This window comes from Brevundimonas sp. (assembly GCF_036963785.1).
Lineage (GTDB): Bacteria > Pseudomonadota > Alphaproteobacteria > Caulobacterales > Caulobacteraceae > Brevundimonas.
Window position 1 is genome coordinate 1 of the sequence record NZ_JBALUS010000006.1, and the last position, 57,349, is coordinate 57,349.

General features: G+C 67.1%; 50 protein-coding genes (1 of these 50 cut by a window edge). 18 read left to right on the top strand and 32 right to left on the bottom strand.

Annotation, left to right across the window (positions count from 1 at the left end; genetic code table 11):
* The 4 genes from V7672_RS12705 to rpsL all read right to left on the bottom strand — a co-directional run.
* Nucleotides 1–77, bottom strand: a 77-nt coding sequence (locus V7672_RS12705) for a hypothetical protein (protein ID WP_007443273.1), incomplete at its 3' end; no start/stop codon positions are given.
* Between the two features lie 90 nt (nt 78–167).
* A complete protein-coding gene (gene fusA / locus V7672_RS12710; protein WP_335624968.1) occupies nt 168–2,246 on the bottom strand; it encodes an elongation factor G in 2,079 nt (692 codons plus the stop codon).
* 148 nt (nt 2,247–2,394) lie between these two features.
* Nucleotides 2,395–2,868 carry a 30S ribosomal protein S7 gene (gene rpsG / locus V7672_RS12715; RefSeq protein ID WP_123286926.1) on the bottom strand — a complete coding sequence of 158 codons (474 nt, stop codon included), beginning with the start codon at nt 2,866–2,868 and terminating at the stop codon, nt 2,395–2,397.
* Nucleotides 2,869–2,933: 65 nt separating this feature from the next.
* On the bottom strand, nt 2,934–3,305 hold the full coding sequence (gene rpsL / locus V7672_RS12720) for a 30S ribosomal protein S12 (protein WP_209120136.1): 372 nt from the start codon (nt 3,303–3,305) through the stop codon (nt 2,934–2,936).
* A 424-nt stretch (nt 3,306–3,729) separates the two neighbouring features.
* Here rpsL and V7672_RS12725 point away from each other — a divergent pair, with 424 nt between their 5' ends.
* The 4 genes from V7672_RS12725 (at nt 3,730) to V7672_RS12740 (ending at nt 8,111) form a co-directional block, all read left to right on the top strand.
* Nucleotides 3,730–5,292 (top strand): efflux RND transporter periplasmic adaptor subunit, encoded by a 1,563-nt coding sequence (locus V7672_RS12725; protein WP_335624969.1) that lies wholly within the window; start codon nt 3,730–3,732, stop codon nt 5,290–5,292.
* A gap of 4 nt (nt 5,293–5,296) precedes the next feature.
* Complete coding sequence (locus tag V7672_RS12730; RefSeq protein WP_335624970.1) at nt 5,297–5,977, top strand: ABC transporter ATP-binding protein; 681 nt, start codon at nt 5,297–5,299, stop codon at nt 5,975–5,977.
* Between the two features lie 25 nt (nt 5,978–6,002).
* Complete coding sequence (locus tag V7672_RS12735; protein ID WP_335624971.1) at nt 6,003–7,244, top strand: ABC transporter permease; 1,242 nt, start codon at nt 6,003–6,005, stop codon at nt 7,242–7,244.
* A 69-nt stretch (nt 7,245–7,313) separates the two neighbouring features.
* A complete protein-coding gene (locus tag V7672_RS12740; protein WP_335624972.1) occupies nt 7,314–8,111 on the top strand; it encodes a hypothetical protein in 798 nt (265 codons plus the stop codon).
* 57 nt (nt 8,112–8,168) lie between these two features.
* On the opposite strand, the gene rpoC is transcribed toward V7672_RS12740, so the two are convergent.
* The 6 genes from rpoC to V7672_RS12770 form a co-directional block, all read right to left on the bottom strand.
* Nucleotides 8,169–12,365 (bottom strand): DNA-directed RNA polymerase subunit beta', encoded by a 4,197-nt coding sequence (gene rpoC, locus V7672_RS12745; protein ID WP_335624973.1) that lies wholly within the window; start codon nt 12,363–12,365, stop codon nt 8,169–8,171.
* Between the two features lie 134 nt (nt 12,366–12,499).
* On the bottom strand, nt 12,500–16,615 hold the full coding sequence (gene rpoB, locus V7672_RS12750) for a DNA-directed RNA polymerase subunit beta (RefSeq protein WP_335624974.1): 4,116 nt from the start codon (nt 16,613–16,615) through the stop codon (nt 12,500–12,502).
* A 300-nt stretch (nt 16,616–16,915) separates the two neighbouring features.
* Nucleotides 16,916–17,197, bottom strand: coding sequence for an I78 family peptidase inhibitor (locus V7672_RS12755; RefSeq protein ID WP_335624975.1), 282 nt, complete (start codon nt 17,195–17,197; stop codon nt 16,916–16,918).
* 52 nt (nt 17,198–17,249) lie between these two features.
* A complete protein-coding gene (locus tag V7672_RS12760; RefSeq protein WP_335624976.1) occupies nt 17,250–17,543 on the bottom strand; it encodes a hypothetical protein in 294 nt (97 codons plus the stop codon).
* 50 nt (nt 17,544–17,593) lie between these two features.
* The gene (locus V7672_RS12765; protein WP_335624977.1) at nt 17,594–18,055 is read right to left on the bottom strand and encodes a DNA polymerase III subunit chi; all 462 of its coding nucleotides are present in this window, start codon (nt 18,053–18,055) and stop codon (nt 17,594–17,596) included.
* A gap of 32 nt (nt 18,056–18,087) precedes the next feature.
* A complete protein-coding gene (locus V7672_RS12770; protein ID WP_335624978.1) occupies nt 18,088–19,563 on the bottom strand; it encodes a leucyl aminopeptidase in 1,476 nt (491 codons plus the stop codon).
* A 140-nt stretch (nt 19,564–19,703) separates the two neighbouring features.
* Here V7672_RS12770 and V7672_RS12775 point away from each other — a divergent pair, with 140 nt between their 5' ends.
* The 6 genes from V7672_RS12775 (at nt 19,704) to rsmA (ending at nt 27,703) form a co-directional block, all read left to right on the top strand.
* The gene (locus V7672_RS12775; protein WP_335624979.1) at nt 19,704–20,843 is read left to right on the top strand and encodes an LptF/LptG family permease; all 1,140 of its coding nucleotides are present in this window, start codon (nt 19,704–19,706) and stop codon (nt 20,841–20,843) included.
* Nucleotides 20,840–21,961, top strand: a complete 1,122-nt coding sequence (gene lptG, locus V7672_RS12780; protein WP_335624980.1) for an LPS export ABC transporter permease LptG — start codon at nt 20,840–20,842, stop codon at nt 21,959–21,961. The genes V7672_RS12775 and lptG overlap by 4 nt, the downstream gene beginning before the upstream one ends.
* Nucleotides 21,962–22,035: 74 nt before the next feature.
* Nucleotides 22,036–24,456: an LPS-assembly protein LptD gene (locus V7672_RS12785; RefSeq protein ID WP_335624981.1), complete on the top strand. Its 2,421-nt coding sequence runs from the start codon at nt 22,036–22,038 to the stop codon at nt 24,454–24,456.
* Nucleotides 24,457–24,579: 123 nt separating this feature from the next.
* On the top strand, nt 24,580–25,899 hold the full coding sequence (locus V7672_RS12790; protein WP_335624982.1) for a peptidylprolyl isomerase: 1,320 nt from the start codon (nt 24,580–24,582) through the stop codon (nt 25,897–25,899).
* Nucleotides 25,899–26,894: a 4-hydroxythreonine-4-phosphate dehydrogenase PdxA gene (gene pdxA, locus V7672_RS12795; protein ID WP_335624983.1), complete on the top strand. Its 996-nt coding sequence runs from the start codon at nt 25,899–25,901 to the stop codon at nt 26,892–26,894. The genes V7672_RS12790 and pdxA overlap by 1 nt, the downstream gene beginning before the upstream one ends.
* A complete protein-coding gene (gene rsmA, locus V7672_RS12800) occupies nt 26,891–27,703 on the top strand; it encodes a 16S rRNA (adenine(1518)-N(6)/adenine(1519)-N(6))-dimethyltransferase RsmA (RefSeq protein WP_335624984.1) in 813 nt (270 codons plus the stop codon). Before pdxA ends, rsmA begins: the two co-directional genes overlap by 4 nt.
* Here the strand turns inward: rsmA and V7672_RS12805 are convergent, their stop codons facing one another.
* The 12 genes from V7672_RS12805 to folK form a co-directional block, all read right to left on the bottom strand.
* Nucleotides 27,704–28,921, bottom strand: a complete 1,218-nt coding sequence (locus tag V7672_RS12805; protein WP_335624985.1) for a serine hydrolase domain-containing protein — start codon at nt 28,919–28,921, stop codon at nt 27,704–27,706. It abuts the gene before it with no gap.
* Between the two features lie 6 nt (nt 28,922–28,927).
* Nucleotides 28,928–29,899, bottom strand: a complete 972-nt coding sequence (era, locus tag V7672_RS12810) for a GTPase Era (protein WP_335624986.1) — start codon at nt 29,897–29,899, stop codon at nt 28,928–28,930.
* Complete coding sequence (gene rnc / locus V7672_RS12815) at nt 29,896–30,612, bottom strand: ribonuclease III (RefSeq protein ID WP_335624987.1); 717 nt, start codon at nt 30,610–30,612, stop codon at nt 29,896–29,898. Before rnc ends, era begins: the two co-directional genes overlap by 4 nt.
* Nucleotides 30,613–30,615: 3 nt before the next feature.
* The gene (lepB, locus tag V7672_RS12820) at nt 30,616–31,395 is read right to left on the bottom strand and encodes a signal peptidase I (protein ID WP_335625080.1); all 780 of its coding nucleotides are present in this window, start codon (nt 31,393–31,395) and stop codon (nt 30,616–30,618) included.
* Between the two features lie 510 nt (nt 31,396–31,905).
* Complete coding sequence (acpS, locus tag V7672_RS12825; RefSeq protein ID WP_226634433.1) at nt 31,906–32,307, bottom strand: holo-ACP synthase; 402 nt, start codon at nt 32,305–32,307, stop codon at nt 31,906–31,908.
* Entirely contained in the window at nt 32,304–33,044 is a 741-nt protein-coding gene (locus V7672_RS12830; protein WP_335624988.1) for a pyridoxine 5'-phosphate synthase, read from the bottom strand. The genes acpS and V7672_RS12830 overlap by 4 nt, the downstream gene beginning before the upstream one ends.
* A gap of 3 nt (nt 33,045–33,047) precedes the next feature.
* Complete coding sequence (gene pyrE / locus V7672_RS12835; protein WP_335624989.1) at nt 33,048–33,635, bottom strand: orotate phosphoribosyltransferase; 588 nt, start codon at nt 33,633–33,635, stop codon at nt 33,048–33,050.
* 51 nt (nt 33,636–33,686) lie between these two features.
* Nucleotides 33,687–34,445 carry a TIGR00730 family Rossman fold protein gene (locus V7672_RS12840; protein WP_335624990.1) on the bottom strand — a complete coding sequence of 253 codons (759 nt, stop codon included), beginning with the start codon at nt 34,443–34,445 and terminating at the stop codon, nt 33,687–33,689.
* Complete coding sequence (locus tag V7672_RS12845; protein WP_335625081.1) at nt 34,445–36,574, bottom strand: RelA/SpoT family protein; 2,130 nt, start codon at nt 36,572–36,574, stop codon at nt 34,445–34,447. The genes V7672_RS12840 and V7672_RS12845 overlap by 1 nt, the downstream gene beginning before the upstream one ends.
* 155 nt (nt 36,575–36,729) lie before the next feature.
* Nucleotides 36,730–37,089 (bottom strand): DNA-directed RNA polymerase subunit omega, encoded by a 360-nt coding sequence (gene rpoZ / locus V7672_RS12850; RefSeq protein WP_123286978.1) that lies wholly within the window; start codon nt 37,087–37,089, stop codon nt 36,730–36,732.
* A gap of 114 nt (nt 37,090–37,203) precedes the next feature.
* Nucleotides 37,204–37,602 (bottom strand): hypothetical protein, encoded by a 399-nt coding sequence (locus V7672_RS12855; protein ID WP_335624991.1) that lies wholly within the window; start codon nt 37,600–37,602, stop codon nt 37,204–37,206.
* 98 nt (nt 37,603–37,700) lie between these two features.
* Nucleotides 37,701–38,207 (bottom strand): 2-amino-4-hydroxy-6-hydroxymethyldihydropteridine diphosphokinase, encoded by a 507-nt coding sequence (gene folK, locus V7672_RS12860; RefSeq protein ID WP_335624992.1) that lies wholly within the window; start codon nt 38,205–38,207, stop codon nt 37,701–37,703.
* Between the two features lie 51 nt (nt 38,208–38,258).
* On the opposite strand from folK, the gene V7672_RS12865 reads away from it, so the two are divergent.
* From V7672_RS12865 to V7672_RS12875, 3 genes are all read left to right on the top strand, one after another.
* A complete protein-coding gene (locus V7672_RS12865; protein WP_335624993.1) occupies nt 38,259–38,807 on the top strand; it encodes a LabA-like NYN domain-containing protein in 549 nt (182 codons plus the stop codon).
* Nucleotides 38,804–39,451, top strand: a complete 648-nt coding sequence (locus V7672_RS12870) for a uracil-DNA glycosylase (RefSeq protein ID WP_335624994.1) — start codon at nt 38,804–38,806, stop codon at nt 39,449–39,451. The genes V7672_RS12865 and V7672_RS12870 overlap by 4 nt, the downstream gene beginning before the upstream one ends.
* Before the next feature lie 127 nt (nt 39,452–39,578).
* Nucleotides 39,579–39,767: a hypothetical protein gene (locus tag V7672_RS12875; RefSeq protein WP_335624995.1), complete on the top strand. Its 189-nt coding sequence runs from the start codon at nt 39,579–39,581 to the stop codon at nt 39,765–39,767.
* Between the two features lie 19 nt (nt 39,768–39,786).
* Here V7672_RS12875 and smpB read toward each other — a convergent pair whose 3' ends face one another.
* Complete coding sequence (smpB, locus tag V7672_RS12880; protein ID WP_322260354.1) at nt 39,787–40,290, bottom strand: SsrA-binding protein SmpB; 504 nt, start codon at nt 40,288–40,290, stop codon at nt 39,787–39,789.
* The gene (gene dapA, locus V7672_RS12885; RefSeq protein WP_335624996.1) at nt 40,290–41,174 is read right to left on the bottom strand and encodes a 4-hydroxy-tetrahydrodipicolinate synthase; all 885 of its coding nucleotides are present in this window, start codon (nt 41,172–41,174) and stop codon (nt 40,290–40,292) included. The genes smpB and dapA overlap by 1 nt, the downstream gene beginning before the upstream one ends.
* 105 nt (nt 41,175–41,279) lie before the next feature.
* Between dapA and V7672_RS12890 the strand changes: the two genes are divergently transcribed.
* A complete protein-coding gene (locus V7672_RS12890) occupies nt 41,280–43,355 on the top strand; it encodes a lytic transglycosylase domain-containing protein (protein ID WP_335624997.1) in 2,076 nt (691 codons plus the stop codon).
* Here the strand turns inward: V7672_RS12890 and V7672_RS12895 are convergent.
* The 4 genes from V7672_RS12895 to V7672_RS12910 are packed head-to-tail and all read right to left on the bottom strand — an operon-like array spanning nt 43,352 to nt 46,546.
* Entirely contained in the window at nt 43,352–44,113 is a 762-nt protein-coding gene (locus V7672_RS12895; protein ID WP_335624998.1) for an ABC transporter ATP-binding protein, read from the bottom strand. The two genes, V7672_RS12890 and V7672_RS12895, sit on opposite strands and share 4 nt — an antisense overlap.
* A 2-nt stretch (nt 44,114–44,115) precedes the next feature.
* Nucleotides 44,116–45,102 carry a FecCD family ABC transporter permease gene (locus V7672_RS12900; protein WP_335624999.1) on the bottom strand — a complete coding sequence of 329 codons (987 nt, stop codon included), beginning with the start codon at nt 45,100–45,102 and terminating at the stop codon, nt 44,116–44,118.
* Entirely contained in the window at nt 45,099–45,923 is an 825-nt protein-coding gene (locus V7672_RS12905) for an ABC transporter substrate-binding protein (RefSeq protein ID WP_335625000.1), read from the bottom strand. The genes V7672_RS12900 and V7672_RS12905 overlap by 4 nt, the downstream gene beginning before the upstream one ends.
* On the bottom strand, nt 45,920–46,546 hold the full coding sequence (locus V7672_RS12910; RefSeq protein ID WP_335625001.1) for a TetR/AcrR family transcriptional regulator: 627 nt from the start codon (nt 46,544–46,546) through the stop codon (nt 45,920–45,922). The genes V7672_RS12905 and V7672_RS12910 overlap by 4 nt, the downstream gene beginning before the upstream one ends.
* 127 nt (nt 46,547–46,673) lie before the next feature.
* Here V7672_RS12910 and V7672_RS12915 point away from each other — a divergent pair, with 127 nt between their 5' ends.
* The 3 genes from V7672_RS12915 to V7672_RS12925 are packed head-to-tail and all read left to right on the top strand — an operon-like array spanning nt 46,674 to nt 49,829.
* On the top strand, nt 46,674–48,161 hold the full coding sequence (locus tag V7672_RS12915; protein WP_335625002.1) for a glycosyltransferase family 2 protein: 1,488 nt from the start codon (nt 46,674–46,676) through the stop codon (nt 48,159–48,161).
* Nucleotides 48,133–49,029, top strand: coding sequence for a class I SAM-dependent methyltransferase (locus V7672_RS12920; protein WP_335625003.1), 897 nt, complete (start codon nt 48,133–48,135; stop codon nt 49,027–49,029). The genes V7672_RS12915 and V7672_RS12920 overlap by 29 nt, the downstream gene beginning before the upstream one ends.
* A complete protein-coding gene (locus tag V7672_RS12925) occupies nt 49,026–49,829 on the top strand; it encodes a TrmH family RNA methyltransferase (RefSeq protein ID WP_335625004.1) in 804 nt (267 codons plus the stop codon). The genes V7672_RS12920 and V7672_RS12925 overlap by 4 nt, the downstream gene beginning before the upstream one ends.
* A 113-nt stretch (nt 49,830–49,942) precedes the next feature.
* Here the strand turns inward: V7672_RS12925 and V7672_RS12930 are convergent, their stop codons facing one another.
* From V7672_RS12930 to V7672_RS12940, 3 genes are read right to left on the bottom strand one after another with little or no spacing between them, the layout of a single operon-like run.
* Complete coding sequence (locus V7672_RS12930) at nt 49,943–50,551, bottom strand: sterol desaturase family protein (protein WP_335625005.1); 609 nt, start codon at nt 50,549–50,551, stop codon at nt 49,943–49,945.
* Between the two features lie 53 nt (nt 50,552–50,604).
* Complete coding sequence (hrpB, locus tag V7672_RS12935; RefSeq protein ID WP_335625006.1) at nt 50,605–53,061, bottom strand: ATP-dependent helicase HrpB; 2,457 nt, start codon at nt 53,059–53,061, stop codon at nt 50,605–50,607.
* A 19-nt stretch (nt 53,062–53,080) separates the two neighbouring features.
* Entirely contained in the window at nt 53,081–54,511 is a 1,431-nt protein-coding gene (locus tag V7672_RS12940; protein ID WP_335625007.1) for a sodium-dependent transporter, read from the bottom strand.
* A 234-nt stretch (nt 54,512–54,745) separates the two neighbouring features.
* Between V7672_RS12940 and V7672_RS12945 the strand changes: the two genes are divergently transcribed.
* Nucleotides 54,746–56,407 carry an amino acid permease gene (locus tag V7672_RS12945; protein WP_335625008.1) on the top strand — a complete coding sequence of 554 codons (1,662 nt, stop codon included), beginning with the start codon at nt 54,746–54,748 and terminating at the stop codon, nt 56,405–56,407.
* 75 nt (nt 56,408–56,482) lie between these two features.
* Here the strand turns inward: V7672_RS12945 and V7672_RS12950 are convergent, their stop codons facing one another.
* On the bottom strand, nt 56,483–57,349 hold the 3' portion of the coding sequence (locus tag V7672_RS12950; RefSeq protein WP_335625009.1) for an alpha-D-glucose phosphate-specific phosphoglucomutase. 768 nt of this gene lie beyond the right edge of the window; the window shows 867 of its 1,635 coding nt (coding positions 769–1,635); its start codon lies beyond the right edge, outside the window — the gene reads right to left on this strand; the stop codon is at nt 56,483–56,485.

The window sequence follows — 57,349 nt, forward strand, 5'->3', positions numbered from 1 at the left end:
GTCTTGCCATGGTCAACGTGACCAATCGTGCCGATGTTGCAGTGCGGCTTGGTGCGTTCAAACTTTTCCTTGGCCATTCTCTTCTCTCCGTCCCCTGGTAAGGGGGCTCGTCCTTGGGGTTTCAGGCCCCCGGCGGACCGGGGTCCGCCGAAAGCAGGGGTTGTGGTTTAGGCGTATTTCTTGATCACTTCGTCGGCGACGTGTTGCGGCACCGGTTCATAGTGGTCGTACTGCATGGTGAACTGGGCGCGGCCCTGTGACATGCCCCGCAGAGTGTTCACATAGCCGAACATGTTGGCCAGCGGCACGAAGGCGTTCACGACGGTGGCGTTGCCGCGCATGTCCTGGCCCTGGATCATGCCGCGACGACCGTTCAGGTCACCGATGACCGAGCCCAGGTATTCCTCGGGCGTCACCACCTCGACGGCCATGATCGGCTCGAGCAGCTTGGGGCCGCCCTTTTCGCGCAGTTCCTTGAAGGCGGCGCGGGCCGCGATTTCAAAGGCCAGCACCGAGGAGTCGACGTCGTGGTAGGCGCCGTCGACCAGGGTGGCCTTGACGTCGATCACCGGGAAGCCGGCCAGCAGGCCGTTGTCCTTGGCGGACTTGAGGCCCTTTTCGACGCCCGGGATGTATTCCTTGGGCACCGCACCGCCGACGATGGTCGACTCGAAGACGAAGTCCGAGCCGGGCTCACCGGGTTCAAACACCAGCTTGATGCGGGCGAACTGGCCCGTACCGCCGGTCTGCTTCTTGTGGGTGTAGTCGATCTCGGCCCGGCGGCTGATGGATTCGCGATAGGCCACCTGCGGCGCGCCGATGTTGGCCTCGACCTTGTAGGTGCGCTTCAGGATGTCGATCTTGATGTCCAGGTGCAGCTCGCCCATGCCCTTCAGGATGGTCTGGCCCGACTCGTGGTCGGTCGAGACGGTGAAGGACGGATCTTCCGAAGCCAGCTTGGCCAGGGCGACGCCCAGCTTCTCCTGGTCGGCCTTGGACTTGGGCTCGACGGCGATCTCGATCACCGGCGCCGGGAATTCCATCTTCTCGAGGATCACCGGGGACTTCATCGGGTCGCACAGGGTGTCACCCGTGCGGGTGTCCTTCAGGCCGGCCAGGGCGACGATATCGCCGGCGTAGGCTTCCTTGATGTCCTCGCGGTTGTTCGAGTGCATCAGCAGCATGCGGCCGACGCGCTCCTTCTTGTCGCGGGTCGAGTTCAGCAGGCCCATGCCCGTTTCCATCTTGCCGGAATAGATGCGGCAGAAGGTCAGCGAGCCGACGAAGGGGTCGTCCATAATCTTGAACGCCAGGACCGACAGGGGCTCTTCGTCCGAAGCGCGGCGCACGACGGGCTCTTCGGTCTTGAAGTCGATGCCCGGGGTCGGCGGAATGTCGACCGGCGACGGCAGATAGTCGACGACGGCGTCCAGCAGCGTCTGCACGCCCTTGTTCTTGAAGGCCGAGCCACAAAGGATCGGATAGAAGGCGCCGGTCAGAACGGCCTTGCGGACGCACTTCTTGATGGTCTCTTCCGACGGCTCATTGCCCTCGAGGTAGGCTTCCATCGCCTCGTCATCCAGCTCGACGGCGTTGTCGATCAGGTACTGGCGAGCCTCGTTGGCCTTGTCGACCAGATCGGCGGGGATTTCCTCGTCGCGGAAGCTGGCGCCCAGGTTATCGTTGTCCCAGACCACGGCCTTCATGCGGACCAGGTCGACCAGGCCGGTCAGGTTCGATTCCGAACCGATCGGGAACTGGATCGGCACGGCCTTGGCGCCCAGGCGGTCACGGATCGACTCGACCGACTTGTCGAAGTCGGCGCCGATCTTGTCCATCTTGTTGACGAACACGATGCGCGGCACGCGGTATTTGTCGGCCTGGCGCCAGACGGTTTCGGTCTGGGGCTCAACGCCGGCGTTGCCGTCCAGCACGGTCACGGCGCCATCGAGCACGCGCAGCGAACGCTCGACCTCAATGGTGAAGTCCACGTGGCCGGGGGTGTCGATGATGTTCAGGCGCTTTTCGCGCCAGAAGGCGGTCGTGGCGGCCGAGGTGATGGTGATGCCGCGCTCCATCTCCTGGTCCATCCAGTCCATGGTCGCCGCACCGTCGTGCACTTCGCCGATCTTGTGGTTCTTGCCGGTGTAAAACAGGATCCGCTCGGTCGTCGTCGTCTTGCCCGCGTCGATGTGGGCCATGATGCCGAAGTTGCGGTAGTCCTCGATCTTGTTGATGCGGGCCATGAGAAAACGTGCCTTGAAGTGAGATCAGGACGCGTTCAGCGCCCTCGGGAAAGTCGGTCTGTGCGGATGTGCGGCGCGGGCGATTTAGCTGAAACCGCCCGCGCCGGAAACCCTCAGATAGTCAATGCAGGTGACGCTTTGAAGGCGCCTACCAGCGATAGTGGCTGAAAGCGCGGTTGGCTTCGGCCATCTTGTGGGTGTCTTCGCGCTTCTTGACGGCAGTCCCGCGGTTGTTGGCGGCGTCCAGCAGCTCGGCGGCCAGCTTTTCCGTCATGGTGTTTTCACCGCGCTTGCGGGCGGCGTTGACCAGCCAGCGGATGGCCAGGGCGCGACGGCGCTCGGGGCGAACCTCGACCGGCACCTGATAGGTGGCACCACCGACGCGACGCGAGCGGACTTCGACGGCCGGGGCCACGTTGTCGAGCGCGGAATGGAAGGTCGCGACCGGCTCCATGTCCTTCTTCTTGTCGGCCAGGATGTCGAACGCACCGTAGACGATGTTTTCGGCGACGGCCTTTTTGCCCTCGTACATGACATAGTTCATGAACTTGGTGACGATCAGATCCCCGAATTTGGGATCCGGCAGAACTTCACGCTTCTGGGCGCGGTGACGACGGGACATGGCTTGCTCTTCTTGGTTGTCTGGGGTCCGGCCTCAGCCGGGCGTATATTCGGGTGCGCGAAGGCTTACTTCGGACGCTTGGCGCCGTAGTGCGAACGGCGCTGCTTGCGGTCCTTGACGCCTTGCGTGTCGAGCACGCCGCGCAGGATGTGATAGCGAACGCCCGGAAGGTCCTTCACGCGGCCGCCGCGGATCAGGACCACCGAGTGCTCCTGCAGATTGTGGCCTTCGCCGGGGATGTAGCACACCGCCTCGATGCCCGAGGTCAGGCGCACCTTGGCGACCTTACGCAGAGCCGAGTTCGGCTTCTTCGGGGTGGTGGTGTACACGCGGGTGCAGACGCCGCGGCGCTGGGGGCAACCCTTCAGGGCGGGGACCTTGTTGCGGGCCACCTTGGGCTGACGGGGCTTGCGGATCAGCTGGTTGATCGTGGGCATTCGAACGCGTCTCTCTTTTTCAAATCGCGGGAGCGTGTGCCTGTCGGCCGGTGCGCCCCTCATGGCCTTCTTTTTGGAGCGCCCCTGAAGGCGTCCCGGGTTTGGTTCGAGGCGGCTGGGCCACCCGGTCACGACAAACGCAAAAGCCGGAACGTGCGCTATGGACGTTCCGGCGGGCACAGCCCGTTCAATCTCGATTGTCACGTCCGGTCCGGACCGGGGCCCGTCTCGAAGGTGGCGCCTTCTACGCGCGTGAGGGCCGGGGGTCAAGGGTTGCGGCCGGGCCAAGCCGGGTCGGGCCACCTTCATCTCCGGTTCAGCGGGTTTCGTGCTGAGTTTGCGACGGAAACGCCGGGTGGCGGCGTTAAGACCTCACATCCCCGCACCCCGGCGGGCGCCCCCTGACTGTTGAGACCCGATCCGCATGACCTCGACCCTATCGCCCGGCCCTGCTCCCGCCAAATCCCGTCCGCGCAGGCGGAACTGCCGCGGCTGGATCATCGGCAGCGTCGGGGTCCTGCTGGTCGCAGTGGCGGTGTGGTTCTTCTTCCTGCGCGGCGGCAGCGACGTCGATCCCTACCGCACCGAAGCGGTCCGGACCGGCGATCTGGTCCGCAGTGTCTCGGCCTCGGGCACGCTGGAGGCCCTGGTGACCGTCGAGGTCGGCTCGCAGATCTCGGGACAGGTCACCGATGTGCTGGTCGACTACAACGACCGGGTGCGGCGCGGTCAGGTGCTGGCCCGCCTCGACCCGCAGAACCAGGCCTCGTCCGTCGAACAATCGCAGGCGGCCATCGTCTCGGCCCAGGCCGGCATTGCCCAGGCCGAGGCCCAGGTCGCCCTGGCCCAGGCCGAATATGACCGGCAGAAATTCCTGTTTGACCGCCAGATCATCGCCCAGGCTGCGCTGGATACCGCCGAGGCTTCGCTGCGGACCGCCCGCGCCAATGTCCAGAGCGCCCGGGCCCAGGTGCGCCAGCAACAGGCCCAGTTGCGCGCCAATCAGGCCACGCTGGGCCGGACCACCATCACCGCCCCCATCGACGGCATCGTCATCGACCGCCAGATCGAGCCCGGCCAGACGGTCGCCTCGGGCCTGAACGTGGCCGTGCTGTTCACCCTGGCCCAGGACATGTCGCGGGTGCAGGCGCTGGTGACCGTCGATGAGGCCGATATCGGCTCGGTCCGGGTCAGCCAGCCGGTGCGCTTCACCGTGGATGCCTTTGCCGACGACAATTTCACGGGCGAGGTCACCCAGATCCGGGTTCTGCCGACCACGGAATCGAGCGTCGTCGCCTATACGGTCGTGGTCGAGGCCGACAATCCCGGCGAGAAGCTGCTGCCCGGCATGACGGCCAATGCCGACATCATTCTGGAAGAGAAGCGCAATGTGCTGCGTGTGCCCAATGCGGCCCTGCGCTTTACGCCGGGCAACGTCCTGGCCGAGCAGCAGGCCGGTCAGGCCCGGGGCGGCGGCTCACCCTTCGGACCGCCCGCCGGCGGCAACCGCCCGCGCGGCGGCGGACGCGGCAATATCGTCGCGACCCTGGTCGAGGAGTTGAAGCTGGATGCGGGGCAGCGCACGACCGTCATGCCCATTCTGGAGAAAGCTCAGCAGGACATGCGGGCCCAGCGGGGCGCGGGCGGCGGTCAACGCCAGCGCGGCGGCAATCCGGCCACGGCGGCGATCCTCAACGCGGCGCTGGACGAGATCAAACCCCTGCTGCGCCCCGACCAGCAGGCCATTCTGGAAACCCAACGTCTGCGGTTTGCCGGCGGCGGCAACCGGGGCGTGGTCTGGGTGCTGCGCGACGGCGAGCCCGTGCGCGTGCCGGTCCGGACCGGGGCGACCGACGGTTCCTATACAGAAGTCATCGGCGGCGAGCTCAAGGCCGGCGATCAGGTCATCACGGGGGGCGGCCCCCGTGCGCCCGATCTGGACGCCCAGCGGCGCGGCGCCCGCATGAGCGGCGGCGGGCGGTTGTAGGCCGATGATCGAGATCGAAGGCCTGACCAAGACCTATGTCATGGGCGACAACATCATCCACGCGCTGGGCGGGGTGTCGCTGAGCATCCAGCGCGGCGAGCATGTGGCCATCATCGGCCCGTCCGGGTCGGGCAAATCGACCCTGATGAATGTGCTGGGGGGCCTCGATCGGCCCACGGCGGGGGACTACCGGTTCGAGGATGATCCGGTGGCCGACTATGACGACGATGAGCTGGCCAGCTTTCGCAACCGGCGGATCGGCTTCATCTTCCAGTCCTTCCAGCTGCTGCCCCGGCTCACCGCCGTCCAGAACGTCGAACTGCCGATGATCTATGCCGGCATTCCGGCGGCCGAGCGGCGGGACCGCGCCGTGGCCCTGCTGGAGCGGGTCGGTCTGGGCGATCGTCTGGGCAACAAGCCGACCCAGATGTCGGGCGGGCAGCAACAACGGGTGGCCATTGCGCGGGCCCTGTCCAATGCCCCCGACCTGCTGCTGGCCGATGAGCCCACCGGCGCACTCGATACGGCCACCGGTCAGGAGGTGCTGGGCCTGTTCGACGAACTGAACAGCCAGGGGCTGACCCTGTGCATCGTCACCCACGACAATGAGGTTGCGGCCCGGGCCCGTCGCCGGATCGCCTTCCGCGACGGCCATATCGTATCGGACGACCAGAATGCCGGATAACCGCCCTCCCCTGACCGGGCCCGCCATGAGTCCGTTTGAACTGGTGCGCTTTGCCGTGGGCGCGATCGCTGCCCACCCCATGCGTTCGGCCCTGACCTCGCTGGGGGTCGTGATCGGCGTCGCGGCGGTCATCATGATGACCTCGATCGGTCTGGGCGCCCAGCAGAGGGTCGAGGAGGCCCTGTCCAGTCTCGGCACGAATATGCTGGTCATCCGGCCGGGCGCGCCGCGGGGCGCGGGGGGTGGGTTTGTCCGTGGCGGCGGCGGTTCGGGCGACAGTCTGACCGTCGATGACTCCGAAGCCATGCGCACGCTGGACGGCGTCCGGGCCGTGTCGCCTGCGGTCAATGGGGGCGCACAACTGGTCTATGACGGCGCCAACTGGGCCAGCCGGATCGAGGGGGTGACACCCGACTATCTGGTCGCACGCGACCTCGAAATCGTCTCGGGCCAGATGTTCGATCAGGCCGCCGCCGACAGTGGCCGCAAGGTCGCTGTGCTGGGCCAGACCGTGGTGCGCGAACTGTTCGGCGAGGGCGTCGACCCCGTCGGCCAGCGCATGCGCATCGGCCCCATCCCCTTCACCGTCGTCGGTGTGCTGGGCGAAAAGGGGCAGTCGGGATTCCAGGACCAGGACGACATTGTCGTGATCCCGCTGGATGCGGCGCGCAGCCGGGTCATCGGGCGGGGGTCGGGTTCGCGCGGGAACAGCGTCAACCAGATCTACGTCAAGGCCGTCGACGAGGACGCCCTCTATCGGCTGGAGCAGGATGTGGCCGAGTTGTTGCGCGACCGGCACCGCATCCGCCCGGGCCAGGAGGACGACTTCAATGTGCAGAACCTGACCTCGATCCAGGAAGCGGCGCAGTCCTCGACCGCCACCTTCACCATCCTGCTGGCCGCGGTCGCCGGGGTGTCGCTGCTGGTTGGCGGGGTCGGCATCATGAATATCATGCTGGTGTCGGTGACCGAGCGGACGCGTGAGATCGGCCTGCGCATGGCCATCGGCGCCCGACGCGGCGATGTGCTGACCCAATTCGCCCTGGAATCGGTGGCCCTGTCCCTGCTGGGCGGCCTGCTTGGCCTGGTGCTGGGGGTCGGCGGCGCGCTGCTGATGTCGAAATTCGGAGACTGGCCGGCGGCGATTCCGGCCTGGGCCGCGCCGCTGGCAGTAGGCTTCTCGACCTTTGTCGGCGTGGTGTTCGGAGCCTATCCCGCGTGGCGCGCGGCCCAGCTGGACCCGATTGAGGCACTGCGCCGCGAATAGGCCCTCATTTCGGCCCCAACCCGGCCACGGTTGGCCGCTTGTCTCCCCTGACAGGGGAGGCTGCACCGCGTGATCCGATCCAGACGGCTGAAGACGATCCTTGGCGCGGCGGCAAGGCCGCGGGTGCGCAACCCGCTGGTGGTGGCCGGATCGTTTCTGGCCCACGCCCTGGTGCTGAGCCTGCTGGCCCTGAACACCTTCGACCCGCCCGTCCCGGCCCGGCCCCATGATCCACCGATCTATCTCGAGATCGAGCCGCGCCCGCTGCTGCAAGGCGAGATGCCCCGCACCCCCCGGTTCGCTCCGCCCTCACCCTCGGCCGACGCCGTGCCTTCGGATCGGATGCCCCTGCCCCGCGACCGGCTCACCCGACCGGAGGACGAGGAAGACGAGGCCGTTCAGACCGAGGCGGGGCCTGCAGCGCCGGGGGCGCCCGGATCCGACCTGATCGACCCGGCCTGGCTGGCCCGGCCTGCGGACGAGCGCGCCCGCGTGGCCCGCAGCCTGCGGACCAGCACCCTGGGCTGCAATGCCCGCAACGGTCGCATGCCCGCCGCCGAACAGGCGCTCTGCGACGAGGCCTTCAACGAAGGCGCGGCCCGGGCCCGGCCCATCTCGGGCAGTGGCAATGCCGCCCGCGACGCCCGCTTCGCCGCCGAGGGTCGCCGCGAGATGGAAGCCTATGAAGCCCGCCGCAGGCCGCTTGCGGGCGGCACGGGCGTTACCGGCGTGGGCGACTGTCCGGGGTCAAACTTCGGCATCGGCTGCCCCGGCGCGCATCTGGACCCCGGCTTCCGCCAGGATGCCAATGACAGCCTCGACGAGGGACTGGACGGCCACGACCGTCGCCGGGACCCCGGCGAGTAAGAAAAAGGGCGGTGCCTTTCGACACCGCCCCGTTCCGTTTCATCAGGTCGACTGAACTCAGCCGTCGGTCTCTTCCAGCTCGGCGGCCAGATCGGCCGGCAGAGCCTCGACCGCGGCCTCGCGGGCATCGGTCAGGACCGCGTCACGCTCGTTGGCGACCTTCTGCAGCGAGCGCAGATAGGCACCGGTGCCCGCCGGGATCAGGCGGCCCACGATGACGTTTTCCTTCAGGCCTTCGAGGTTGTCGACCTTGCCGTTGACCGAGGCATCGGTCAGCACGCGGGTCGTTTCCTGGAAGGACGCCGCCGAGATGAAGCTGCGGGTCTGCAGCGACGCCTTGGTGATGCCCAGCAGGACCGGCTGGGTGATCGCCGGACGGCCCTTGCGCTTGATGACCTTGGCGTTCTCGATCTCGACCTCGGGGATGTCGACATGGTCGCCCTTGATCAGGGTGGTTTCACCCGAATCCAGGATTTCGACCTTCTGCAGCATCTGGCGAACGATCACCTCGATGTGCTTGTCGTTGATCGGCACGCCCTGCAGTCGATAGACCTCCTGCACTTCGTTCACGAGGTACTCGGCCAGCGCCTCGACGCCCTGGATGCGCAGCAGATCGTGCGGATCCGGGTTGCCGTCGATGATGTAGTCGCCCTTCTGGATCAGATCGCCGTCGTGGACGGAGATGTGCTTGCCCTTGGGGATCAGGAACTCGACCGCCTCGGCCTGGTTGCCGTCGGCATCCGCTTCCGGGGTGATCTTGATGCGGCGCTTGTTCTTGTAGTCGCGCCCGAATTCCACGCGGCCATCCATTTCGGCGATGACGGCGCAGTCCTTGGGACGACGGGCTTCGAACAGCTCGGCCACCCGCGGCAGACCGCCGGTGATGTCGCGCGTCTTGGCACCCTCGGTCGGGACGCGGGCGATGATCTCGCCCGGCTTGACCACATCCCCGTTCGACACGGACAGAACCGCGCCGACCGGCAGCAGGTAACGGGCGTCAGAGCCCGAGGCCAACTTGGCATATTCATCACCATTGGTGATGCCCATGGCCGGACGAAGGTCGGAGCCACGCGGATTGGCGCGCCAGTCGACCACCACCCGCTGGGCGATACCGGTCGCCTCGTCGGTTTCCTCGCGGAACGACAGGGATTCGACCAGGTCCTCGAAGCGGATAGTGCCCCCCACTTCGGTCAGGATCGGCGTGGTGTAGGGGTCCCACTCGGCCAGACGCTGGCCACGCGTGACCTCCGTGCCCTCGGTCACCCGTATGCGGGCCCCGTAAGGCGCCTTGTGGGTCTCGCGGTCCTTGCCGTCGACGACGATGGTCACAACGACGTTGCGGCTCATGGCCACCAGATCGCCGTGCGCCGCCTTGACGGTCGGGCCGGTGATCTTGATCGTCCCCGGGTTGGTCGCCTCCATGAACGAGGTTTCGGCCACCTGGGCGGTACCGCCGATGTGGAAGGTCCGCATGGTCAGCTGGGTGCCCGGCTCGCCGATCGACTGGGCGGCGATGACGCCGACCGCTTCGCCGATGTTGACGTTGGTGCCGCGCGCCAGGTCACGGCCGTAGCAGTGGCCGCAGATGCCGGCTTCGGCCTCGCAGGTCAGGGCCGAACGGACCTTGACCGCCTGCACACCGGCCGCGTCCAGGATTTCGACTTCTTCTTCCTGGAGGTAGGTGTCGGCGGGCAGAAGCACGGTGTCGCTGCCGGGCTCCTTGATGTCCTCGGCCGCGTAACGGCCCAGCACGCGTTGCCCCAGCGAGACGAGGACGTCACCGCCCTCGACCACGGCCCGCAGGGTGATACCCCGGGTCGAACCACAGTCTTCCTCGGTGACGATCGAGTCCTGCGCTACGTCCACCAGACGACGGGTCAGATAGCCCGAGTTGGCGGTCTTCAGCGCGGTATCGGCCAGGCCCTTACGGGCGCCGTGGGTCGAGTTGAAGTATTCAAGGACGGTCAGGCCTTCCTTGAAGTTCGACACGATCGGCGTCTCGATGATCTCGCCGGACGGCTTGGCCATCAGGCCGCGCATACCGCCAAGCTGCTTCATCTGGGCCTGCGAACCGCGGGCGCCGGAGTTGGCCATCATGAACACCGAGTTGATGTCTGGGCGTTCACCCTCGGCCAGCACGCGCGGCTGGGCGATCTCGGCCATCATGGCGTCGGCGATCCGGTCGGTGGACTTGGCCCAGGCGTCAACGACCTTGTTGTACTTCTCGCCCTTGGTGATCAGGCCGTCGGCGTACTGCTGTTCGTACTCCTCGACCTGGGTACGGGTCTCGGCGACGATGCCGATCTTCTTGGTCGGGATGACGATGTCGTCCTTGCCGAAGGAGATGCCCGCCTTGGCCGCCTCGCGGAAGCCCAGGCCCATCATCTGGTCGGCGAAGATCACCGTCGCCTTCTGGCCGCAGTGGCGATAGACCACATCGATCAGATTGCCGATTTCCTTCTTGGTCAGGTTCTTTTCCAGCAGCCGGTAACCGACGTTCGGATTCTTGGGCAGGATCGCGCCCAGCTTCATCCGGCCGGGCGTGGTGTCGATCACCTTGGTGATCAGCGCGCCCTCGGCGTCCATCTCGGTCCAGCGGGCCTTGATGCGGGTGTGCAGGCTGACGACACCGGCGTCGAGCGCCGCGTCGATCTCGCCGATGTTGGCGAACAGCTTGCCCTCACCCGGCTCGCCGTCCTTGACCAGCGACAGGTAGTACAGCCCCAGCACGATATCCTGCGACGGCACGATGATCGGCTTGCCGTTGGCCGGCGACAGGATGTTGTTGGTCGACATCATCAGGACGCGCGCTTCCAGCTGGGCCTCGAGGCTCAGCGGGACGTGAACGGCCATCTGGTCGCCGTCGAAGTCGGCGTTGAAGGCGGCGCAGACCAGCGGGTGCAGCTGGATGGCCTTGCCCTCGATCAGCTTGGGCTCGAACGCCTGGATGCCCAGACGGTGAAGCGTCGGCGCGCGGTTCAGCAGGACCGGGTGCTCGCGGATCACTTCATCCAGGATGTCCCAGACCGCGGGCTGCTCGCGCTCCACCATGCGCTTGGACTGCTTGACGGTGCCCGACAGGCCCTTGGCGTCCAGACGCGCATAGATGAACGGCTTGAACAGCTCCAGCGCCATCTTCTTGGGCAGGCCGCACTCGTGCAGCTTGAGGTCCGGGCCGACCACGATGACCGAACGGCCCGAATAGTCGACGCGCTTGCCGAGCAGGTTCTGGCGGAAGCGGCCCTGCTTGCCCTTCAGCATGTCGGCCAGCGACTTCAGGGGCCGCTTGTTGGCGCCGGTGATGACCCGGCCGCGACGGCCGTTGTCGAACAGGGCGTCGACCGATTCCTGCAGCATCCGCTTTTCGTTGCGGATGATGATGTCCGGCGCGCGCAGCTCCATCAGGCGCTTCAGGCGGTTGTTCCGGTTGATGACCCGGCGGTACAGGTCGTTCAGGTCGGACGTCGCGAAGCGGCCGCCGTCCAGCGGCACCAGCGGGCGCAGCTCGGGCGGGATGACCGGGACGATGGTCAGAACCATCCACTCGGGCTTGTTGCCGCTGTCGAGGAAGGCCTCGATCAGTTTGAGGCGCTTGGAGGCCTTCTTGGCCTTCATTTCCGAGGGGCTGTCGGCCAGTTCGGCGCGGTGCTTCTCGGCCTCGGCGTGCAGGTCGATGCCCATCAGCAGGTTGCGGACGGCCTCGGCGCCGATCTCGGCGGTGAAGCCGTCATCGCCGAACTCTTCCTGATAGCGGTAGAATTCGTCCTCGGTCAGCAGCTGGTTCTGCTTCAGCGGGGTCAGGCCCGGCTCGGTGACGATGTAGTTCTCGAAATAGAGTACGCGCTCGACGTCCTTCAGCGCCATGTCGAGCATCAGCGAGATGCGCGACGGCAGCGACTTCAGGAACCAGATGTGGGCGACCGGGGCCGCCAGATCGATGTGGCCCATCCGCTCGCGACGAACGCGGGCCAGGGTGACCTCCACGCCGCACTTCTCGCAGATAATGCCCTTGTACTTCATGCGCTTGTACTTGCCGCACAGGCATTCGTAGTCCTTGGTCGGGCCAAAGATACGGGCGCAGAACAGGCCGTCACGCTCGGGCTTGAACGTGCGGTAGTTGATCGTTTCCGGCTTTTTGATCTCGCCGAACGACCACGACCGGATCTTTTCCGGTGAGGCCAGGGCGATCTTGATCTGGTCGAAGGTCGGGGTGACCGGGACCGGGTTGAAGATGTTCAGGACGTCCTGGTTCATCTTGAGTTCCTTGCTGCGGGGTAGCCCGCGAAATTAATGAAGAGTGGCGAGAGGCGAGTGGTCAGTGGCGAGTGAGGTCTGAACGGCAGCGACGATTTCTCGTCACTCGCCACACGTCACTCGCCACTTCGAACTCAGCTGTTCTCCAGCTCCACGTTCAGACCCAGCGAGCGCATTTCCTTGATGAGCACGTTGAAGCTCTCGGGAATGCCCGCCTCGAAGCTGTCGTCACCGCGGACGATGGCTTCATAGACCTTGGTGCGGCCGGCCACGTCGTCGGACTTGACCGTCAGCATCTCCTGCAGGGTGTAGGCGGCGCCATAGGCTTCCAGCGCCCAGACCTCCATCTCACCGAAGCGCTGTCCACCGAACTGCGCCTTGCCGCCCAGCGGCTGCTGGGTGACCAGCGAATACGGGCCGATCGAGCGGGCGTGGATCTTGTCGTCCACCAGGTGGTGCAGCTTCAGCATGTAGATGTAGCCGACGGTCACCGGACGCTTGAAGCGATCACCCGTCTGGCCGTCGTACAGGATCGACTGTCCCGACTTCTCCAGACCGGCCTCGACCAGCAGACGCTCGATGTCGCCGATGTTGGCACCATCGAAGACCGGCGTGGCGAAGGGCACGCCCTTCGACAGGTTCCGGGCCAGTTCGATCAGGTCCTCTTCATCGTCCGGCAGCGGGGTTTCCTTGCCGTAGATGTCCGTCAGGCGTTCGACCAGGGCCTTCTTCTGGCCGCCGTGCTGCCAGTCATCCAGCAGGCCGGCGATCTGCTTGCCGAGGCCCGCAGCCGCCCACCCCAGGTGGGTTTCGAAGATCTGGCCGATGTTCATGCGCGACGGCACGCCCAGCGGGTTCAGCACGATGTCGACCGAGGTCCCGTCCTCGAGGTACGGCATGTCCTCGATCGGCAGGATCTTGGAGATGACGCCCTTGTTGCCGTGACGGCCGGCCATCTTGTCGCCGGGTTGAAGCTTGCGCTTCACGGCCACGAAGACCTTGACCATCTTCATCACGCCCGGGGGCAGTTCGTCGCCGCGCTGCAGCTTCTCGACCTTGTCCTCGAAGCGGCGGTCGAGCGCCTTGCGGGCGTCCTCGAACTGCTTCTTCATGGCCTCGAGCTCGCCCATGGCCTTTTCGTCGTCCAGGGCGATCTGCCACCACAGGCCGCGCGACAGGTCGCCCAGCTTGTCCTCGGTGACCTCGCCGCGACCCAGGCCCTTCGGACCCGAGACGGCATTCTTGCCCAGCAGCAGGGGCTTGAGGCGGCCGTAGACGTTGCGTTCCAGGATGGCCAGCTCGTCGTCGCGGTCCTTGCCCAGACGCTCGATCTCGGCCCGTTCGATGGCGACCGCGCGCTCGTCCTTGTCGACGCCGTGACGGTTGAAGACCCGCACATCGACCACCGTGCCGGCAACGCCGGGCGGCAGGCGCAGCGAGGTGTCGCGCACGTCCGAAGCCTTTTCGCCGAAGATGGCGCGCAGCAGCTTCTCTTCCGGGGTCATCGGGCTTTCACCCTTGGGCGTGACCTTGCCGCACAGGATGTCACCCGGCTGGACCTCGGCGCCGATGGCGACGATGCCCGCCTCGTCGAGGTTGCGCAGGGCTTCCTCACCGACGTTCGGGATATCACGGGTGATTTCTTCCGGCCCGAGCTTGGTGTCGCGGGCCATGACCTCGAACTCCTCGAGGTGGATCGAGGTGAAGACGTCGTCGCGCACGATGCGCTCCGAGATCAGGATCGAGTCCTCGAAGTTGTAGCCATTCCACGGCATGAAGGCGACGAGGGCGTTGCGGCCCAGGGCCAGTTCGCCGAGGTCGGTCGAGGGACCGTCCGCGATCACGTCACCGACCTTGACCTCGTCACCCACGCGCACGATCGGGCGCTGGTTGATGCAGGTCGACTGGTTCGAACGCTGGAACTTGGACAGGCGATAGATGTCGACACCCGAACGGCCGGCATCGGCCTCGTTCGTCGCGCGCACCACGATCCGGGTACCGTCGATCTGCTCGACGATACCGTCGCGCTTGGCGACGACGACGGCGCCGGAGTCGACGGCCACGACCGCCTCCATGCCGGTGCCGACCAGCGGCGCGTCGGACTGCACCAGCGGCACGGCCTGACGCTGCATATTGGCGCCCATCAGCGCGCGGTTGGCGTCATCGTTTTCGAGGAAGGGGATCAGGGCGGCAGCGACCGACACGACCTGCTTCGGCGACACGTCCATCATGTCGACGTCGGCCTTGGGCAGCAGTTGCGATTCGCCGTTGATCCGGCCCGGGACCAGATCGTCGACGATCTCGCCGTCCTTCAGCTCGATGTTGGCCTGGGCGATGACGTGCTTGGCCTCTTCCATCGCCGAGATGTAGACGACGTCGTCGGTGGCCTTGCCGTCCTTGATCCGGCGGTAGGGGCTTTCGATGAAGCCGTACTTGTTCACGCGGGCGTGGGTGGCCAGCGAGTTGATCAGGCCGATGTTCGGACCTTCCGGCGTTTCAATCGGGCAGATGCGGCCATAGTGGGTCGGGTGCACGTCGCGGACTTCGAAGCCCGCGCGCTCACGCGTCAGACCGCCCGGCCCAAGCGCCGACAGGCGACGCTTGTGGGTGATTTCCGACAGCGGGTTGGTCTGGTCCATGAACTGCGACAGCTGCGACGAACCGAAGAACTCGCGCACGGCGGCCGCCGCCGGCTTGGCGTTGATCAGGTCGTGCGGCATGACCGTGTCGATATCGACCGAGGACATGCGCTCCTTGATGGCGCGCTCCATCCGCAGCAGACCGACGCGGTACTGGTTCTCCAGCAGCTCGCCGACCGAACGCACCCGGCGGTTGCCCAGGTTGTCGATGTCGTCGATCTCGCCGTGGCCATCCTTCAGACCCACCAGGATCTGCAGGACCTTGAGCACATCTTCCTTGCGCAGCACGCGGATCTCGTCGCCCACTTCCGGGGTTTCGAGGCGCATGTTCATCTTCACACGGCCGACCGCGCTGAGGTCGTAGCGCTCCGAGTCGAAGAACAGCGAGTTGAACATCGCATCGGCGGCTTCCGGGGTCGGCGGCTCGCCCGGACGCATCACGCGGTAGATGTCGAACAGCGCTTCCTCGCGGCTCGAATTCTTGTCCACGCGCAGGGTGTTGCGCATGTAGGCGCCGACCGTGACGTGGTCGATGTCCAGAATGTCGAGGGTGGTGAAGCCGTTCTCGACCAGCAGGTCGATGGTGGCGGTGTCCAGCTCGTCGCCGGCCTCGGCGTAGATCTCGCCGTTCTCCATATTGACCGCATCGGCGGCCAGATATTTGGTGACCAAGGCATCCGGGGTCAGCGACAGAGCCTTGGTCGTGTCACCCAGCTTCTTGGCCGCGCGGGCGCTGATCTTGGTGCCGGCCGGGGCCACGACTTCGCCGGTGTCGGCGTCGACCAGGTCGAACTCCGGCTTCACGCCGCGCCAGCGCTCGGGCTTGTACGGGGTGACCCAGGTGTCGCCGCGCTTCTCGTAGGGCACGGTCTCGTAGAAGGTCTTGAGGATCTCCTCGCCGTCCATGCCCAGCGCCATCAGGAAGGTCGAGGCGGGCAGCTTGCGGCGGCGGTCGATGCGGACGAACACGATGTCCTTGGCGTCGAACTCGAAGTCCAGCCACGATCCGCGATAGGGAATGACCCGGGCCGCGAACAGCAGCTTGCCCGAGCTGTGCGTCTTGCCCTTGTCATGGTCGAAGAAGACGCCCGGAGAGCGGTGCATCTGCGAGACGATCACGCGCTCGGTGCCGTTGACGGTGAAGGTGCCCTTGTCCGTCATGAGCGGGATATCGCCCATATAGACGTCCTGCTCCTTGATGTCCTTGACCGACCGGGCGCCCGTTTCCTCGTCGGTCTCGAAAACGATCAGGCGCAGCTTGACCTTGAGCGGCGCGGCATAGGTCATGTCGCGCTGGATGCATTCCTCGACGTCATACTTGGGCGCCTCGAACTCGTACGAGACGTATTCCAGAACGGCGCGTTCGTTGAAGTCCTTGATCGGGAAGACGGACTTGAAGACCGCCTCGATGCCCTGATCGATACGGTCGCCCGCGCGCGTCTCGCGCTGCAGGAACTGTTCGTACGAGGCGCGCTGCACCTCGATCAGGTTCGGCATCTGCACCGCTTCCGGGATGCGGCCGAAGGATTTGCGGATACGCTTTTTGCCGGTGAACGACGTGGCGGAGGCGATCTGAGCCGTGAGGGCGAGACCGTCGAAGGATTTGGCCATTCCTGTTTCCCAATCAGCAGGCCGGGCGGCCCGCATTCAAAGCAACGACCCGCGGCCGCCGACGGCGGTCCCGGGCCTTACGGTTGTCGGTGTCCACCCTCGATCGCGGGCCGCGGGCCGCAGCGATCAGGACACCAGTCATGTCGGCTCCCTTGGGGAGGAGCGCGCCTTCGCACCGGTCGGAGGGCAACGGACCGGGCCTCGGCGCTATCGCGCGGACTCGTTACAGAGTTTTGCGGAACGGGCTGATATACTCGCTTTTCCGACGAAATAAAGGCCTGTCGAAAAATTCCTGCCGGCTCAGCCGCAGGTGACGCGCTGAATGATCCCGGTCTCCTGGTCGAAGAAGACGTTCATCCGGTCGGGATTGTAGTCCATGGTCACCGCGCATGTGGTGCAGGCGACCCGGACATTCGCGTCCGCGGCAAAGCTGACCGCCGCCACATTGCGTCCGATCAGGCTCTGCGATTCGGCCGCTCCACAGGTGTCGGCCATGCCATCAGGCGCCGGCATTTCGGGGTTGGGCGCGCAGGCGGCCAGCAGGGCCAGGCCCCCGGTCAGGATTACGGCACGCATCATCATTGGCAGGCTCCCTCGTGTTCCGGAACTAACTGCGCGGGCGGGCGCAGGTTCCCTAGCCACAGCTGACCTCGGTCACCCGGTTGGTACCGGCGTCGTAGAGAATGTTCAGCAGATAGGGCGAATGGGCTTCCGTCCGCGGGCAGGTGGTGCAGGCCACACGCCGGTTGGTCAGATCGACAGGCACCGGAATCTCGCTGCGATCGCGGCCGACCAGCCACTGCAGAGGCTTGGCGTGGCACAGGTCGTTAGGGTCCTGGATCTCTACAGGCGCCTGTTCGGCGTAGGGTGTGCGCCCTTCGGCACCGGCTTCGGGAAGAACGACCACCCCGACCGGACGGGCGGGCAAGGGCTCGGGCGCGGCGCAGGCACTCAGGGCGACGGCCAGGGCCGCGACGATCAGCCCGCCTTTTCCCAGCGACCTTCCAGAGTCTGCCGCCAGTAGCTGATGTCCGCGCCCGCGGCCTTGAGCGCCTTCCAGCGCCCGCGGGCCGCCGCGAGCGCGTCCTCGTCCTGACCGTCGAATAGAATGAAACACCGCTGGAAATCCTCCGTCGGCTCAAAGCCTGCGCCGTCGACAATGAACAGAGCCTGAGCTTGGTTCACATTGTCGGTTCCTGACGTGAACAGGATGGGTTGTCGCTCGGGATACGGGCCGGAACTGTGGCCGTTGGCGAGAAAACTGTCGTCCCGCCAGGTCCACAAAGCCTCGGCCAGCCGGGCGGCCAGGTCCGGGTCGGTCACCCGCACCTGGGCCCGCAGATTCGCCTGCAGCACCTTGTCCAGCAAGGTCGGGAGCACCTGCTCCAGACCCGACCGTTCCAGATGATAGAACCAGATCTGCGGTCCTGGTGCGGTCATGACGACCCGGCCCCCTGCCCTCGCCGCTCGCCTCAGCCCTCGTAGGTATCGGCGACCATGCGATCCAGCGTCCGCACGCCGAAGCCGACGCCGCCGTCCGGCACGGTCGACCGCTGGCTCTTGCTGACCCAGGCGGTCGGCGCGATGTCGATGTGCGCCCAGGGCGTGTCATTGACGAAGCGCTTCAGGAACAGGGCTGCGGTGATCGAGCCGCCGGCCCGGCCATTGCCCATGTTCTTGACGTCGGCCGCCGGGGAATCGATGTGGCGGTCGTACTGGTCGGGGATCGGCATGCGCCAGAAATTCTCGTCCACCTTCGGACCGGCGTCGAGAATGGGACCGGCGACGGCGTCATCGTTCGAGAAGACACCCGCGTAATCCATACCGAGCGCGACGATCATCGCCCCGGTCAGCGTGGCCAGATCGATCATGAACTTCGGCTTGAACCGTTCCTGGGTGTACCAGAGGCAGTCGGCCAGCACGAGGCGACCCTCGGCGTCCGTGTTCAGCACCTCGACCGTCTGGCCCGACAGGGATTTGACGATGTCACCGGGGCGCTGGGCATTGCCGTCGGGCATGTTCTCGACCAGGCCGATGACGCCCACCGCATTGACCTTCGCCTTGCGGCCCGCCAGCGCGTGCATCAGGCCGGACACGGCAGCGGCGCCGCCCATGTCCCACTTCATGTCTTCCATGCCCTCGGGCTGCTTCAGCGAAATGCCGCCCGTGTCGAAGCAGACGCCCTTGCCGACGAAGGCCAGGGGTGCCTCGCCCGACTTGCCGCCGTTCCACTTCATGATGGCGACCTGGCTTTCGCGCCGGCTGCCCATGCCCACGGCCAGCAGGGTGCGGAAGCCCAGCTTTTCCAGTTCCTCTTCGTCCAGAACCTCGACCTCGAGGCCCAGCGATTCCAGTGCCTTACAGCGTTTGGCAAACTCTTCGGGATAAAGGACGTTGGCCGGTTCGGACACGAGGTCGCGGGCAAAGATCACCCCGTCCGCGACTGCCGACATCGGGCCAAATGCGGCCTCGGCGGCCTTCGGGTCAGCACTGACAATGTTCAGGGCCACGACCGACGGAACCTTGTCCGGCTTCTGGCGGGTCAGATATTTGTCAAACCGGTAGGCGGCCAGCTTCACGGCGAAGGCCACGCGCGCAGCCTGATCGGCGCTGAGGGAGCGGGCGTCGACTGTCAGGCTTTCGGCCCCGCTCATCTTTACAGAGTGATAGGCGGCGCCGGCGGCCTCTTCGATCGCCAGATCCGTCAGGGCCTCGCGATCACCCAGACCGGCCAGAACCACCACCGAGGCGTCCAGCCCGTGCGGGGCGGCGACGACCAGCGTCTTGCCCTTGCCACCGGTGAAGCGGCCCGACTGCATGGCCCGGCTGAAAGCACCGCCTGCCTGGCTGTCGAGCGCCGCGCCCCCGTCGCACAGCTTCCGGCCCTCGCCCACCACCAGGGCCAGGGCCTGCGGGCTTCCGAGATCGGCGACAAAGGCAATTTTCATAGAACACTCCCAACCGGAGCGCTCACTCCGGGTTTCAAACACAAATACAATTGGCGACGTTCAGTTTCGTCTGCGCGTCTCCGTGTGTATTAGATGCGCGTTATCGACACAGCCTGCAACCGGGCGAAATTTTCCTACGCATGACCCTGATTCAAGGCTACCTTTTTCGCCAGCTGCTCCTGCCGGTCGCCGGCGCATGCGGAGCCTTGGTGGGAATCGGCGTGCTCAGCCAGAGCCTTGAGCAGCTGGAGTTCGTGGTGGAGCGCGGCCAGAGCCTCTGGCTGATGCTCAAATTGACCCTGTTGGCCGTGCCTCAGCTACTCGGCGTGGTGCTGCCCATCGGCCTGTTCGTCGGCGCCCTGATCGCCCTCACCCGTTTGCAGCGCGAGCAGGAACTGACGGCAGCCCAGGCGGCAGGCCTGACGCGCGTCGCCCTGATCCGCCCGGCCGTGCAGCTGGCCGTGATCGTCGTGGCGCTCGGCCTGTTGATCAATGCTGTCGTCCAGCCCTGGTCGCAGACGACGGCGCGGACCGAAGCCTTTGCGGTGCGGTCCGACCTGGCCGCCCTGCTGGTCGAGGAAGGCGAGTTCGTCCAGGGCCCCGACGGTCTGACCGTCTATGTGCAGGAGATCGAGCAGAACGGTCTGCTCAAGAACCTGTTCATCTACATCCAGAAGGGCGAGACGACCGAGACGTGGAACGCCACCGAGGCCCGGTTCGGCCGCGTCGATGGCGAGCCGATGCTGACCCTGGTCGGCGGCTCCAGCCAGCGCTATTCCTCGGCCGGCGTGCTGAACCTTCTGTCGTTCGACACCTATGTGTTTCCGCTGGGGGCCTTTGCCGAAGTCGCCGACCAGCCGCGTTTCAAGCCGGCCGATCTCGGGCTCAGCGACCTGTTCATGCCTCGCCCGGAAATGATTCCCTCGGTCGGCACCCGCAATGAACTGCTGGCCGAAGGGCATTCGCGACTGGCCTCGCCCCTCTATGCCCTGACGGCGATGGCGCTGGCCCTCGCGGCCATTCTGGCGGGTTCGTTCAGCCGCACCGGCTACGGCATCCGGGTCGCCAAGGCGGCGGCGATCTTTCTGCTGGTGCGGATCTTCGGCTACGGCCTGGTGGCGGCGGCGGCGTGGACCCCCTGGCTGAACATCCTGCAATACGCCTTCCCGCTGGTTGTGGCAGCGCTCGCCACCGCCCTGCTGTTCCGCACGCCGAGGCGCGGCCGACGCCTGCCCTTGTTCGACTTCCGGGCCCTGCTGCCCCGGGGCGCCGGGGCATGAGTTTCAGGGCCACCCGTATCCTGAGCCTGGGCCGGATCGAGCGCTATGTGCTGATCCAGCAAGCCCGCGCCCTGACCATTGCCCTGGCGGTGATCGCCAGCCTGATCATGCTGATCGACTTCGTCGAGATTTCTCGCGGGGTTGGGTCCGACGTCGATCTTTCGGCCCTGCGCATTCTCGGTCTGATGGGCATGAAGTCCCCGGCGGTGATCCTGCAGCTGATGCCGTTCGTCTTTCTGTTCGGGACGCTGGCCGCCTATGTGGGCTTGAACCGCCGCAGCGAACTGATCGCCATGCGGGCCGCCGGGCTGTCGGCGTGGCGGTTTGTGCTGCCGGCGGCGGGCACGGCGCTGATCTTTGGCGTGTTGACCGTGACGGTTCTGGGGCCCGCAGCCGCCTGGGGTGACGGCCTGTTCCAGCGCGAGCGGACCCGTCTGTCGTCGGCCCCGGTCGAGACGGATCAGCCCAAGGCCGTCTGGATCCGCGAGGGCGACAGCCAGCGCCAGATGATCATCCGCGCAGAACGGCAGGACGGTGCCACGGCCCGCCTGCAGGACGTGACGGTCTTCATCTACACGGTCGGCGAGGGCGGCGCCCTCAGCTTCGTCGAGCGGATCGATGCAGCATCGGCGGCCCTCACCGCCGGTAGCTGGCGCCTGACCGACGCCGTGGGCGCCCAGACGGGCCAGCGGGCCGTGTCCTATGCCCGGCTCGACCTGCCTTCCAGCCTGGCACAGGACGAGGCGTTTGCGCGGTTTGCGCGACCGCAGTCGACCTCCCTGTGGGCCCTGCCGACCCAGATCCGGCGCGTCGAGCAGGCGGGCTTTTCGTCGACGGCCTATCGGTTGCGGCTGCACCAGCTGCTGGCCACCCCCCTGATGTTCGCCGCCATGTCGATCCTGGCTGCCGCCTTTTCCCTGCGCCTGATGCGGCTGGGGGACCTGGCGCGCATGTCGATTGCGGCCGTCATCCTCGGTTTCGCCTTCTTCTTCGTCAATCAGACCTTCGCGGCGTTCGGGACGGCAGAGGTGATTCCCCCGTTCCTGGCCGCATGGTTGCCTCCGGTTCTGACCGGGCTCGCAGCCTTCACCCTGCTGTTCTATACCGAGGACGGCTGAGCCCGCCCCCGTTCGAGGTTGATGTGAAGCAAGACAGGATTTCGTCCGGCCCAGGGGCCCCGCGACCCCGCCATTTGCGCGGGCGTCTGCTCGCGGGTGTCGCGACGCTGGCGTGCGGGCCCCTGTTGCTCGCCGGGCAGGCCGTCGCCCAGGAAGCGACGCCAGCGCCCGGTTCGGGGGACGGCCTGGCCGCCGAAGCGGTCTATATGGATGCCGGGACCGTATCCCGCGACGGAGAGGTCCTGACCGCCGAGGGCACGCCCGACGGTCCGCGCGTCGTCGCCCGGTTCCGGGACCACACCCTCCAGGCGCGTCGGATAGACTATGACCTGGCGAACCAGACCGCCCTGGCCTCGGGCGAGGTCGAGCTGGCCGCACCCGACGGAACGGTCGTGTTTGCGTCCCTGCTCGAGCTTGAGGAGGACCTGCAAACCGGCGTCGCGGTCGATTTTGCCACGCGGCTCGAGAACGGCGCCAGCCTGATGGCGGCCACGGCGGTGCGTCGCTCCGACACGCTGAACGAGCTGAACTACGCCCTCTTCACCCCCTGCCCCATCTGCGACGAAGAGGGCCGCCCCAAGACCCCCAGCATCTCGATCCAGGCCGAGCGCGTGGTCCAGGACGAAGCCCTGCGGGCCATCCTGTATCGCAATGCCGTCTTCAAGATCGGCGGTGTGCCGGTTCTGTATCTGCCGTTCTTCGGCCACCCGGACCCCACGGTCGAGCGGGCCAGTGGCTTCCTGGTGCCGATCATCGAGTTCGACGAGGAACGGGGGGTTTCATATGAACAGCCCTATCTGATCGTCGTCTCGCCTTCAGAGGACTGGCTGATCAGCCCTCAACTGAACACCCGGGTCGCCCCCCTGCTGAATGTGCAATGGCGCAGGCGGTTTGCGGACGGCACTGTCGAGGTCCGCAGCGGCTATACCTATGAGCGGACCTTCGGGGATTTCGATATCGACGGCGACGGCATCGACGATGTCGCCACCCCGCTGGATCGCGAACATCGCAGCTATCTTCTGGCCCACGGGCGCTTTGATCCGGACGGGCCCTGGCGCTGGGGCTTCACGGTCGAGCGCGTCTCGGACAAGACGCTGTTTGACCGCTACGACGTGCGCAATCCCTATCCGGACAACGGCCTCTACTATGGCGATGAGCGCCGGCTGATCAGCCAGATCTATGCCGAGCACCAGACGCGGCGCAGCTATGTCTCGGTGGCCGCCTTCGACATCCAGAGCCTCCGCGTCGCCATCCCCAATGAGGCCGCGCCCGGCCTGAACGTGTTCGAAGCCGACAGCAGTCTGCCGGTGGTCGCCCCGCTGATCACGGCCCGGTGGGAGCCGCGCGGCGAAGTACTGGGCGGACGTCTGCGTCTGAGCGGTTCGTCGGTCGCCCTGTTCCGCGATGATTTCGTCGGCAGCCCTGTCCTGCGGCCCGAGATCGTCCCTGATCCGGTGCCCGCCGGCCTGTCGGGCGTCGACAGTCGCCGGGTCAGCGGGCAGCTGGACTGGCGCCGGGCCTTCGTCAGCCGCGCAGGGGTGATCTGGGAGCCTTTCGTCGACGGTCGCGTGGACCTCTATTCGCTCGACGATCTGCCCGCGCCGTTCGAGGCCGGCACCCAAACCCTCAGCCGGGGCCGGGTCAGCGCGGGCCTGGACGTCCGCTATCCGCTGGTGCGGACATTTGCCGGGGGAGCAGACCTGGTCGTGGAGCCCTGGGCCCAACTGTCCGTCTCCACCGCGACCGACCTCGATCCCCGCATCCCCAATGAAGACAGCCAGACGCTGGAGCTGGACGAGAGCTCGCTGTTCCGGATGGACCGCTTTCCGGGGTACGACCTGTATGAAGGCGGCGTCCGCCTGACCCTCGGCACCCGGGCGACCTATCGATGGGGCGAGGCGCGCGAGGCGTCGGTGTTCATCGGCAAGAGCTGGCGCGACGACGACGAGCCCGGTCTGAGGGCCTTGATCCCGAATCCGGACCCGCTGGCGCCCCCGGCCTTCTACGATCCGAGCGGCCTGGTGTCGGCGTCGTCGGACTGGGTGGTGCAGGGCAGCTTCTCACCGTCCGACGGTGTGCGCGGCTGGGCCCATGCCACGGTGGACGACTCGGGCAATATCCGCCGCGCCGAGGCCTCGGTCGAAGCAAGCTGGCGCCGACGGGACAGGGCTTCCGTCACCTATATCGTCGACCGCTCGAACCCCCTCGGCGGACCCCTGAACCGCAACTATGAGTTCATCGAACTGCGCGGCCAGCAGTTCGTATGGGGCAACTGGGGCATTGCCGGCGCAGGGGTCATGGACCTGGAACGCGACCTGATCACCCGCTCCGAGGTCGGCCTGCTGTTTGACGACGACTGCTTCCGATTCGAAGTGGGATATCGGCGCGACAACACCCGGGTCCGGCCCAGTGGACCGTCGGATGGTGTCTACATCCGCCTAAACCTCGCCACTTTTGGAGGGTCAGGCTATGACCGGAATGAACGGCGCTGGTAGGCGGGGCGCAACACACGCGCCGGTGGGTTTGACCTCGCGCCGATCTACGTTGATACGGGGCTGAGTGGATACGGGGCTCCTGCGCCGAACCGTTATGAGGACTAAGAACGAACCATGCGTTTCATGCGTACAGTGATCGCGGTTGCGGCGCTTCTGGCCATGGCCAGTCCGGCCCTCGCCCAGACTGCTCCGACTTCGGCAGGCACCCTGGACCCGACGGCCAACCGTCCGGGCCAGCCGCGCACGGTCGGCGAACCCCAGTTCGAGATCCGGGACGGCATCGTCGCCACGGTCAATGACCGCATCATCACCGGCTATGACCTGCGCCAGCGCATGCTGCTGATTATCGTCATGAGCGAGGTCCAGCCGACGGCGGAGAACATCGCCCAGATCCAGAGCGAAGCCCTGGACATGCTGATCGAGGAGCATCTCCAGTCCGAGGAGATCGCGAAATTTCCGACCCTGATCATCAGCGATGAAGAGGTCGATGGTGAGATCGCCGCCATGGCCCAACAGGCCGGCATGACCCCTGAGCAGTATATGCAGGCCCTGGCCTCGGCCGGCATCCATCCGCGCACCATCCGCGAGCAGATCCGTACCGCCATCGGCTGGCGTGAGCTGGTCGGCGGCCGTTTTGCCGCCCGCGCCCGCGTCAGCCGCAGCCAGGTCGAGCAGAACCTGCGCAAATACGAGGAAGCCGCCTCCAAGAAGCAGTATTTGATCGGCGAGATCTATATCGACGCCAACCGCGTCGGCGGCATGCAGGCTGCCATCACCGGCGGCCAGCAGCTGATCCAGCAGATGATCCAGGGTGCGCCCTTCCAGGCCGTGGCCCAGCAGTTCTCGGCGGCGCCGACGGCCGTTCGCGGCGGCGATGCCGGATGGGTGGTCGAGGGCACGGTGGCTCCCGCCCTGCAGCAGGCGTTCGACAATCTGGACATCGGCCAGCTGTCCAACCCCATCGTCGTCGAGGGCGGAGTCTACATCATCTACATGCGCGACAAGCGTGAGGGGTCGGCCTCCAGCCTCGTCGAGCTCAGCCAGATCATGGTCGCGCTCCCCGAAGCCGCGAGCGACGCGGAAGTCGAGGCCGCCGCCCAGCGCCTGATGGCCATTCGCCCCCAGTTGACCTGCCAGACCATGGTCGCGCGCGCCGCTTCCGAGCCGGGCCTGCTGGGCTCCAACCTCGGCGAAAGCGATGTGCTGAACCTTGCACCGCAGTTCCAGCCCTTCGCCCGCGATGCCGAGGTGGGTGACGTCAGCGAGCCGATCCGCACGCCGCTGGGTCTGCACCTGGTCGGCGTTTGTGGTCGCCGCGTGGGATCGGCGGAACTGCCGACCTATCGCGATGTCGAATCGCAGCTCCTGCGCGCCAATCTGTCCATGCTGGGCCGCCGCTATATGCGCGACCTGCGCGCCGACGCCCTGATCGAGATGAAGTGATGACCCGGCCTGTGCCGCCGCTTGCCCTGACCATGGGCGAACCGGCCGGCGTGGGCCCCGAGATCATCGCCGCCGCCTGGAAGGCTCGCCCCTCACCGTTCGTTGTGGTCGGTGACGCCCGACTTATGGCCGCCCATGCCCCGGTCGAGGTCATCACGGACCCTGAGTCGGCCGCCGCTGTCTTCGACCGCGCCGTGCCGGTTCTGGATCAGCCCCTCAACACGCTGGTGACGCCTGGTCGGGCCGATCCGGCGCATGCCGCGGCCATCACCGGCTGGATCGAGACGGCGGTACGACTGTGTCTCGACGGCGCAATCGCGGGCATGGTGACGGCCCCGATTGCCAAGGCGCCGCTCTATCAGGCCGGGTTTCGTTTTCCGGGACACACCGAGTTCATCGCCGATCTGACCGCCGGTGCCCCGTGGAGCCAGACGCGCGGTCCGGTGATGATGCTGACCGCGAAAGACCTTCGCGCCTGTCTGGTGACCATCCACACACCGCTGTCGCAGGTTCCCGAGTTGGTCACGGCCGAGCGGGTCAGCCGCGTGGCCCGCGTCGTTTATGAGGCCCTGATCCGTGATTTCGGCATCGCCCGTCCCCGTCTGGCGCTGGCCGGGCTGAACCCGCATGCGGGCGAAGGCGGTTCCATCGGCCTTGAGGAACAGGAGGTCCTGATCCCCGCCGCGGCCGCGCTCAGGGCCGAGGGGATCGACATCAGCGACCCCCGCCCCGCCGATACCCTGTTCCACGACGCGGCGCGCACCACCTATGACGCCGTCCTGTGCCTGTATCACGATCAGGCGTTGATCCCGGTCAAGACGCTCGACTTCTGGGGCGGGGTGAACGTCAGCCTGGGCCTGCCGGTCGTGCGCACCTCGCCCGACCACGGCACCGGCTTCGACATCGCCGGGCGCGGGATCGCCCGCCCCGACAGCCTGATTGCCGCCCTCTATCTGGCCCGCACCATGGCCGACCGCAGGGCCGCCGCCGCATGACCACCGATCTGCCGTCCCTCCGTCAGTCGCTGGACGCCCACGGGCTGATGGCGAAGAAAAGCTTCGGCCAGCATTTCCTGCTGGACCTGAACGTCACGCGCAAGATCGCCCGGCTGGCCGGACCGTTTGCGGGTGACGCCGTGATCGAGGTCGGTCCCGGCCCCGGCGGCCTGACGCGCGCCCTCATCGAGAGCGACGCCGACCGGGTGATCGCCATCGAGAAGGACGCCCGCTTCCTGCCGTTGCTGGGCGAGCTGGACGACGGCAGCGGTCGCCTGCAGTTGGTCGAGGGCGACGCCCTGAAGGTGGATGAGCGCACCCTGGTCGACGGGCCGACGCACCTGGTGTCGAACCTGCCCTACAACGTCGGCACGGCCCTGCTGATCAAGTGGCTGACCGGGCCGTGGACGCCCGCCTCCATGACGCTGATGTTCCAGAAGGAAGTTGCCCAGCGCGTCGTGGCCCAGCCGGGCGAGGACGCCTATGGCCGGCTCGCGGTTATCTGTCAGGCCCTGTGCGAGGCGCGGATGGTCATGTCCCTGCCGGCCGCCGCCTTCACCCCGCCACCCAAGGTGGCCTCGGCGGTGGTGCATCTGGTGCCCCATGCCGAGCGACTGGCCGAAGCCCGCATCCGCAAGCTTGAGCGCGTGACCGCTGCCGCCTTCGGCCAGCGCCGCAAGATGCTGCGTTCCAGCCTCAAGCCTCTGGGCGGGGCGGCCCTGTGCGAGGCGGCGGGCATCGAGCCGGATGCGCGGGCCGAGACCATCGACGTGGCGGGCTTCCTGCGGCTGGCCGACGCCCTCACCTGATCAATTGCGCGGGACCATGCGCTGCGGGAAAGGCCGTCCCAGCGCCTCGGCGACGGCCTGCTGGCTGATCAGGAAAACCTCCTCCCGCCGGTGATAGTTGTTCGACAGCACGATCACGACGATCTCGGCGTCAGGCTGCCAGACCACCATGTTGCGGAAACCGGACCAGCTGCCGGTGTGATAGATCTGGCGGTCGTCGAACGCCGGCTCGACCTGATGCCCCAGCGAGCGGCTGAACAGGCCATAGCCCCACTGGCGACGCGGACCGCCCCGGCGCTCGTCGGGGGTATCGGCGGGCGCGTGATCGGCGATCAAGGCCGCGTGGGCCGAGGGACTGAGCAGTCCCCCGCGATGCAGGGCCCAGGTCCAGGCCAGCAGGTCGTCGACCGTGGAGGACAGAGCGCCCGCGCCCGGGATGATGCTGACATTGGCCTCGGGCTGGGGCGTGATCCCGGCAGGGAAATGGGCATAGCCCATGGCCAGATCCGGTACGGCGTCATAGCCCGTGCGCGTCATGCCCAAGGGCTCGAAGAAGGTCTGCTCCAGATAGGTCTGGAAGGGAACGCCCGTCGCGGCCTCGACCACGGCGGCGGCCAGGTTGAACCCGGCGTTGTTGTAGCGCAGGTCCGTGCCCGGTTCGAACTGCAGGTTATAGAGGGCGCTGTCGCGGGTCAGCTCATCCAGTGTGGCCGGCGTGACGCGCCGGGTTCCCCAGCCGGGCCGGGCCATCAGGTCAGGGATTCCCGACTGGTGCGAGATCAGATGGCCGATGCGGATGTCGGCCCAGGCCGCCGGGCAGTCAGCAATCCAGTCGCAGACCGGATCGTCGACGTTCAGCACGTCCTCGTCCTGCAGGCGCAGGATGGCGGCGGCGGTGAACATCTTGCTGACCGAGGCCAGCCGCAGCGGGGTGTCCAGTTCGAACGGGCGCCCGGCTTCGCGATCCGCCATGCCATAGACTTGTCGGAACAGCACCTGGTCGCCGCGCGCCACCAGCACCGCACCCGTGAACCGGCCCCGGGCCGACAGATCGTCGAGCGAGGCCTTCAGCCGGGGCAGGTCCTCGACCACCACGACCGGAGGGCGGGCCGGGACGACAGGGCCGGACGCAGCTTCCGCTGCGTCCTGACCGGCGTGGGTTCGCACCGTCACCGCCCATACGGACGCAATCAGAACAGCCAGGGCCGCGAGCCCGGCGAGAATCGGTAAGGGTCTCATCCGACCCTAGATATCGAACGTCAGGCCGAACTGGGCATAAAGAGCGCGTGAGTCCTGCCATTTCGGATCGACCTTGACCGTCAGGAACAGGTGGACCGGCCGGTCCATCAGCAGGGTCAGCTCCTCGCGCGACTTCTGGCCGATCCATTTCAGGGTCTGGCCCGACCGGCCCAGCACGATGGGGCGCTGGCTCTCGCGCTCGACATAGATGGTCTGCTCGATCCGGACGGAGCCATCGTCGCGTTCCTCGAAGGCCGTGGTTTCGACCGCCGCCGAATAGGGCAGTTCCTCGTGCACCCGCAGGAACACCTTTTCGCGCGTGATCTCGGCCGCCAAAACCCGCAGCGGCAGGTCCGCGCTCTGGTCCTCGGGATAAAGCCAGGGACTTTCGGGCATCAGACCGGAGAGATGGGTCTTGAGGTCCAGCACCCCGTCGCCGGTCGCCGCCGAAATCAGGAAGACGTCGCTGTAGACCCCGGTGTTGAACAGCTCGGTCATCACGGCCAGCATGGACTCGCGTTTCAGGCCGTCGATCTTGTTGAGTGCCAGGATGGCCTTGCTGTCGCGGCCCTTGAGGGCCTGGATGATGGTCTCGACATCCTCGACCGACCGGCGGTCCGCTGGCGAGCCCTTGCCCTCCCCGATGGCCATCTGGGCCGAGGTATCGACCAGATGCACGACGGCGTCGGCTTCCTCGGCCCCTTCCCAGGCCGAAGCGACCATGGCGCGGTCCAGCCGGCGGCGCGGGTTGAAGATGCCGGGGGTGTCGACCAGCACCATCTGGGTCTGGCCGTCCATGACGATGCCGCGCACGGGAAAGCGCGTGGTCTGCACCTTCTGGGTGACGATCGAGACCTTGGAGCCCGTCAGCCGGTTGACCAGCGTCGACTTGCCGGCGTTGGGCGCGCCGATAACGGCGACGAAGCCCGCGCGTGTGCCGGCCAGAGGAATGTCAGTCCCGGGGGTATCTGAGGTCAAATCACGCCTTCACGCTTCATCAGGGCCAGGGCGGCCGCTTTCTCCGCCTCCTGACGCGAACGACCGGTCGCGGTCAAGGCATCCGTGCCACTGATCGTCACTTCGACGCGGAATGTCGGGGCGTGATCGCTGCCGGTTCGCTCGATGATCCGATAGGCGGGGAGCCCCCGCCCGACCTTCAGCGACCATTCCTGGAGGGCGGATTTCGGATTGCTGAGGCTGCGCGAGGACGGGTTTTCAAGCTCGTGGCGCCACAGGTGGTCGAATGCCGTACGGGCTGCATCCAGTCCGCCGTCGAAATAGATCGCCGCCAGAATGGCCTCCATGGCGTCGGCCAGAATACCATCGCGACGCCGCCCGCCCTGTTTGCTCTCGCCGGGGGACATGCGCAGGGCCGGCCCCACGCCGGCGGCCTCGCCCACCCGCGCACAGGCGGCCTTGTCGACCAGGCCGTGCAGACGCGAGGACATCTCGCCCTCGTCTGCCAGGGGGAAGTCGCGCATCAGCCGCTCGGCCACAAGCAGGCCCAAGACCCGGTCGCCGAAGAACTCCAGCCTCTGGTTATCCAGAATGGGGCGCCCAACGGCATCATGGACCGCCCCCTCTCCCACACTGGGGTGGGTCAGGGCACGCTCCAGCAGGGACGGATCGCGGAACTCGTATCCCAGTGTCCGGGCCAGCGCCCGGACGGCCTCACTCCGCCGATCCGCCATCCCCTAGTTCAGAACGGTGAAGAAGCGGTCCAGGCGAACCTTGCTGAACCAGCTGATCGGATTGAACAACGAGGCGCCTTCATGCCACGAGAACAGGATCATCTCGGCCTTGCCGATCAGGTTCTCGGCCGGGACCAGACCCACGCCCATGGCCGACTGCTCGCGGCTGTCGATCGAGTTGTCGCGGTTGTCACCCATCATGAAGTAATAGCCCTCGGGCACCTCGAACACCGGGGTGTTATCGAGGCTGTAGTTCGGGCCAAAGTCCTGGATCTGGTAGCTGCGGCCGTCCGGAAGGGTCTCACGCAGGGTGGTGACCGTCTGGCCGTTGAACATGTCGGCCACCTGTTCGCCGGTGACGACGACGTTCTCGACCGGCTCGCCGTTGATGTGCAGGAGGTTGTTGATCATCTGCACCCGGTCGCCGGGCACCCCGATCACGCGCTTGATGTAGTCGGTCTTGTTGTCGCTGGGCAGCTTGAAGACGGCGATGTCCCCGCGCTTCGGCGCATTGTCCATGATGCGCCCCTCAAACAGCGGCGGGCTGTAGGGGATGGCGTGCTTCGAATAGCCATAGCTCCACTTCGAGACGACGATGTAGTCGCCCTCGTACAGGTTCGGCTCCATCGAGGCCGACGGGATGGTGAAGGGCTGGAACAGGAAGATCCGCAGCAGAATGGCGATGAACAGGGCAATGGCGACGGTCTTGATGATCTCGAGCCATTCGTTCTTGTCGCCCTTGCCGCCGTCGGAATCGTCTCCGCCGTCGTCGTCGTCATCCACGTCGTGCGCGTCGCCCTCGTCGCTCCAGACCGGGCGCTTCGCGGGCTCCGGATCGGCGCCCGATGACGCCGCCGCGAGGGCCGCTGCAGCGGCGATCGGCTCGGGCGGCGGGGTGATGGCTTCGGCCGGGACCGGCTCGGGCTCGGGCTCGGGAGCGTGATCAGGTTCGCGCGCGGGCGCGGGCTCTGCGGCAGTTGCAGGCTCGGCAGCCTCTTCCGGCACGATGACCGGCTCGGCGTCCGGCGTCACCTCGGGGGCGGCCTCGGGCTCGGCATGCGCCACGGGCTCTTCGGCTTCTGAAGCCGGGGCGTCCGCTTCGGGGGTCGCGGGCGCGCCTTCAGCCGGATCGGCCGCGTGCGTATCCGTGCGAGCCGTGTCCGACTCGACGGGTTCGGGCGTGGGCGTCGCGTCGGGCGTCGCGTGATCGTCCGTCTCGGTCGTCTTGTTTTCTTCAGTCATGGCAGAAACCCCCGGTGTGCCGCGCACAGGCGTGAAAGGCCTATAGCCTGATTATGTGACGGGCAAGACTTCGATCACCACGAAGGCGAGCGCATAGGGATGCTCATCACTGAGCGTCAAATGGATATTCGGAGTGTGGCCGGACGGTGTCAGTCGCGCCAGGTGCTCGGCCGCATGGCCCGTCAATTTCAGCGTCGGCCGCCCACTGGGCAGATTCACCACCCCCATGTCGCGCCAGTAGACATCGGCCCGCATCCCGGTGCCCAGCGCCTTGGCGCAGGCCTCCTTGGCCGCGAACCGCTTGGCATAGCTCCAGGCGGGGTCGGGCTTGCGATCCGAGCGGGTGCGCTCCAGCTCGGTGAAGCAGCGGTTCTTGAAGCGCTCTCCGAACCGGTCCAGCGAGGTCTGAATCCGGCGGATGTCACACAGGTCGGCGCCTACACCGACGATCATCGGGCGGCGCTGTCGATGGCGGATCGCATCCGGGCGATGGCCTCATCCAGACCGATGAAGATCGCCTCGCCGATCAGGAAATGGCCGATGTTGAGTTCACGGATCTCGGTGAGGGTCGCGACCTCGGCCGCCGTGTCATAGTCCAGCCCGTGGCCGGCATGGACCTCCAGCCCGACTTGATGGGCCATCGCGACTGCAGCCGAAAGCTTGTCGAAGGCCTGGCGACGGGCGTCGCCTTCGGCGTGGCAGTACTGACCGGTGTGAAACTCGACCACCTGGGCGCCGACGCCGGTCGCGGCCATCACCTGCTGCTTCGATGGGTCGATGAACAGGGAGACGCGAATGCCCGCCTCCTTCAACTGCTGGACGGCAAAGAACAGCGGCCCGATGTGGGCCTGCACGTTCAGCCCGCCCTCGGTCGTCACCTCCTCGCGCCGTTCCGGCACGATGCAGACGGCGTGGGGCCGGTGGCGCAAGGCGATGTCCATCATCTCCTGCGTCAGGGCCATCTCGAAATTCAGCGGCCGCCCGGCCCGGGCACACAGGGCACTCAGCGCCTCGATATCCGGGTCGGTGATGTGGCGGCGGTCCTCGCGGAGGTGGGCGGTGATCCCGTCGGCCCCTGCGGCGAGGGCCTGTTCAGCCGCGCGGACCGGGTCAGGGTGCAGGCCGCCGCGGGCGTTCCGCACCGTGGCCACATGGTCGATATTGACGCCCAGACGCACCCGCTCGGCCATGATCTATCCTTTTGCCAGTCTGCGGCTGCCGGGGTCCTCGACCGGCAGCGCCGCCAGCTCGGGCGGCAGGGCGTCGGCCGGGTACGCGGGCACATCCAGGGTCGCCAGCGCGATCAAGGGCACGCCGACATCGGCCTTGCCCCCCGAGCGATCGACGATACAGGCCGCTGCCACGACCTCGCCCCCCGCCTTGCGGATCGCCGCAATGCATTCGCGCGAGGACAGGCCGGTCGTGACGATGTCCTCGACCATGACGACGCGCTCGCCCGGCTCGACCGAGAACCCCCGCCGCAGTTTGAACTCGCCCCCCTCGCGCTCGACATAGAGGGAGCGGACCTTGAGATGCCGCGCGGTCTCATAGCCGGGGATGATCCCGCCCACCGCCGGCGAAATGGCCACATCGACCGGCCCGACCGTGGCCGTGATCTTGTCGGCCAAGGCCTTGCACAGCCGCTCGCAGCGGGCGGTGTCCATGAACACCAGATTCTTCTGCAGGAAGACCGGGCTGTGCAGGCCGGAGGACAGCACGAAATGCCCCTCGCGCAGCGCTCCGGCATCACGAAATTCGTTCAGGACATCTTCGGTGTTCATGCGCCGTTTCTAGACCCCTCGGGCCGCCGGAGGAAAGACCGAAGCGAGGCCTTATTCCAGGTTCTGGTGCGGTTTCAGGCCGCGGGCCAGCAGTTCGCTCCAGATGCCCTCGGCGTCACCGGCAAAGCCCATCAGGTCGAGGTCGGTTTTGGCAATCACGCCGTGCTCGACCATCGCCTCGAAGTTGAGGACTGAGGTCCAGTAGGCCCGATCCACCAGAACGATGGGGATGGGCGGTGCCTTGTCGGTCTGGCGCAGGGTCAGCAGCTCGAACAGCTCGTCAAAGGTCCCGAATCCGCCGGGGAAGACCACAAGCGCATTGGCCCGCATGGCCAGATGCATCTTGCGCATGGCGAAATAGTGGAAGCGGAACGTCAGCTCGGGCGTCGACCAGGCGTTGGGCTCCTGCTCATGCGGCAGGGTGATGTTGAAGCCGACCGAGGGGGCGCCGACGTCCATGGCGCCGCGGTTGGCCGCCTCCATGATGCCCGGGCCACCGCCCGTGGCGATGACATTGTTGCGCAGTTCCCCGACCTCGCCGTCCAGGGCCCCTCCCCGTTCAGAGGCCAGCCGACCGAACGCGCGCGCGGTTTCGTACCAGGGCTCTCCCGGCTTCACCCGCGCACTGCCGAATACGACGATGGTCGAACGCACGCCCCAGGCGCGGAGCGCCTCCTCGGCCTTGGCGTATTCCAGCAGGAAGCGGACGCCACGCATGGAGTCGCCGAGCAGGAAGTCCTGATCGAGCGCCGGCAGGCGATAGGACGGCGAGGCCATCTGGGCTGTGTTGTCGGGCGGGCTATCCGCCATCAGCCGCGCACCCGCTCGACGGAGTCGACAAAGGCATTGGCGCGCAGGGCCGCCATCAGCGTCGTGGCGTGGCGGGCGTCGCGGACCTCGACGTCGATCTCGACATCGAAAAAGTCCTGCTGCCGGTGGGTCATGACCAGATTGAGGATGTTGCCACCTGCCTCGCCGATCTGCGTCGCGACCTGCCCCAGGACGCCCGGCGCATTGCGGATCGTGGCCTTGAGGCGCGACGCCGCCGTGGCATTCATCTCGGCGCGCGGCGTCCACTGCAGGTCCTGCCACAGGCTGTCGTCATCGCTGAATTCGACCAGCCGGCCGCAGTCGATAGTGTGCACCGTCAGCCCCTGTCCGGGCTCAAGGATACCGACGATGCGGTCGCCCGGCAGGGGCGAACAGCAGTGGCCGAAATGGATGCTGATGCCCGGGGTCAGGCCGCTGCCGCGAACATACAGCTGGGCCTCGCTCTCCTCGATGCGCCGCCGGTCGTGGGCGACCTTGACCTGGCCCTTGAGTGCCGGGAACAGCATCTCGACGACCTTGGTCGCCTGCACCTGGCCCCGGCCGATGGCCTCGAACAGGGCCTCCTCGGACTCGATCGACAGGGTCTCCAGCACCGGAGCCAGCGCCACATCGCTCAGCTTCTTGCCCGCGCGGGACAGGGTCTGTTCCAGCGTGGTGCGTCCCAGTTTGTGGAACTCCTCGCGCTCGGAACTGCGAATCGTGCGGCGGATCGACGACCGTGCGCGTCCCGTGACCGTCAACGAGCGCCAGTCGACGGGGACCTCGCGCTTGGCCCCGCGGATGATCTCGACGACGTCGCCATTGTTGAGCTGGGTCCGCATCGGCTTCAGCTCGCCATTGATCTTCACGCCGACGGCCGTTTCGCCGACCTCGGTATGGACGGCAAAGGCGAAATCGAGCGGCATGGCGCCCCGCGGCAGGGTGATCAGCTGCCCCTTGGGCGTGAAGACGAACACCTGGTCGAGGAACATCTCCAGCTTGGCATGTTCGACCCAGTCGTCACCGCCCTCGCCCGTCTCGATGATCTGGACCAGCCGGCGCAGGTTCTCCAGCGGGTCGCGACCGCCCGAGCGCTCCATGGCTTCGCGGTCAAAGCCATAGGACTTGTTCTTGTAGCGCCAGTGTGCGGCCACGCCGTCCTCGGCGATCCGGTCCATGTCGCGCGTCCGGATCTGGGTTTCGATGCGCACGCCGCCCCGGCCGACAAGGGTCGTGTGGATCGAACGATAATTGTTCGACTTGGGCGTCGAGATGAAGTCCTTGAACCGGTCCGGCACCATGGGCCAGGCGCGGTGGATCACGCCGAGCGCGCGATAGCAGTCGTCCTCGCTGTCGACGATCACCCGAAAGGCATAGATGTCCGACAGGGTCGAAAAGCCGACCGACTTGCGCTGCAGCTTGCGCCAGATGGAATAGGGGGTCTTCTGCCGGCCGATGACCTCGGCCTCGACCCCCTTGGCCAACAGCAGGTCCTGGACCTCCTGGGCGACGTCTTCCAAGGCGGTGCCCTGCTCCTGCTTGAGGGCTTCCAGGCGGCGCTTGATCGCCGTGTGGGCGATCGGGTTCAGGTGCTCGAACGCCAGTTCCTCGAGCTCCAGGGCGATCGAGTGGATACCGATCGACCGGCCCAGCGGGGCATAGACTTCCAGCGTCTCGCGGCTGATGCGCTCGCGCTTCTCCGGCTTGACGTACTGCAGGGTGCGCATGTTGTGCAGCCGGTCGGCCAGCTTGACCAGCAGCACCCGGACGTCACGCGAGATGGCGAGGATGAATTTCCGCAGGTTCTCGGCCTGGCGGGTGTGCTCGGCCTGGAGCTCAAGGCGGCTGAGCTTGGTCACGCCCTCGACCAGCTCCGCCACCTCCTCGCCGAACAGGGCGGCGATGTCGTCGCGCGTGGCCGAGGTGTCCTCGACCACATCGTGCAGCAGGGCGGTGACGATGGTCGCGGTGTCGAGCTTGTAGTCGGTCAGAATGCCCGCGACCTGGATCGGATGGGCGAAATAGGGATCGCCCGAGGCCCGCAGCTGCGAGCCGTGCATCTTCATCGCATAGACATAGGCCTTGTTGATCAGCGCCTCGTCCGCAGACGGGTCATAGGCCTTGACCATCTCCACCAGTTCGAACTGGCGCAGCACGCGCACGCGCTCGACCCGTGGCCGCTCGGGGTCCACAGGCGAAGGCGTTTCAGTATCGGCAAGTTTGGCTACCGGTGCGGTACGGGACCGCTTCGGGCGGAGTGGAACAACTGTGTTCGGTTCCGCTGTCAGTAGCGCTCCTCCTGGCCGCCGTCACGGTCGCTTTGCAGCGCGCGGATCAGTTCGGCCTCGGCCATGTTCATGTGCTGGGGCTCGGCCAGCAGGGCGCGCGTCTCGGCCTCATCCTCGGCCTCGGTGCGCTCATCGACCCGTTGCAGGGTGGTGATCAGGTTCTCGCTCAGCTCATCGGGCGACACGGTGTCATCGGCCAGTTCGCGCAGGGCGACGACCGGGTTCTTGTCATTGTCGCGATCAATGGTCAGCGCCTCGCCCTTGGCGATATTGCGGGCGCGGTGACCGGCCAGCAGGACCAGACCAAAACGGTTCGGCACCCTTTGGATGCAGTCTTCGACAGTGACGCGAGCCATGAATTTCCTCGAACTCTGGGAGAACCAGACAAAATAGAGACTTCCCGCCCATTGTGCAACGCCACATCGGCAGGAATGAGGCATGGCGCCTGTGTGAAGGCCGGGAGGTCCGCCCTACATCGTGGACGAAGCCGCCGGCGCAGCGTCGGCGACGGTCGGCGCCGCCTCGCTTCCGGACGGGTTCATCATCAGAAGGGCAGCGAAAACGATGGCCAGCACCGGCCCCGCATAGGCCCAGTATCGCACCGGCACGAAGAACAGCGACCCGGCACTGCGCCCCATGACGACGCGCTGGCCCGTCTGTTCGTCGATGAACACCCGACCGGTGCCCTTTTCCATCTGGCGCGCGAACAGGAAGGAGCCCAGCCCCATCGTCAGCCCGGCGCAGATGATCGAAATGGCCATCCCCATGTCCGGATCCGACGTGATCGCGGAACTCAGCGGAATGCCGATCAACAGCCCGACGACAGCAAAAACGAGCACCAGAATGCCCCACCCCGACCAGATGATCATGATGTCCCCCCGCGGCCTGCCGCCGCCTCCCTCGGGAGCACATTAGCTTTGCTGTGGCGCGCGGCAATCGAAATTGTCGGGCCGATCTGACGGTCGGATTATCCGGCCACGGGCATGACTGTGGCGTCGCGACCGACCCCGGCCGAGGCAGCAAGATCCGTAGCCGTTCGATCAAGCACGGGATGGCGCCAGTCAGGGTCGAGCTCGGCCAGGGGCCCCATGACGAACAGGCGCTCGGCGGCACGGGGATGCGGCAGGGTCAGATCGGGCGAATCCTGCACCTGACCCCCGAAATCGATCAGGTCGAGGTCGAGGGTCCGGGGAGCATTCTTCACGGACCGCTCGCGGCCAAAGCGCGCCTCAATGCCGGACAGCGTCGTCATCAGCTCCGCCGCCGTGCCGTCCCACGCCCCCTGCACCACGCCATTGAGAAATGGCGGATCCGTGGGGTCGGGCCAGGCGGCCGACCGCCACCAGCGCGAGCGGCGGACGTCGCCCAGTCCCGCGCTCTCCAGATCGTGAACGGCGGCATTCAGCAAGGCACCTATATCAAGCCATGGGCCCTTGTCATTGCTGCCCAGAGCGATGATGACAGGTGTGCTCATATTCTCTCCGGGGTCGTCCTTCGGCCCTTCATATTTCAAGGGACATCGACGATGCACCTCTATCCCGACGAACGCCTTGCGCTGTTCATCGACGGCTCGAATCTTCACGCAGCGGCCCGGTCGCTGAATTTCGATCTCGACTTCAAGGCCATGCTGGACGATGTGCGCGAACGGTCGCGCTTCGTTCGCGCCTACTACTACACCGCCGTGGTCGAGGGGGAGGAATTCTCCCCCGTGCGACCGCTGGTCGACTGGCTGGGCTACAACGGCTTCTCAACCGTGACCAAGCCGGTTCGGCGCTTTACCGACGCCTCAGGCCATGTCCGCATGAAGGGCAATATGGATGTCGAGATCGCCGTCGACATGATGCAGATGGCCCCGCGTCTGGACCACGCCGTGCTGTTCTCCGGCGACGGCGATTTCCGCCGGCTGGTGCAGGCGGTTCAGTCCCAGGGCTGCCGGGTGTCGGTGGTGTCGACGCTCAAGACCCAGCCGCCCCACATCGCCGACGAACTGCGCCGTCAGGCCGATGACTTTGTCGAATTGGCCGACCTCAAGACCCTGTACGGTCGCCCCCGCGCGGTTCGCGAAGACGCATGACGTCGCCTGCCCCGGTTGCCGAGCCGCCCGCCGACTGTCCGCTGTGCCCGCGGCTGGTCGGCTACCGCGCCGAAAACGCCCGGCGCGAACCGGACTGGTTCAACGGCGCGGCCCCCTCGTTCGGGGATCCGCAGGCGCGGCTGCTGGTGGCGGGCCTCGCTCCCGGTCGCACCGGCGCCAACCGCACGGGCCGGCCCTTCACCGGCGATCACGCCGGCTGGCTGCTGTACCAGACCTTGATCGAGACCGGCTTTGCCCGCGGCACCTATGATGCCCGGCCTGATGACGGGCTGCAGCTGGTCGACTGCATGATCACCAATGCGGTGCGCTGCGCTCCGCCCGGCAACAAGCCCCTGCCCGCCGAGGAAGCGACCTGCCGGCCCTTTCTGACCGCCCGCCTTCAGGCCCTGCCGCAGCTGAAGGTGATCGTGACGCTCGGCGACGTCTCGCGCCGCAATGTGCTGAAGGCGCTGGGGAAGCCCGCCTCAGCCATGGCGCCGGGCCACGGGTCAGAGGCCCGGGTCGGCCCCTACGTCCTGCTGAACAGCTATCACTGCTCGCGTCTGAACACGAACACGGGGCGCCTCACGCCCCTGATGTTCCGGGAGATTTTCGAACGGGCCCGCGCGCTCATCGAAATGTGATCGAACGCTGTTCGCCTGACGGGCGAATGTGGCGGCCCGGACACAGGCTTTTCGCCTTTCAGGTGTACACTGTTTTTTGCGGGAACATCTCCGCGAGAGCCCGCGTTTCGGCCCACAGGAGGCTGTCATGCGTACGAACACTCACTTCTTTTCGCGCGGCGAGCGTAAGGCCGCTCTTTGGGCCGTTGTCGCGGCTGTAGCCTTGTCGGCTGCCGGCTTTGCCTGGGACTGGGCCCAGGGCCCGTCGCTGGGCCTCTATGAGCGGATGGGCCAGACCCAGCTCGTGGGCGCCATCGAGGCGCAGCCGCTGAGCTAGAGCAGGCCAGGGCCTGGTATCAGCCCTTGTCGCGCAGCAGGCGCGCCTTGTCGCGCTGCCAGTCGCGTTTGGCCGAGGTCTCGCGCTTGTCGTGCAGCTTCTTGCCCTTGGCCAGCGCCAGCTCGACCTTCGCCTTGCCCGATTCGTTCAGATAGAGCTTGAGCGGGATCAGCGTCTGGCCGTCCTTCTGAACCGCCCCGATCATGCGGTCGATCTGCCGTCGATGCAGCAGCAGTTTCCGCGGACGGCGCGGCTCATGATTGAACCTGTTGGCCTGGGCATAGGGCGGGATGTCGGCATTGATCAGCACGATCTCGCGCCCCTCTATGGCGGCATAGCTTTCGGCGATATTGGCGCGCCCGGCCCGCAGCGCCTTGATTTCAGTGCCGACCAGCATGATGCCGGCCTCGACCGGCGCGTCCAGAAAATAGTCGAAACGCGCGCGCCGGTTTTCGGCGATCACCTTCGGCTCATACTTCTTCTTGTCCGACTGCGGACGCCTTTGGGCGGGGGCTTGGGCCATTACTGAACGCCCGCGGCCTTCATGGCGCGGTCGAGGACGGGTTTGACCCCATCCGCTGTCGGCGCCAGCGGCAGCCGCACCTCGTCGCTGCACAGGCCCAGTTGCGACAGGGCGTATTTGGTCGGCGCCGGAGAATTGTCGAGGAACAGGGCCTTGTGCAGGTCGATCAGCCGATCCTGCCACAGGCGGGCGCTTTCCAGGTCCCCGGCCTGAACCGCGTCATAGAGCGCCACCATCGCTTCGGGCGCGACGTTCGACGTCACCGAAATCACCCCGTGACCCCCATGGGCCAGATAGCCGAGGAAGGTCGGGTCATCCCCGGAGATCAGGTCAAACCGTCCCTCGACATGGGTGCGCATCCAGCTGGCGCGGGCCAGATCCGCCGTAGCGTCCTTGATACCGACGATGTTCGGATGCCTGGCCAGCCGCGCCACCGTGTCATTCGACATATCGACGCCGGTGCGCCCGGGCACATTGTAGAGCAGCACCGGCAGCTGCACCGCCTCGGCGATCGCCTCGAAATGCAGGGCCAGGCCTTCCTGTGAGGGCCGGTTGTAATAGGGCGTGACCACCAGCGCCCCGTCGGCACCGACCGTCTTGGCATGGCGCACCTTGTCGATGGCGACATCGGTCGAGGACGAGCCTGCGCCCGCGATCACGCGGATGCGCCCGGCCACGGTCGAAACCACGGACTCGACCACATGGGCGTGCTCGTCTGCAGTCAGGGTCGCGCTTTCGCCGGTCGTGCCCATGGGCACCACGCCGTGCACGCCGGCCGCGATCTGGCGCTCGACCAGGGCGGTCAAGGCGGCATCGTCCACCTTTCCGTCACGAAGAGGTGTGATCAAGGCGGTGATCACGCCCTTGAAAGTCGGGCCGGTCATGGGAACGATGGTCCTTCGGGTGGGCTTTAGCGAGTCTGCGGAAGATTTCGAACGTAAGGGGCGCCTCGTGCTGCCGCAACCGAGATGATGGGGTTAGGACAAACCATGCTGACATCGATCCTGGCCACGATCCTGGCCCTCAGTGCCCCTGCGCCCGAGGTGCTGGTGTCGAACCTGACATCGGTGAACTGGTTCTCGTCGTCGAAGTCGGACGCAAACGCGCAGGAAGTGCCATACGGCGCCACCGTCCGCCTGCTGAACGAGGCCGAGGCCCGCCTGCTCAACCAGGCGCTGGAAGCCGCCCGGGCCCGCGACATCGACCGCGCCCGCAGCCTTGCCGCCGGGATCGACAACGCCACCGCCCGCAAGCTGGTCGACTGGGCCCTCGTCGACACCTCGGCCGATCTGATGAGTTTCGAGGAACTGGCCCGCGCCCGGGTCACCTTTGCCGACTGGCCCCGCGCCGAAAGCCGCGTCATGGCCGGCGAACGCGCCATTGGCCGCAGCTCGGCCAGCCCGGCGGCGGTCCTCGCCTTCTTCGACGGCCACCCGCCGATGACCATCGACGGCGCCATCGGCCTGGCCCTCGCGCTCGAGGCCTCGGGCCGAGCGGACGAGGCCCGCCCCATCATCCGCGACTGGTGGCGGAACCAGTCGTTCGAATTCGACGCCCAGAGCCGCATCCTGTCGATCTGGCCGAACTGGATCGCGCCTGCGGACGATGAGGCGCGTCTGAACATGCTGCTGCTGGGACCGCATGGTCCTGCCACGCGCGCCATCATCGATCGGGTCAGCCCCGAACAACGCACGATCGCCGAGGCTGTGCTGGCGCTTCGCACCGCCTATGCCCCTGACGCCATCGTGGCCGGCCTGACCCCGGCCCAGGCAGGTCACCCGGCCGTGGTGCTCGAGCGGGTTCGCATCCTGCGCTCGCAGGGCCGCGAGGCCGAGGGTTTCGGCCTGCTGGCCGGTCTGCCCGCCGCGCCGACCCACTCCGACGGCCAGAACACGCTGTGGAGCGAGCGCCGCAACTATTTCCTCGACGCGCTGGAGGTCCGCAACTGGCAGGCCGCCTACGATTCCATGGCCGGTCATGGCTTCCCCGGCGGCGAGCGCATGGTCGATGCCGAGTTCTTTGCCGGCTGGGTCGCCCTGGTGAAGCTGAACGATCCCGCCCGGGCCGCGCGCCATTTCGAATCCCTGCGCCAGATGTCCGAGACCCCGATCACCCAGGGCCGGGCACTGTACTGGCTGGGCCGCGCCGCCGAGGCCCAGGGCGATATGGGCGCCGCCCGAGGCTACTATGGCGCCGGCGCGATCCACATCCAGTCCTTCTACGGCCAGCTCGCCGCCGAAAAGGCGGGCCAGACGCGGATCACCCTGCCCGCCGACCCGGAGATCACGCCCGAGGCCCGCGCGGCCTATGAAAGCAATGAAGTGGTTCAGGCCGCCCGCATGTCGGGTGAAGCCGGAGAGATGGGCCTGCTCCGGGCCTTCGCCTATCATCTCGACGATACCTTGCCGGCCGCCACCGACGTCGCGCAGCTGATGGACATGGTGCTCGGCTTTGGCGACCGGTTCGGCTCGATGATGGTCGGGCGCGCCGCCAGCCAGCGCGGCTGGCTGATGCCCGTGCGCCAATACCCGATCCGCATCCCGCCCGAGGTTGCAGGGGCTGCCCCCCTGCCCTTCACCCTGGCCATCACGCGTCAGGAATCCAGCTATGACCCGTTGGTGGTGTCGAGTGCCGGAGCGCGCGGCATGATGCAGTTCCTGCCGTCCACCGCCTCGGGTGTGGCCCGTCGTCTGGACATGCCCTATTCCGCCGACCGCCTGTGGGACCCGGACTACAATATGACGCTGGGCAGCTATCACCTCGGCGAGCTGATGGTGGCCAATGGCGGGTCCATGATCCTGGCGGCCGTAGGCTACAACGCCGGACCGGCCCGCCCGCCCCAGTGGATCGCCCGCTGCGGCGACCCGCGCGGGGGCGTAGTCGACCCTGTCGACTTCATCGAGTGCACGCCGTTCACCGAGACGCGCAACTATATGATGCGGGTCATGGAAAATATGCAGATCTACAAGGCGCGACTGGGCGACGGCACCGGCGAGCTCACCCTGTCGGCCGATCTGGCGCGCGGTGGCTCCGGCCCGACGCCCTATCTGTCGCTCGCCAACTAGAGGCGCGTCAGGGTCAGGACGGGGCCGTCCTCGCTGTCCAGCCAGCGACCGGCAAGGCCGAACACGTCACGCAGGACGGAGGGGTCCAGCGCCTGCGCGGTCGGGCCGTCGGCGCGGATCTTGCCCTGATCCATGACGATCACCCGGTCGGCAAAGCGCGCCGCCAGCGACAGGTCGTGCAGACTGGCCACAACGGTCTGGCCCGCACCGGCCCGCGCCTTCAGCCGTTCCAGAACCAGCAACTGCCCCTCCGGATCGAGACCGGCGACCGGTTCGTCCGCGAGGATCAGTCCGGCGTCCGACGCGAGTACCCGCGCCAGCAGCACCCGCGCCCGCTCGCCCCCCGACAGTTCAGCCACACCCCGATCCGCCAGCGCCCCGGCCTCGACCTCCTCAAGTGCCGCCATCGCACGGCCCCGGGCCCCGTCGGACTGCAGGAATCCGGCACCCAGCGCCACGACCTCGATCGCCGGGAGGTTCCAGGCCACGGTGCCGTCCTGCGGCAGATAGGCCAGCGCCCCGGCCCGGCCCCGGGGGCTGAGGATCGAAAGGTCCGCGCCGTCCAGCCGGACCTGTCCTGCATCCGGCTTCAGAAGGCCGCAGACCGCCTGAATCAGACTGGTCTTGCCGGCCCCGTTCGGCCCCACCAGTGCGATCAGTTCACCGGGGCCCACCGACAGGCTGACGTCGCGTACGACGGTCCGCTTGCCGCGCGACAGGTCAAGCCCCTCGATCGTCAGCCGGGGTGTCGCGGCCATGCTCAGACCCTCCATGCGCGGGCGGCGCGCCAGGCGATCAGGGCGAACAGCGGCGCACCGACAAGGGCTGTGAACACCCCCAGCTTCAGCTCCTGATCCGTCGGAGTGATACGGGTCATCAGGTCTGCGACGACCAGGATCAGCCCGCCGGCCAGCGCCGACGGCAGCAGGACCCTGCCCGGGTCGGCGCGCACCGAGGCGCGCACCAGATGGGGCGCCACCAGACCGACAAAGCCGATCACGCCCGCAGCAGCCACGGCGGCCCCTGCGGCCAGACTGGCGGCGATCAGGGCCAGCAGCCGCAACCGGTCCAGCGGCAGTCCCAGGGTCCGCGCGGTCTCGTCGCCCAGCGACAGGGCCTTCAGACCCGGCGCGCTCAGCCTCGCGAGGGCGGCGGCGGGCACCAGCGCGGCCGAAACCCACAGCACATCGCCCCACCCCCGGTTCTGCACCGACCCCAGCAGCCAGGCCATCACCTCGGCCGTCGCAACCGGCGAGGGCGACAGGTTAAAGATCAGCGCCGTCGCGGCCCCGGCAAAACTGGACAGGGCCACCCCGAACAGGATCAGGGCTTCCGGCGCCCGGATGCGCGCCGCAAAGGCGACCAGCGCCGCCGCCCCGATGCCGGCGCCCGCCATGGCGGCCAGCTCGACCGCACCGGTGACCATGCCCGCCCCCGCGACCAGCACCAGCCCGCCGCCGAGGCTGGCCGTGGCCGACACCCCGAGCACCCCCGGCTCGGCCAGAGGATTGCGCAACAGCCCCTGCATCAACGCCCCCGACAGACCCAGCGCCGCCCCCACGACCACAGCACAGACCGCGCGTGGAGCTCTCACCTGCCACAGGATCAGCCCCGGCCCTGACGCGGGTTCGCTGAAGGCCTGCGCATATTGCGCTAGGCTCAGCCCGACCTCGCCCAGCATCAACGCCGCGATCAGGGCGACCGCCAGCGCCAATGCCAGCATCAAATTGATCCGTGCCACCGTCATCGAGCGTCTCGCAGCTCGGCCAGCGCGGGCACGGCCTCGGCCATGAACCAGGCCGGACAGGTCAGCATGGCGGCCGGAAGTCGGACAGTCGGGCGATCCTCGACCAGGCGCTTCACCAACGGGTGCCGCCCTGGACCCCTCCGGTCGGCGCGCGTCTGATCATAGAAGCCGAGGGCGAACCGCTCTGGCGGCTCCATGGCCAGCTGCTCGACCCGCACCGCGCCAAAGCCGGCATGCCCGGCGGCGTTCTCAAGCCCCGCAGCCTCCAGACTGGCGTCGATCAGGGTGCCCGAGCCACTCGTGAACCCGCCGGCGGTCAGATAGAGGGCGGTGACGGGCCGCGCCCCTTCCGGCGGCGCCCCGTCGTTCAGCGTCGTCCGCATCCGGCCGATCAGGGCCTGCCCCTCGGCCCGACGATCCAGAGCCTGCGCCACCTCGGCGATACTCTGCTCGACCGAGGCGAAATCAGCGGCATCGGTGATCGTCACCACCCTCACCCCCTGCCGCTCCAGTTGGGCCAGCAGGCGGGCATCTCCGCCCCAGTACCGCACGACCACATCGGGGGCATATGCGACCAGCGACTCCAGCGTCGGCCGCAGCATCCGGTGCCCTGCGGCTTCGGTCCGCAGCCAGGAATCCGGATCGTCCGCGCGCGGCGACAGGGCCAGATCATGCCCCTCGCCCAGCGCCAGCACATACTGGTCCGCGCACTGATCCAGCGACAGGACCCGCAGGGCGTCTCCCTCGGGCTCGCCGAACGATGACCCGCAGCCCGCCAGCAGCAGGACCGTCGCAATGACCGACGCGACCGCCCGTGTCACGCTCGGATCAGGCCGTCGAACACGGTATCCAGCATCGCCTTGACCAGCGCCTCCCGCTCGACCCAGTCGAAATAGGGCTTGGTGATCAGCAGCGACACGACGCCGTGCCCCCCGGCCCAGATCACCTGGGCTGCGGTGCGCGGCGGGACCTTCAGCCGCCCGGCGGCATCGACCTCATGCACCACCGTCTCAAACGCCCGGAACAGGCCGATGCCCACCTCTTGGGCCGCGGACTTTGCTCCCTCGGCCTCTTGGGGGCGCGTCAGATAGATCAGGCGATAGGCATTGGGATTATCAAAGCCGAAGGCGATGTAGGATTCTATCAGCCGCCTGAGACGCTGCTCGGGCGGCAGGTCGGCCTCCATGATCACGTCCTGGGCCCGCGTCAGGGCCTGGAACGCCTCCTTGCAGATCTCGTGCAGGATCGCGGCCTTGTCGGGGAAATGCATGTAGAGGGCCGTCGAAGACAGGCCGACGGCATCGGCGATCTTGCGGATCGTCGCGCCCTCATAGCCGTGATCGACAAAGATGCCCTCGGCGGCGGAAAGGATTTCCTCGCGCCGGAAATGCCCCTCGCCCTTGGGTTTGCGCCGGGACTTTGAACGGGGGGCTGTCGCAGGCAAGCCTGTCCTCCATGCGGTTGCGGCCAGCCATACTGACTCTTGCCGTCGGGCGCCAGTTCGGGGTCCGGCGCCCCCTTCGGCTTGTCCAGACGGATCAGGATGGCTAACCCGTATACCGGGAGGGAGAATGGACGCCCATGCAACCGACGAGCGGCTGGACCGTCCGGGCGTGGTTCCGGGTCCGCCCCGCGCCCTCAGCGCCGTGCGCCGCTCCCTGACGGGAGGGCAGGCGCTCGCCTTGCTTGCCGGTTCGACCGGGATGGCGGTTTGGGTCTGGATGGACGGCGCCGGCATGCAAGCCGTCCTGTCCGTTACGGTCCCGGCACTCTTCCTCGCCTGTGCCCTCTGGCGACTGGCCCTGATCCTCGCCTCGGCACGCCCCCGCGCTCCCGAACTCGGGACCGGCCCCCTGCCCCGCTACACGGTGGTCGCTGCCCTGCATGACGAGGCCGAGGTCCTGCCCCAGCTGATCGACAATCTGGCGGCGCTCGACTATCCCGCTGACCGGCTGGAAGGGTTCCTGGCCCTTGAGGCGCATGACCACGAGACGATCGAGGCCGCCTATGCCGCCAACCGCCCCGACTGGCTGTCGATCCTGATCGTCCCGCCGGGTGAGCCGCGCACCAAGCCGCGCGCCCTGAACCATGCCCTGGCCCGGGCCACCGGCCGCCTCATCACCGTCTATGATGCCGAAGACGACCCGGACCCGCTGCAACTGCGCGAGGCCGCGGCCCGCTTTGACCACGATGCGACCGGCACTCTCGCCTGTCTTCAGGCGCCGCTGCGCATTCGCCGCCGTGCCCACAGCCCGGACGCCTCGCCCTTCCTCGACCGGCAGTTCGCCGTCGAATATGCCGCTCTTTTCGAGGTGGTCCTGCCCGGCATGACGCGGCTGGGCCTGCCCTTCCCGCTGGGCGGCACCAGCAACCACTTCCGCGTCGATGTGCTGAAGCAGGTGGGCGGCTGGGACGCCTGGAATGTCACCGAGGATGCAGACCTTGGCTTCCGTCTGTGGCGATCCGGCTATCGGCTGGGCGTCCTGACCCGACCGACATGGGAGACCCCACCCGGTGGCCTCCACGCCTGGCTGCCCCAAAGAAACAGATGGATGAAAGGGTTCATGCAGACCTGGGGCGTGCATACGCGCCAGCCCCTGTCGTTGGGCCCGCGCGGCCTGCTGGCGCTGATCATGACACTTGGGGTGTCGCTGGCCTCGGCGGCGGTGCACGCACCCTCGGTCGCCTGGGTTGCGACCTCCGTCCTGGTGGCAGCAGTCGCGGGCATCACCCCGTCGACCCCGATCCCGGCACTGGGCGTGCTGCTGCTGGGCGCCGGCATGGCCTGGGTCTCGGCCCTCATCGGGGCCAGCCGGGCGGGCGTTCCCTATCGACTGGGGGACATGCTCCAGGCCCCGGCCTACTGGTCGCTGCTCAGCCTCGCCTTTGCCCACGCCGCCTGGCGACTGGTGACCGAGCCCTTCGCCTGGGACAAGACGCGCCATCGGCCCGATCCCGAGCCAGACCTGCCGCCCGAATCCCACGCCGCGCCGCTGGACGCAGGGCCGCCGGTGCGCTTAACCAGCCCCCATGGCCTCGAGACTGTCCCCACACCCTGATGTCCTGATGACGCGCGACTGGGCGGACTATGCCCTGCTCGACTCCGGACATGGCCGCAAGCTGGAACGCTATGGCCGCTACACCGTCGTTCGGCCCGAGCCCCAGTGTGTGTGGGAGCCGCGCAATGCCTCGGCCTTCGACCGGGCCGATGCCGTCTTCGATCCACAGGACGAGGATGACGACGGCCGCTGGCGCTTTGCCGGAAAGTCGGTCGATGCCTTTCCGCTGGGCTGGGGCGAGACGCGGTTTACCGCCCGCTTCACCCCCTTTCGCCACCTCGCCTTCTTTCCGGAGCAGGCCGCCAACTGGGAATGGCTGGACCAGCGGATCCGCGCCCGCAAGCGCCCGACCCGCATCCTGAACCTGTTCGGCTATACGGGTGTCGCCTCGCTGGTCTGTTCAGCCGCAGGCGCCGAGGTCACCCACGTCGATGCCTCGAAGAAGTCGGTCGCCTGGGCGCGCGAGAATGCCGAACTGTCCGGCCTTGCCGACCGGCCGATCCGCTGGATCGTCGAGGACGCCCGCCGCTATGTCGCCCGCGAGCGCAAGCGCGGCTCGCTCTACGACGGCATCATCCTTGATCCGCCGAAATACGGACGCGGCCCGACCGGCGAGGTCTGGCGCCTGTTCGAGGACCTGCCCGGCCTGCTGGCCGACTGCGCCGCCATTCTGGAGCCCCAGGCCGACTTCCTGCTGCTCAACGCCTATGCCGCGCGCATCTCGGGCCTGTCGCTGGCCCATCTGATGGATCAGGCGACCGCCGGACGCGCTGGCCGCATCGACTGGGGCGAGCTGGCGCTGGCCGAAAGCGGCGAGAACGGCCGCGCCATCGGCCTCAGCTTCTTTTCCCGGTGGTCCGCGACATGACCGAACGCCTGATCACCTCCCTGACCAATGACACCGTCAAATCGGTGCGCGCCCTGCACATGCGCAAGGAGCGGGAATTCACCGGCCAGTTCCTGTCGGAAGGTCTGAAGTTCATCGGCGAAGCTCTTGATATGGGACGCACGCCCCGCCTGCTGATGGTGGGCATGGAGGCGCGGCCCCACGCCCTGCTCGACCGCGCCCGCGCCGCGACCGAGGCTGCCGGGGGCGAGATCGTGGTCGTCACCCACCCCATTCTGGAAAAGATCAGCCGCCGCGATAACCCCCAGACGGTGCTGGCCGTTTTCGATCAGGTCTATACGGCGCTGGATGACATTGACCCGACCTCGGCCCCGGCCTGGATCGCTCTGGAACAGGTGCGCGACCCCGGCAATCTCGGCACCATCATCCGCACGGCCGACGCGGCCGGTTGTGGCGGCGTCATCCTGATCGGGGACTGCGTCGACCCCTATTCGGTCGAGGCCGTGCGGGCCACCATGGGGTCCGTGTTTGCCGTGACCCTCACCCGGACCACGCCCGAGGCCTTCCTTGAGTGGCGCAAGTCCTGGCCCGGCAGTGTCATCGGCACCCGGCTGGACGCCACCGAGGCCCCGGGATCGGCTCACTTCACCCGGCCCAATCTGGTGCTGATGGGCAATGAACAGGCCGGCCTGACCGACTCCCTCGCCGCAGCCTGCGACGTCAATGTCAAAATCCCGATGCGCGGCCGCGCCGACAGCCTCAACCTCGCCGTCGCCACCGGCATCATGGCCTATGCCGCGACGGAGGACGCAGGCGCCTAGCCGTCGACGTCGCGGCACATCAACATCTGGGCGATGCGGGCTTCCTTGTCGGGTGTGAAGCCACAGGCAACCTGTCCAGAGCGCGGATTGCGCCACGTGCCGAACATCATATCTCAAAGCGGCAGGCCATAGTTGTTGCGGTGAACTCCGCGTTCATGATGCAGGCGATGCATCTCGGGCCGCTGGAAGATCAGGCCGACAGCCCAAGGCGTCTTCTGGTCGGCATAGGCGATCAGATTGAAAAGCGTCACTGCCATCAACGCTAACGCCGCCGACCAAGGCCCTACGCCCAGAAGCGCGTAGGCGACCAGCGCATTGAGCAGGGTAGCTGCTAAAGCATCAAAGGGGTGCAGATAGAAGGCAGTCAGGGCTTCAATCCGCGACGGGCTGTGGTGCAGCTGATGAACCCAGCGCCACAGCCGATCCGACTTGTGGATCAGGCGATGCCACCAATAGGCAACGAAACTCGCCACCAGGAAGGTCACGCCCGCACCGCCCCAGACTCCCAACCTCGGCCCGAAGGCCAGCAATGAATGATCGGCGATCCAGCGCTGAAAAAGGAACCCCGCCGCGACCACGGCCAGCAGGTTGGTGGCGTTGAGAGCTCCTGCATACAGGCGCCACCGGCGATCGCACGAAGCGCCGGAAGCGGGAGCAATCACCTCCCGAGTGAAGATCAGCGAGAAGACCGCAAAGGTCACCATGTAGACCCAGAACATCATTCGCTCACGCTAGGCTCCGTGAGATTAACTGGCGAGTGGCCATCGCGTCGCGCTCACGTCCCCCTCGGCTTGACCCGGGTCGTGGGCGCGGCATTCGCGGGGTCCTCCGGCCAGGGGTGGCGGGGATAGCGGCCCCGCATCTCGGCCCGCACGGCGGCCCATGAACCGGTCCAGAAGCCGGGCAGGTCTTTCGTCACCTGCACCGGTCGCCGCGCGGGCGACAGCAAGGCCAGCGTCAGCGGTACCCGGCCGTCGCCGACCGTCGGATGGGCCTTCACGCCAAACATCTCCTGCACGCGAATATCGACGCGCGGCCCGCCCTCGGCGGCATAGTCGATGCCGGTCGATCCCAGCGGCGTCTCCAGCCGCGCGGGGGCCAGCCGGTCCAGCTCGCGCTGCCGGTCCCACGGAATCAGCGCCCGCAGACCCGCTTCCAGCGCGCCATCCGCAATGCCTTCCAGCCCCTGCACCCCCGCAAGAAGCGGCCATAGCCATGCCTCGCGCGCCGCCAGCAGCCCCTCGTCCGACACATCGGGCCAGCCCTCATCCAGCCCCCGCAGGAAGGCCAGGCGTGCCCGGAGCGCCGAGGCCCGCTCGCCCCAGCGAAGGCCCTTCAATCCTTCCCGCTCGACTTCACCCTTCAGCAGGTCGGTGACCTGGGCCTTGTCCGGGGCCCCCAGCGACACCTCCTCGACCACCAGTTCGCCGATCCGCTTCAGGCGGCGCACCTCCATCCGGCCGGACGGCGTGCGCACCATTCGCTCCTCCTCGACCATCCGGTGGCCCAGCGCGTCGATATCCACCGGGCAGGCCAGACGGATGCGATCGCCGCTGACCCCGCCGCTCAGCTCCGCCACCGCCAGCCAGGGCGACCCGGCCAGCGCATCGGTCGGCTCCAGAAAGGCCCCGCGCCCGGACGCCAGCCGCACCTCGCCCGGCCTACCCCGCGCCCGCGCCACCCGCTCGGGGAAGGCCTCCACCAGCAACAGGCCCGCATCAACCTCCAGCCCCTTTCCGCCGCCCGCCAGCCGCGCCCAGCGGTCGGCCAGCTTCAGCGCGTCGCGGGCGCGGGGCGAGCGGTCGCGCTCCAGCGCCTCCAGCCGGTCACGCAGATCGGTCGAGGTCCCGCCCAGACCCGGTTCGCCCAGAATCGCCGCGATCCGCGCGCCGGTCAGGGCATCCCCCCGGTCCGAGGCCACCGCCACCATATGCGCCAGCCGCGGGCTCATCGGCAGTTCGGCCATCCGCCGCCCGTGCGGGGTCAGGTCGCCGCGCTCATCAAGCGCCCCCAGTCGGGTCAGCACCGCCCGCGCCTCGGCAAAGGCCCCGGCGGGCGGCGGATCGATCAGGGCCAGACCTTCGGCCGACCGCGCGCCCCATCGCGCCAGATCCAGCGCCAGTCCGGTCAGATCGGCCTCGAGGATTTCGGCGGGCTGTTCGGGAATCAGGCCCCGGCTCTGTTCCTCGTCCCACAGGCGGTAGCAGGTGCCCGGCCCGACGCGTCCGGCCCGACCGCGCCGCTGATCGGCCGAGGCGCGGCTGACCCTCACGGTCGCCAGTCGCGTCAGCCCGCTGGCCGGCTCAAAGCGCGGCACCCGCGACAGGCCACTGTCGACGACCGCCGTAATGCCCGGCAGCGTCAGGCTGGTTTCCGCCACGGCTGAGGCCAGGATCACGTGGCGATGCCCGGCAGGCGGCGCAGACAGCGCCCGGTCCTGCACGGCGCGATCCAGCCCGCCATACAGGCTGACCACCTCCACATTCGCAGGCAGGGACGCCTCGGACAGCGCCCGTGCGGCCCGGTGGATTTCCGACTGGCCGGGCAGGAAGACCAGCACCGACCCGCCCGTCTCGCCCAGGGCCCGGCGAACCGCGCGGGCCACCGCCGTCTCCAGCCGTTCAGAAGGATTGCTACCCAGATGGACGGTCTCGACCGGGAAGGCCCGCCCCTCGGCCTCGATCACCGGCGGGCCGTCCAGCACCCGCACCATGGACGCCACATTCAGCGTCGCCGACATGACGACCAGCTTCAGATCAGGCCGCAGCAACTCCTGCGTCTGACGGGCCAGCGCCAGCCCCAGATCGGCGTCCAGACTGCGCTCGTGAAACTCGTCGAAGAGGACGGCAGCCACGCCTTCCAGCCCGGGGTCGGCGATGATGCGGCGCGTGAAGATGCCCTCGGTAATCACCTCGATGCGGGTCTTCGGACCGACCCGGCTTTGCAGGCGGGTGCGATAGCCGACGGTCTCGCCCACCGGCTCGCCGCGCATGTCGGCCATACGCTCGGCCGCGGCCCGGGCGGCCAGCCTGCGTGGCTCCAGCACAAGGATGGTGCCGGCCTCGCCGATCTGGCTGTCCAGCAGGGCCAGGGGAACGCCGGTGGTCTTGCCCGCGCCCGGCGGCGCGCCCAGCACCACGGCCGGGTGGTCCCGGACCGCCGCGATCAGGCGGTCCAGAACCTCATGGATGGGCAAATCGGACGCCGCAGTGCGGCCAGGCGTGGTCGTCACGGCGTCCGGCTGCTCACGGTCAGCCCAGCAGTTGCGGGAACATGCCGATCACCAGAATGGCCGTCACCGCCAGCGGGCACAGCCACGCCACCAGGAAGCGCCACATCGACAGGGCGCCGCCCGTCAGCCCGGTTTCGGCATCGACGATCTTCTTGTCCGCCACCCAGCCGATGAACAGGGCGGTGACCAGCCCCGACAGCGGCAGGAACAGTTTGGAGGTGATCCCGTCGAAGGCATCGAACCAGCCCGCATTCTCAAAGCCCGGAATGAAGGGGATGGGCCGCTGGTCGGCGAGGATGTTGAACGATAGCGCCGACAGCACGCCGAACACAAAGATCACCAGACCCATGCCCCAGGCCGCAGCACTGCGCGACACACCGAACTTCTCCGTGATCCAGCCCACCGAGATTTCCAGCAGCGACACCGACGAGGTCAGGGCCGCAAAGAAGGCCAGCACGAAGAAACCGAAGGCCACGATCGCGCCGCCCGGCATCAGCTGGAAGGCGGTCGGCAGGGTCTGGAACATCAGGGTCGGGCCGGCATCCGGCTGAAGGCCGACGCTGAACACGATCGGGAAGATGGCCAGACCGGCGATGATGGCCACGGCCGTATCGGCAAAGGCGATGGTGCCCGAGGTCGAACCCAGATTGGTATCCTTCGAGGCATAGGCGCCATAGGCGATCATGGCCCCGCCGCCGAGGCTGAGCGAGAAGAAGGCCTGGCCCAGGGCCGAGCTCATCACGCCCGGTTCGGTGATGCGGCTGAAGTCGGGCGAGAACAGGAAGTTGATGGCCTGGGCGAAGTCCCCCGTCATCGCGGCATAGATGGTGATGCCGATCAGCAGGAAGAAGAAGGCCGGCATCAGCCACACAGCCGCCGCCTCAATGCCGCCCTTCACGCCGCGCGCGACGATCAGCACGGTAAGGATGACGAAGATCGACTGCATGCCGACCAGCAGGGCCGGGTTGGCGAACAGCGCCGGCATCATCTCGCGGATCGATTCCGGCGACTGCTCCGGATAGGCGCCGCCCAGCGCATTGCCGCTCGACACCGCATCAACCAGACCCATGCCGCTGGTGCCGATGAAATAGACGACCCAGCCGGCGACCACGCAATAGAACGAGAGGATCAGGGTGTTGGCGATCAGGCCCAGGACCGCCATGGCGCTCCACGCGGGGCTGGCCCCGGACTGGCGCGCCAGATGCACGGCGCTGCCGATGGTCGAGCGCTGGCCGTGACGACCGATCAGGGTCTCGGACAGCAGCAGGGGTGCCGCGATCAGCACCACGCACAGGATGTACAGCAGCACAAAGGCGCCGCCGCCGTTCGTCCCCGCCTCAGTCGGGAACCGCCACAGGTTCCCGAGACCCACCGCCGAACCGGTGGCCGCCAGTACGAAAGCCGTCTTTGACGACCATTTAGCCTGCCCGGAGGGCGAAGACGCGACCATATGAACACTCCCCCGCACCGGTGACCCGTCGGCCCCGGCACTGTTTGGTTACCGTTGCGGCGACCTTGACGGCGCCCCCCCCACGAATCAAGCCCGGCGGGCCTGACCTTGGCGTTATCAAATAACTCTCGCGCGCCCCAAGATGACGATTGCGTGAAAACGGGGGCCGATCTAGTTTCCACTTCGGAGCGGTGGCGGCCCCTTCGGACCGCCCGCTGGAGGCGACATCCCAACATGAGTAACCCCCCTGTTTCGGGAGGCGGCAACCGCCTGTTCCTGAAGAAATCGATTGCCCAGATTCAGAAAGAAGCTGCCAAGAGCGAGCTTAAGCGGACGCTGGGCCCCATCAACCTGATGAGTTTGGGCATCGGCGCCATCATCGGTGCTGGCATTTTCGTTCTGACCGGCCAGGTGGCATCGGCCAATGCTGGTCCCGCCATTATGCTGTCCTTCGTGATCGCAGGAACGGCCTGCGCCCTCGCCGGTCTCTGCTATGCAGAGCTGGCCTCGACCATGCCGGTCTCCGGATCGGCCTATACCTATGCTTACGGAACCTTGGGCGAAGTGTTCGCCTGGATCATGGGCTGGCTGCTGGTGCTGGAATACGGCGTCGCCGCCTCGACCGTCGCGGTCGGCTGGTCCGGCTACGTCATATCGATCCTTTCTGACTTCGGCCTCAGTCAGCAGCTCTTCCCCATGATCCAGTATGCGGGCGGCGAGGGACCACAGTGGGCCACGCCGCTGGTCCAGCTGATCCAGGACGGGGCCTCGACCAGCTTCCCGCTGACCGGGACCTTCAACCTGGTGGCGGCCGTCGGCATTGCCGCCGTCTGCAGCCTGCTGGTGCTGGGCGTCTCGGAATCGGCCAACGTCAACAACATCATCGTGGTCATCAAGATCATCGTGCTGTTGACGTTCATTGCCGTCGGCATCGCCTACGTCGACCCGAACAACTGGGTGCCCTTCATCCCCGAGCCGACCGGTCAGGCCGGACAGTTCGGCGTCGGTGGCATCTTCCGCGGCGCGGCGATCATCTTCTTCGCCTATGTGGGCTTCGAGGCCGTCTCGACCGCCGCAGCCGAGGCCAAGAACCCGTCAAAAGATATCCCCATCGGCATCCTTGGCGCCCTGGTCGTCTGCACCATCATCTATATGGCGGTTGCCGCCGTCATGACCGGCGTGGTCCCCTATCTGGAGCTGGCCTCGCCCGCGCCGATCGCGGTCGCCATCGACCGGATGGGCCTGCACTGGGCCGATATTCCGCTGGCCGTCGCGCCGGGCGGACAGCTGAACCTGATCAGCTTCCTGATCAAGATCGGCGCCATCACCGGTCTCAGCTCGGTCATGCTGGTGCTCTGCTACGGCCAGACACGCATCTTCTACACCATGGCGCGTGACGGCCTGCTGCCGCGCTCCTTTGCCGTGATCCACCCCAAGTTCCGGACCCCGTGGATCGGCACGATCGTGCTGGGCATCCTGATCTCGATCGCGGCGGCCTTCCTGCCGATCTCGATCCTGGGCGACCTCGTGTCCCTGGGGACGGCCACGGCCTTCTCGATCGTGTGCCTGAGCGTCATCTATCTGCGCATCAAACACCCCGAGATGGAGCGTCCGTTCCGCGTACCGGGCGGTGTCTACACGGCGTTCGCCGGCATCTGTGCCTGTCTGTTCCTGGCCTACAACAATCTGTCGCCCATGATTCAGCACGCCATGAACGACAATCCGCTGCCGCTGATCCTGCTGGCCGCCTATGCGGCGGTCGGCGCCCTGATCTACATCGCCTACGGCTACTGGCACTCCAAGCTGGCCAAGGGCATCGACATCACCGAAGAGACGACCATCAGTTCTCCGGCCGACGCCTTCGGCCATGGCGTCGACAACATCAAGGAAGACTGACGACCCTTTCCGTCAGACACGCGAAGGCCCGGAGGTCACCCTCCGGGCCTTTTCGTATTCGGGGGCCGTTTCTCCTCAGGTGACGACCGAGGGCTCCGTCCGGCCCAGCCGGGACTCGATCCCGGCAAAGGCGTGCGCGACCTCTGCCACATCGGCCAGGGCCTCGGCGGGATCGCGGTGCAGGTCGCCGGCCGGATCCTCGAACCGCTCCAGATAGACCCGCAGCGTCGCTCCCGAAGACCCCGTGCCCGACAGGCGGTAGGTGACGCGGGCGTCCGGGCTCAGCCGCACGGTCACGCCCTGGTGTTTCACCTCAGACCCGTCCACCGGATCGCTGTAGGCAAAATCGTCGGCCGACTGCACGCGATAGCCGGCAATCTGCTGTCCCTCGGCCCCGGCCGCCGCCTCACGCAGGCTCTGCATGAAGGCGTTCGCCGGGCCGACCTCCAGCCCCTCGTAATCATGCCGCTGATAGTAGTCCCGGCCAAAGCGCGACCAGTGGCCGACCACCACCTCGCCGACCCCCTTGCCGGTCGCCGCCAGCACATTCAGCCAGAACAGCACCGCCCACAGACCGTCCTTCTCGCGGACGTGGTCCGAGCCGGTGCCAAAGCTCTCCTCGCCGCACAGGGTGATGCGCCCGGCGTCCAGCAGGTTGGTGAAGAATTTCCAGCCCGTCGGCGTCTCGTGCATCTCGATGCCCAGCGCCTCGGCCACGCGGTCTGCCGCGCGGCTGGTCGGCATGGAGCGCGCCAGCCCCTTCAGCCCGTCCCGGTAGCGCGGCACGCAGTCGGCATGGGCCGCCAGAATGGCCAGACTGTCGCCGGGCGACACCACCATCGCCGGCCCCATTATCATATTGCGGTCGCCGTCCCCGTCCGAGGCGGCGGCGAAATCCAGCGGATCCTCGCCGAACATCCGCGCCGTCAGTTCCGGCGTGTG

Excerpts from the sequence above, each read along its gene's own strand:
- fusA (WP_335624968.1), bottom strand. The coding sequence starts at position 2,246 with ATGGCCCGCATCAACAAGATCGAGGACTACCGCAACTTCGGCATCATG.
- rpsG (WP_123286926.1), bottom strand. The coding sequence starts at position 2,868 with ATGTCCCGTCGTCACCGCGCCCAGAAGCGTGAAGTTCTGCCGGATCCC.
- rpsL (WP_209120136.1), bottom strand. The coding sequence starts at position 3,305 with ATGCCCACGATCAACCAGCTGATCCGCAAGCCCCGTCAGCCCAAGGTG.
- V7672_RS12725 (WP_335624969.1), top strand. The coding sequence starts at position 3,730 with ATGACCTCGACCCTATCGCCCGGCCCTGCTCCCGCCAAATCCCGTCCG.
- V7672_RS12730 (WP_335624970.1), top strand. The coding sequence starts at position 5,297 with ATGATCGAGATCGAAGGCCTGACCAAGACCTATGTCATGGGCGACAAC.
- V7672_RS12735 (WP_335624971.1), top strand. The coding sequence starts at position 6,003 with ATGAGTCCGTTTGAACTGGTGCGCTTTGCCGTGGGCGCGATCGCTGCC.
- rpoC (WP_335624973.1), bottom strand. The coding sequence starts at position 12,365 with ATGAACCAGGACGTCCTGAACATCTTCAACCCGGTCCCGGTCACCCCG.
- rpoB (WP_335624974.1), bottom strand. The coding sequence starts at position 16,615 with ATGGCCAAATCCTTCGACGGTCTCGCCCTCACGGCTCAGATCGCCTCC.
- V7672_RS12755 (WP_335624975.1), bottom strand. The coding sequence starts at position 17,197 with ATGATGATGCGTGCCGTAATCCTGACCGGGGGCCTGGCCCTGCTGGCC.
- V7672_RS12765 (WP_335624977.1), bottom strand. The coding sequence starts at position 18,055 with ATGACCGCACCAGGACCGCAGATCTGGTTCTATCATCTGGAACGGTCG.
- V7672_RS12770 (WP_335624978.1), bottom strand. The coding sequence starts at position 19,563 with ATGAAAATTGCCTTTGTCGCCGATCTCGGAAGCCCGCAGGCCCTGGCC.
- V7672_RS12775 (WP_335624979.1), top strand. The coding sequence starts at position 19,704 with ATGACCCTGATTCAAGGCTACCTTTTTCGCCAGCTGCTCCTGCCGGTC.
- lptG (WP_335624980.1), top strand. The coding sequence starts at position 20,840 with ATGAGTTTCAGGGCCACCCGTATCCTGAGCCTGGGCCGGATCGAGCGC.
- V7672_RS12790 (WP_335624982.1), top strand. The coding sequence starts at position 24,580 with ATGCGTACAGTGATCGCGGTTGCGGCGCTTCTGGCCATGGCCAGTCCG.
- pdxA (WP_335624983.1), top strand. The coding sequence starts at position 25,899 with ATGACCCGGCCTGTGCCGCCGCTTGCCCTGACCATGGGCGAACCGGCC.
- rsmA (WP_335624984.1), top strand. The coding sequence starts at position 26,891 with ATGACCACCGATCTGCCGTCCCTCCGTCAGTCGCTGGACGCCCACGGG.
- V7672_RS12805 (WP_335624985.1), bottom strand. The coding sequence starts at position 28,921 with ATGAGACCCTTACCGATTCTCGCCGGGCTCGCGGCCCTGGCTGTTCTG.
- rnc (WP_335624987.1), bottom strand. The coding sequence starts at position 30,612 with ATGGCGGATCGGCGGAGTGAGGCCGTCCGGGCGCTGGCCCGGACACTG.
- acpS (WP_226634433.1), bottom strand. The coding sequence starts at position 32,307 with ATGATCGTCGGTGTAGGCGCCGACCTGTGTGACATCCGCCGGATTCAG.
- V7672_RS12830 (WP_335624988.1), bottom strand. The coding sequence starts at position 33,044 with ATGGCCGAGCGGGTGCGTCTGGGCGTCAATATCGACCATGTGGCCACG.
- pyrE (WP_335624989.1), bottom strand. The coding sequence starts at position 33,635 with ATGAACACCGAAGATGTCCTGAACGAATTTCGTGATGCCGGAGCGCTG.
- V7672_RS12840 (WP_335624990.1), bottom strand. The coding sequence starts at position 34,445 with ATGGCGGATAGCCCGCCCGACAACACAGCCCAGATGGCCTCGCCGTCC.
- V7672_RS12845 (WP_335625081.1), bottom strand. The coding sequence starts at position 36,574 with ATGGTCAAGGCCTATGACCCGTCTGCGGACGAGGCGCTGATCAACAAG.
- rpoZ (WP_123286978.1), bottom strand. The coding sequence starts at position 37,089 with ATGGCTCGCGTCACTGTCGAAGACTGCATCCAAAGGGTGCCGAACCGT.
- V7672_RS12855 (WP_335624991.1), bottom strand. The coding sequence starts at position 37,602 with ATGATCATCTGGTCGGGGTGGGGCATTCTGGTGCTCGTTTTTGCTGTC.
- folK (WP_335624992.1), bottom strand. The coding sequence starts at position 38,207 with ATGAGCACACCTGTCATCATCGCTCTGGGCAGCAATGACAAGGGCCCA.
- V7672_RS12865 (WP_335624993.1), top strand. The coding sequence starts at position 38,259 with ATGCACCTCTATCCCGACGAACGCCTTGCGCTGTTCATCGACGGCTCG.
- V7672_RS12870 (WP_335624994.1), top strand. The coding sequence starts at position 38,804 with ATGACGTCGCCTGCCCCGGTTGCCGAGCCGCCCGCCGACTGTCCGCTG.
- V7672_RS12875 (WP_335624995.1), top strand. The coding sequence starts at position 39,579 with ATGCGTACGAACACTCACTTCTTTTCGCGCGGCGAGCGTAAGGCCGCT.
- smpB (WP_322260354.1), bottom strand. The coding sequence starts at position 40,290 with ATGGCCCAAGCCCCCGCCCAAAGGCGTCCGCAGTCGGACAAGAAGAAG.
- dapA (WP_335624996.1), bottom strand. The coding sequence starts at position 41,174 with ATGACCGGCCCGACTTTCAAGGGCGTGATCACCGCCTTGATCACACCT.
- V7672_RS12890 (WP_335624997.1), top strand. The coding sequence starts at position 41,280 with ATGCTGACATCGATCCTGGCCACGATCCTGGCCCTCAGTGCCCCTGCG.
- V7672_RS12895 (WP_335624998.1), bottom strand. The coding sequence starts at position 44,113 with ATGGCCGCGACACCCCGGCTGACGATCGAGGGGCTTGACCTGTCGCGC.
- V7672_RS12900 (WP_335624999.1), bottom strand. The coding sequence starts at position 45,102 with ATGACGGTGGCACGGATCAATTTGATGCTGGCATTGGCGCTGGCGGTC.
- V7672_RS12915 (WP_335625002.1), top strand. The coding sequence starts at position 46,674 with ATGGACGCCCATGCAACCGACGAGCGGCTGGACCGTCCGGGCGTGGTT.
- V7672_RS12920 (WP_335625003.1), top strand. The coding sequence starts at position 48,133 with ATGGCCTCGAGACTGTCCCCACACCCTGATGTCCTGATGACGCGCGAC.
- V7672_RS12925 (WP_335625004.1), top strand. The coding sequence starts at position 49,026 with ATGACCGAACGCCTGATCACCTCCCTGACCAATGACACCGTCAAATCG.
- V7672_RS12930 (WP_335625005.1), bottom strand. The coding sequence starts at position 50,551 with ATGATGTTCTGGGTCTACATGGTGACCTTTGCGGTCTTCTCGCTGATC.
- V7672_RS12940 (WP_335625007.1), bottom strand. The coding sequence starts at position 54,511 with ATGGTCGCGTCTTCGCCCTCCGGGCAGGCTAAATGGTCGTCAAAGACG.
- V7672_RS12945 (WP_335625008.1), top strand. The coding sequence starts at position 54,746 with ATGAGTAACCCCCCTGTTTCGGGAGGCGGCAACCGCCTGTTCCTGAAG.